This window comes from Roseibium sp. HPY-6, from assembly GCF_040530035.1.
Taxonomy (GTDB): Bacteria; Pseudomonadota; Alphaproteobacteria; order Rhizobiales; family Stappiaceae; genus Roseibium.
Genome location: NZ_JBEWCD010000002.1, coordinates 115,344 through 173,014, shown reverse-complemented (window position 1 = coordinate 173,014; position 57,671 = coordinate 115,344). Strand labels below are relative to the sequence as shown.

Below are 57,671 nucleotides of genomic sequence, written 5' to 3'. Positions count from 1 at the left end.
GGCCGACAAACCCTTTGTCGTGCAGAATTGCGCCGCGCTGCCGGAAGCGCTTCTGGAAAGCGAACTGTTCGGACATGTCAAAGGCGCCTTCACAGGCGCGAACACGACCAAGCTCGGGCTGGCGCACGAAGCCAACAATGGCACCCTCTTTCTGGACGAAATCGGCGATATGCCGCTTGCGCTTCAGGCGAAGGTGCTGCGCCTCCTCCAGGAGGGCGAAGTCCGCCGTGTCGGATCCACCAAAACCGAGAAGGTGGACGTGCGCATCGTTGGGGCGACAAACATCAATCTGGAAGAGAAAATCGAGGCCGGCGAGTTCCGGCAGGATCTCTTCTACCGGCTGAATGTCTTTCCCATCAACTTGCCTCCGCTGCGCGAACGGCCCTCGGACATACCGATGCTGATTGACCATTTCCTTCGCTCCGCAGCCGCCAAGTCAGGGACACAGGTTCCGGTTCTTTCGTCCGACGCGCTCGAAGCGCTTATGTGCTGGGGCTATCCGGGCAATGTGCGCGAGTTGAAGAACATCCTGGACAGAGCCCGTCTGATGGCAGAAGACGGATATCCGATCGAACTGGACCACTTGCCGCCGGAACTTGCAGGCGTCCAACACAGTCACGACAATCGTGTCCCGGCGCTTATTCCTGAGGGCGACCTGAAATCCATCGTGGGCCAGTACGAGGCCATGGTGATCGAGGCGAAAATGCGCGAAGTGAACTGGAACAAAACAAATGCAGCGCGCATACTAAATGTTAGCCGCCGGACAATTATAGATAAACTCAACCGGTACAACATTACCCGTCCGGATGGTTTTGAACGCCTCTGAGCCGACTGAACCATCGGGACATCGATCACAGAGGGTCTCGGGTTTTTGTCGACAGACAGTTCAATGAACTTGCGCAGTTTGATGAGCGATTTCGTGTCGGGCCGACTTTCCTATGAAAAGCTGTCCAAGCAATTGCGTGCGCAGGCGACCCGATCAGCAGAAGACCTGCAAGAAGCGCATCAGGCGATAGGGTCACTTGTTGAGGAAGGCCGTCTTCCCCGTGACCTCGGAGCCATCCTCTTAAGCCAGCTGCCTGAAGCACCGGCCGGGTTCCAGACCGCGCCCTCGACGATCCCCGAAGCTCAGGATTTCCAGGAAGAGCGCAACTCCACTCTGCCTGCCGCCGATGCCGAGGACACGTTTGATGAACCGACTTTGCCGCATGGGGTGACGCCGGAATGGCAAGAAGGTGGCGCGATCAGTGGCAACAACGAAGGTGTGGAATCGTTCGCAACACCACAGACCACACCATTGCAGGAAACGCTTCCCCCCCTTCCCTTTCTTACGCAAGCTCCGGCGGCATCGGGTGAGGATATGCGCGACAAGGTCGACGATGCGATTCTGTCATCGCTCGTGTCCGACTATACGGACTTCCGGAATATGCGCGGGTCCGAAGATCAGGCCCAGAGCGGGCAAGCGGACGCAGGCAAGCTCGACAAGTTTCTGACCGACTTCAAAAGTGCAAGATTTCGGTCCGATGCCCGGCGCGCATCGAGCGGTGCCCGGACAGACGGCTTAGACCTGAATAAATTGTCGTCTCCCCAGGTCAAGCGCGCTGGTGTCGGCTCGATCCTGCGGGACCGTTTCATTCTCGACACGGAGATCGGACGCGGTGGCATGGGTTATGTCTATTCGGCCGTTGACAGGCGCCGCCTCGAGGCTGGCCATGATCAGCCCTACGTCGCCGTCAAATTGTTGAACGAGAGCTTTCAAAACGACTCCGAAGCACTGCGGTTGCTTGAAGCCGAGGCCCGCAAATCCCAGGCCCTCGCCCATCCGAATATCACCACTGTTTATGATTTCGACCGGGACAAGGCCGATGTCTTCATTGTCATGGAGCTTCTGAACGGAGTTGCCCTTGACCGCAGGCTCGGACAGGCGATGGGGCTTCCATTGTCTCCGGCCGAATGTGCCCGCATCCTCAGGGGAACATGTGCGGGACTGAGTTACGCTCACAGCAGAGGCGTCGTTCATTCCGACCTGAAGCCTGGGAACATTTTCCTGTTGCAGGACGGGACAATCAAATTGCTGGATTTCGGTCTTGCAGCCGCTGCCAGCGCAAGCGCGGACCATCCGATTCAGGACAGCCTGACCGTCACATATGCAAGTCCGGAGCAATTCGAGCGCGCACCGCGCGACCCCCGAGATGATGTATTCGCCCTGGGATGCGTCGCGTTTCAGATCCTGGCCGGTCGGCACCCCTTCGATTCACGGCCTATCGATGAAGTGGCAAGAGAGGGTGTGCAGCCCGAACCGATTGAAGGCCTTGATACACTGGCATGGGAAACGTTGAAAAGCGCGCTGGAGTTCGACCGCCAAAAGCGCCTTGCGAATGTCGACAGTTTCCTCACGGGCCTGTTCGATGATGCCGGGTCGGAATGAGCCCTGCAGGCTACGACCTGCTTGCAGACCCAGTGTTCCTATTCGATCGCGTCGACAATCGATTCCACGGCACGCGTGAAGGCATGTTCCTGCTGCAATGTGCGGATCAGTCCGGTACTGCCGATCTGGATCAGATCGGTTGAGAGCGGCAACACGGCCGCCACCGGTGTGCGGTAATTTGAGAAAATTCGCTGAGACAGGTCGTTGAAATCAAACGTTTCGAGCGCCTTGTTGACGACGAGGAAAAGCTGCGGCACCTCGAGTTTCCGCGCCAGCTCCAGAGTTACCGCAGTCCCCTGATAATCCTGAATATCGGGGCGAAGGATCAGAAGAAGTGTGTCGGAAATTGCAATTGAAAGCAGCGTTTCCTCGTTCACTCCCGGGTGGGTGTCGATCAGCAGATAGTCAAGCTCCAGGCCCTGGCAAAGTTCGATGAACCCCCGGTTCAGATCCTCAACATCATACTTTTCTTTCAAGATACGGGCGATCTCACCAGTCTTGATGGAGGAGGGTACCAAAAACACGCGCCCACCCTCAGGCACCTGCGACTGTCCCTGTCCATCAACGACATTCGCAGTGACGTCGAGCGCGGTATCCGTAATGCCGCAATGGCCCCAAAGGAAATTGTTGAGCGTGTGTTTGACAGTGTTCAGATCAACCTTGAACAGGGCGTGGATGCCGGGTGACTGAATATCCGTGTCCACGATTCCCACGCGGTGCCCTCTCAGGGCAAGAGCGGCTGCAAGATTTGCGGTGACGTTGGATTTACCCGTGCCGCCGCGATAGGAGTGAGTGGAGATTATCTTGGTCAAGTCGCTTTTCCAGGTAGGCGGCACCCGCCGCAATCAGGCTCGGTTGGTCAGTGCTTATGATTTGTAACGGGATCTGAGGTCCTTTGCGCGGGACTGCAGTGAACGAAAATACTCCGTATCGCTGACCTCTTGAACTTCCTTTTCCGCCTCTTCTTCGTCGTAGCTGACTTCGAATTTGTCGAGGCGGGTCTTAAGTTCGGCGTTTTCCTTGCGGAGCTTCGCTTCAGCCATCTCGAGCTGACGCTTCGTCTCCGTCAGCTCCGCAATCAACTGGCTGGAATGAAACTCTCGCGCCTCTACCTGTACCACCATACCGGAGAACGTTTCAGCCAGGGCACGGATATCTCTGTCGACTGCATCATCCGTTATCACGTCAAAGAGTTCTTCGACGTCGTCGAAGCGGCCATTGGCAATCGCTTCGCAGGTCCTGGCCAAGCTGGCAACTGCCGGGTTCATGGATTGCGGTGACGACATGCAGGATCTCCGTTCCTTCCGGATGCTGAGTTCAGTTCGTTGCGGTGGCACCGGTCGGATTGGTCGGACTCAGGTAACGACCGGAAATCCAGCCTCGGCGGCCCGTATCCGTATCGCGCACGAACACCCAATCACCGTTGATTTCGTTCTGCCGGACCTCCCGGCCCTTGTTGAAGCGCTCGATCACGTTGGCCTGCAAGTCCGGCTCCGTTCTGAAGGCAACACGATCACCGCTCACGAACAGAAGCGGTCCCTGCGGATCCTGAGTGGGCGGTAAGATAACCCTGGAGACAGGCGGAGGCGGACTGGCATCCCGCGCGGCGTCAAAGAGATAGGACCGGTCGCGGAACTGAATCAGCATCAAAGCCACCAAAAACAACCCGACGACGATGGCATATGGGACGAATCTCGGCATTTCGCGTCTTTTCAGGTTTTTGGCGAACCATCGGCCCGATTACCTCGAGCTTTGAGCATTTCCTGCAACTGATCTTATTCCTTGTTCCGGTTACTTTCCAACGCAACCTTTACAAATCAATGAATAAGCAGAACCAATCGGCGGCTGAATTCTCATTGCAGTCCTTGCTGAAGAGCGTCTTCGATCCCAAAACGACGGGCAACTTGATGTTCCAGCAAGTCATCGTGATGTGGCATCCGTGACCACAGCGGGTGACGGGGTCCGTTTTGTTAACGGTCAAATTGGGTTTCGAACGCGAAAATCAGCACAAAATCGGGTTTCGTCATAAATCTTTATCATCCCCGATGTGAATTCGTCTTAGCAACGACGGTGCTTTAGCGTCTCGATGTTCTCCACTCGGATGTGCCTTTCCTGCAATGGGTCCATTCGTTGTTACTTGTGTTGTCGCCTTGCGTTGGAGTGAGCTGAGTGCCTTCGATCATCAAATCAAGTCGCGCATCACTCTCCATGAACATCGAAGCAATCGAAAACGGGGCGCTTTCCACCGTCACAATGTTCCTGCTCTGTGACCTTGAAAGCCCGGACCGGCTTTTGACCGAGCAAGCGCTCTGGCCAATGGTCACCGAACAGCTGCCGAAGGGTGCAATTTTCGACAAAGGGCAGCTCAAGCCCCATGGCGAAGTGCTGGTTGCCGGGAGTGCGCTCGCTCCGGCAGACGACCCCGTAGAAGCCGTGAGTGTCAGCCTTCAATGTGCCGGGATCGCGAAGTCTTTGGCGGTTTTTGGAGATCGCTATTGGCTTCTCACCGACCGCGGCATCGAAATGTCGCGCCCTGCACCTTTCCGGAAGATGCCGATCAGCGATCAAACGTCGTTCGGTGGTCCGAAGCACAAGCTCAATCCGAAGGGCAAGGGAGATATGGCGCGGCAACTTCTCGATTCAGGTTTCGACGCGCCTCTGCCGAATGTCGAACTTAGCCAAGCCCCCATCCGCTCGATCGACGAGGCACCGACGCCAGCCAATTTTGGCCCGCTTCCGCCTGACAGCAAATTCAGGATGAAATTTGCCGGAACCTACGATCAGCACTGGATGAAATGGCGCGCTCCGCTGAAACCGGAAGACTTCAATCCGAAGTTTCATTGCGACGCGCCTGATGACCAGCAGATCGAAACGTATTTTTCAGGAGGCGAGGCGTTTTCAATCACGGGAATGACGCACGGTGAGACCACGCTTCAGGGTCAGCTACCGGACTTGCGTGGCCGATGTTTTTATCAGATGGCCAAGACCGGTGAACTGCGTGAAACGAAGATGGTCTGCGACACGGTTACCTTTTTTCCGAACGTGCGAAAGGCAACGCTCGCCTTTCGCGGTTTGATCCGGGGCGAAGACAGCACGGGCGACGATATCAGCCACATCATGCTCGCCGTTGAGAGCAAGAAGGATGTGGAAAGACCCCACGAATACTACACGGATGTCTTTCGTAAGCGGACCGATCCGGAAATCGCCCATTTGCACCTCCTGTCCGATTTTCAGCTCATGCCGGAAAGAGATCCGAACGAATTGTCTGAAAAGCGAAAGGCGATGCTGGAGCGAGCCCAGGCCGACCGGATCAAATTCCTTCAAAACGCGGATTGGGGAACCCGCAAGGCCGTTGAAAATGCAGGCTTGTCACCGGATGTCGTACCACCGCCCGATCTGACGTCCATGGACGATATCCCCCTCGTCGGGACGCCAACGAAGGAAGACATTGCCAATGGCGATTTCGATGTCGCCGAGCTCATTGAACAGGCGGAAGAGGCACGCCGTGCGGTCGAGGAACGCATGAACCGCGAACTCGCGAGCGCCGAACTGCAACGGCGCAAACTCGTAGAGGCTTTGCCAAGTTCTTTTGCGCCGGAAACGATCCAGAGGCCCGTGGTCTCCGACGAGGTTGTCAACGCATATCCGGACATCGAACTGCCCAAGGATCTCCTGGAAGGACTTGAGGGGATCGTTCCCGTCATGTCCGGCACGCGAAATGCGCTCACCGAGGATATCGCAAGATACGGACATTCGCCTGATGCCGGGCAGCAGGGCCAGATAGACCGGGCGCTTGACATCCTTGATGGAGCAACGGGATTTGCGGTTCCGGACACGGAAGAGAGTTTCGCCAAAGCCAAAGCGCGGGCATTAAGATTGCCTGAGGGCTCCCTGATCGCCGACGCCCGGTCCGGATTGGATGCAGTCGACCTTTCTTTCCTTGACCAGGTCGATGGAATGGACGAAGCGCTCACCGAACAGTTAAGCGACTTCGGCGGGTTGAAGATCGATGTTCCTGAATTACCCGACTTTCAGGAAGTTGCGTCTCTGAAACTCGACACAGACGCACTTCTCCCCTCCAAGGAAGCCGATCCGAAAGCTGCAGCTGCAATCGGCGAAAAGCTCGATGGCTCAAAGGACCGCCTGCGCGAGATTGCGGGCCACATCGTTCCCGACGATAGCACCGATCCGATCGCCGACATCGTCGCATTTGGCGAGGAGAAGCTCGTACCGCCTCTTGAAGACGGCATCTCAGGCCTCACGCCCAAGGCGAAAGCCGACCATCAACTCGACAAGGGCCGGCAAGCACTGCAGGTCGCCGAACAGAGGCTGGAAGAGGAGCTACCCGAAGCGAGGCGACTGTCGCCCGAGCCGATATTTCCAATTGAGGACCTTGCCCCCGGTGTTCCGGAAAGACTTGGCGCCTTTGTGATCGAACAAATGCAAAAAGGTCATGATTTCAAGGGAGCCGATCTTGCAGGTGCGGTCCTGAAGAAAGTTGATTTCGCGGGGCAGGATCTCTCTGGGACACTCTTTGAAAAGGCTGATCTCACCGGTGCGAATTTCAGCGGCTGTAACCTGACCAACGCAGTTTTCTCAGGCGCGATATTGGACGATGCCGATCTTTCCGGAGCCGACCTGACTTCCGCAAACATAAGTCACGCATCGCTCGCGCGCACGAAGCTGACCGGCGCTACCCTAACCGAGCTCGACATTCTTGAGGCGCGCCTTGAAAACACCGATGCGTCCGGTGCTTGCCTGGAGAATGTTCAATTCATTACCTGTCAGCTTGACGGCATGAACCTGGGTTCTGCGAATCTCGAAAACGTCACCATCCTGCAATCATCCGGACCTCGGCTTTGCCTGAACGATGCAAGGGTCAACGGGTTCATTTCCATTCAAACAGATCTGACAGCTCTTCAGGCTGTACATGCCGATCTGGATCGTCTGATCCTCGCCGATTCCGACTTGTCGGGAGCCAGTTTCAATCAGTCCCGGCTGGATAACTCGGCGGTCGTAGGCGCTTCGTCCCTCAAAGGTGGCACATTCATCAAACTCAAGGCTTTCAATACGTTTTTCAATGGCCTGACGCTCGCCGAGAGTTGCTTTGTCGGATCTACGTGCACGTCATGCTACTTCCATCAGTGCGACATGACTTCGTGCGATTTTCGAGTGTCGTATCTGAATACGACGCTCTTCGGCGGGTCGGACCTCAAGGAATCGGATTTCTTCGGTGCCAGCCTCTACGCAGCTTCGCTGGACAAATGCGATCTCAGACGCTGCAGCTTCCGGGATTCGAACCTTTATGCCGCCAATTTGAGCGACGCGCTGATCGCAAGTGCCGATCTGACAAATGCGAACCTGGGCCTGACGCTAATGGGGCAAGCGAGCCATGGATGATCTGCTAACCCAGATTCCGATCACCGTAGATGAAATCCTGGACTATCAGCGGCACGAGCAGCCGATTATGTCCAGATCCATCGACTCGGCATCCTTTGAAGGACTGGATCTGTCCGGTCTGATGGCGGTCGACTGTCACTTCACCAATTGCGATTTCACCAGCGCCGATCTCAGCGGTGCGCAGTTTGCCCAATGCGACTTGCGAAACAGCCGGTTTACCGATGCAAAGCTTGATGGTCTTGTTCTCGCAGCAACGGACCTGAGCAACACCAACTTCGAAGACGCGACTGTTGTCGGACTGCAAGTGGCGGACAGCAACGTCCGCGATGCCGTCTTCAGGAATGCGGGCCTTGCCGATACGGTCTTTGCCAAGTGCGACCTGACAAATGTTGATTTCTCGCGGTGTGTTGCAAGCAGGTTGGGCAGCCTTGAATCTGATATCGGCCATACATCGTTTAGCGCAGCCGAGCTTGAAAACTTCTTTGTGACAAAGGCGGACTTGCGCAGTGTCGATTTGACTGGCGCGCATGTAAACATTGCGATGTTTTCGGATGCGGATCTGTCGGGCAAGATCCTATCCGGGCAGACGTGGCAACATTGCACCTTCAACAAGGCCAAATTCGAAGGCACCGATCTCAGTGAAGCGAAGATTGACGGATCGGTCTTCAACGACTGTTCGTTCCAGGGAGCCAATCTGAAGGACGTTTCGGCAGAGACCACATGCTTCACAAAATCGACGCTCGATGGCGTCGATTTGTCTGGCAGCAATCTCAACATGGCAAACTTTGCCAATGCCTCTCTGGCGGGCGCCAACCTCAGCGGATCGCAGCTCTTTTCTGCCGTTTTTCTGGAGGCGGATTGCCGTGCGGTTCTGTTTGAGCGCTGCGACATGAAACAGGCTGAAATGTCTCATGCAAACCTCTGCGGTGCAAACATGTCGGCAGCCCATTTCTTCAACACCAAAATGCACGGCATCAAAAATGAGGAGAGTGTGGTTCTGGGAACTACCGGAAACACGATCGACACCGATGGTGAGCGTCTGGTGGCCGAACTTTACCGGCCGAACATGGAGATGCTCAGCGACTAAGGAAGCGAGATGCTTCGCGGAACAGACAAGAAGAACAACATAAGGAACCGAACGATGTGTTTTCTGAATTCTCAAGGTCCTTTGCCTGGCATGGATTTCGCCGCGCCTGACGTATATTTGCAGACAACACCGGTCGGGCCTGTTCCTGTTCCACTTATGAGCATGGGCATGCGCGCAAGCGAAATCCCGACGGCTTTCAAGTTTCTCATAATGTGCATGCCATCACATAACATGACGAACAACGCCCCCGTCACGATCAGCGGCCCCGGCCCGGGTGTCGCCTCCGGAATGGTCTGTTCCAGCAGCCGTAACATGAAGGGATCGACAAAACTGATGGTCGGCCCGATGCCGGCAACACGTTCTTTGCTCGATCCCACGATGCAAAACGGAATGACGCCGAATTCCGTGGGCACGACGCTGGCGCCCTCGCAAATCAAAGTGATCAGCCTGGCCTGATCGGCCGCCAAGAAGGAACAATAATCATGGCTTCAACTGTCGGACGTGTTGGTGCAAGCCAGCAATATCTTTATCTCTATGTTCCCAAAACCTCGACCGGAAACGCCGCGGATGACGTCGGAACGGTCTTCCGTCTCGGATCCTATTCCAATTTTGAGGAAACGCTGACAACAGAGGCCGATCAGGCAGCCGTCTATCCTGCCCAATACATAACCGATTCCGGTGGTGGCACAGCGGCGATCGAAGGCGCAGCGGGAGAAAACGGCAAGCACGGCATTCTCCTGGCCTGCGACGGCCGCGTTCTGGTGAAATCCAGCGAGAAAACCTACATCAACAGCGAAGGCAATATCCATATCGAGAGCAATTCCGGTCAGATCGACATCATTTCCGGAACGAACCAGGATATCGTTTTGAATGCCGGCGCGAGCACCGGTGACATCCACATAACAGCCACCAACGAGTTCAAGGAAGTCACTGAACAGGCCACCAAGAAACATGGTGGCCGGACTTACGATTACTACACATCGCCGAAGGAAGAGTTTTACGAAACCAACCTGTTCAAGATCGTCTGGGGCCGCGTTGAAAGTCACCATATGGGCGGCAAGCTGACGACATTCTTCGGCGGTGCCATGACGATACAGCTGGCGGTCAAGTTCAGTCTCGACCTCGCTCTTCACCTGGCGATATCCGTCCTTTCGAAGTTTTACCTCTATGGTCTCAAGTGCGAACTTGGCCTGATCAAACTCGACCTTGTGGAATTCAAATTCGAAATCAAAAAAGGCAAGTTCGAATCCGCCTGGAACAAGATCGAAACAGTTCCCGTCAAGGCGATGATAACCGGTGCCAAAGCCGTCAAGGAAGAGGTCTGTCTCGCGATGCACACCGCAGACATCAAGAAAAAAGGCGTTGAAGTTGGGGATTCTTCCGTTGTCGCCAAGAAGCGGGACGTTATGGCGCAACTGGTTTCATCTGTTGAGGTCAAAACCTAGTTTCGAGTACCTGGCCCCATCGAATATGGCGTTCGAGTTTGGAAATAGACAACATGACAATGCAGCAGAACACTTCGTCCAAAGCTTCCGCCTCAGCCGAGGCGGGCAACGTGGCGAGCAAAAACGCGCTGACTACCGGCGTTGTAAAGGCCCTTGTGACCGACAGTGTCATGCTGGTGAGCACCGAAGAAAACGAACAGGTCGAGGCGATCCGCGCCGCCGGTTGCCTTCTTGCGCCTGCGATCGGCGATACCGTGGCGCTCTTCATAGCCGGCGGTAATGCGCATATCCTTTCCGTCCTTGAACGCTCGGCTGAATACCCTGCCCGGATTTCAGTTCCCGGTGCAGACGACGTTGAGATCACCGCCGCAAATCTGAGGCTTCAGGGCAAGGCGCAGGTTGTGGTGCAGTCGCCTGTCATTGCTCTTTCCGCCCGCAGGCTGAACTCCATCGTTGAAACGGCATCGCAGACGGCGCAGAAATTCGTCTTGAACGCCGCAAGGGTGATCGAAAGCGTCAGCGACAAGATAACATCTGCCGGAACGATGACCACAACGGTCCAGACCCGTACAACCAGGGTCAAAGGCGTCGACACCCATGATGCAGGTTCGCTGATCCAAAAGGTAGAGGACGTTGCCTCGCATCGAAGCGACGTCACTTTGATGACCGCAAAGAACGACGTCAGGATCGAGGCAGAAAGGGTCAGCGTCAGCTGACATCACTGCATTCACCCACTGGATTGAAATCTTTGCCGGGTCTGGTTCATGTTGACAATTGAAGAGCGCCTCGAGGCTGCCAGGGTACACCTTGAGGAACGCCGGCACGAGAATGCCGCGCTGATTTTCGAGAGTATTCTGGACGCGGCACCCCACAACCTTTCTGCGACAACCGGCCTCGCAGCGCTCAAAATGGCGGAAGGAGATCTCGACACCGCGGAGCAGTTACTCACTTCCGCGCTTTCGCGAGGCCAGATCGAAGCCGATCTTCTTGCTCTTGCAGCAAAAGTGGCGCTGCTCAGAGGCAACAAAGAAAAGGCACTCGAATTTGCCGATAAGGCCTTGAGTCTTGAGGACATGCATGTCGATGCGAGTCTCCTGCGGATCAACCTTTTGCTTCAAGACGGAAAGTTGCGCGAGGCAGAACCAGCCCTGCAAAGACTATGTAAAGCGCATCCGGACAATCCAAGCGCGGCCGCGATGTCGGTTATGCTCCTCACGGAAATGGGCGACTTCCGGCAGGCCCTTGATCTTGCCCAGGACAGTTTGACGAAAACATCCAACAGCGAAGAAATCGAGGCGGCGATGGGCCACTGCCTGTCGCGGCTCGGCGATCATGAAAAAGCGCTTGGCTATCTTGAAAGCGCACATTTGAAAGATCCGACAAATCCGCTTTATGCGCTGTCGCTCGCGAAATCCTTGCTCGAAACCGGACAGACCACCGAAGCGCTCAGGGTGGCCAAGCGCGCGACCGTCCGGTTTCCCGAGCTTTTGCCAGCCTGGCTGATTTACGTTGAAATCATGATCAGGCGCGGCGAAACAATGACTGCCCTGCGCGAATTCACGCCGGTTGTCCAGCGGGCCCAGGATCGCCTGGATGCAAGCCTGCACCTTGCGCAAGCCTATAGGCTGGCAGGTTATCCCGAAAAATCCCTCGAGGTGCTCAAGCCGATCCTTGCCCAACTTGCAAAACTTCCGCAGGACAAAGCCCCGAAATTGGCGGCAATCGCGCGGGAGTGTTTCCTTGCAACCGGACATCCCGAGCGCGTCGGCGAAACTTTCGGGCTGGAAGATGACCCTCTTGCCGGAAAGTCGGAAGCCGTCGATCTTTTGTCGGAAGATCTTGTGATCGTCATACCACCCGACCAATCAAATCTTGAACTGGTTCCGCTGATGCGGTTTCTGCCAAAGGCAGACAAGCGAAGCGTGCCGTTGAAGATTATCGGTCCGTCAACCTCACGCCAACTGGCCCACGTTTTCGGCGCTTTCAACTATCTTTCCGGTGATCTTGCAGCAGAGGACGCGGACGCAGACCTGCCGAAGGAAGCCCGTTTCCTGCCATTGCCGCTTGTCATGGGACTGCCGGGGGCGGTCGATGCACGAAACCTGTTTTCCGAGCCCTACGCAAAGGTTCTTCCCGATCGGAAAACCACGTGGCGGCGTTCCCTCGCCGACATCTGCGGGCCGCGTGTTGCGATGTGCTGGGACTCGTCACGGCCCGGCATGCTGCTTCAAGATTTCCGGCACCTGTTTCAGTTCTCCGGATGCAGTCTCGTGAGCGCGACCTGGGATGCGGCGCGCAAGCAATTGCAGAACGAAGACGAGATTATCGACGCCGGTGCCCACTTCAGAGATATGCATGACCTTGCGGCGCTTTTGAATGAGTGTGACATCATCATCGGGCCAGACAGCATTCCGCTGCATATTGCCGGAAGTCTCGGGAAACCCGGCATCGTCTTGCTCAACCCGGCGCACCCCTGGTACTGGCACAGTGTTGACAGGCTGTCGACCTGGTATCCGAGCATCAGGGTCATCAAAACCAAACGCTTCGGACACTGGATGGAAACGCTTCCCGAAGTCACCGCCGAGGTTAACCAGGTCATCCAGGGAATTCTGGCCACACCGAGTTCCTGAGCAAGCAAGTCATTGAAGATATGGCTGCCGTTCAGGCGACGGTTCCCGGCGCGGGTTGCCGCCGGGAAGATTTGGACTTTGCCTTAACGTGCCGAGATGATGTTGTGCTCGGGCCCAAACGGGAAGCCGGTAATGTTTTCCGCTCCCTCCTCATTCACGATCAGAATGTCGTGCTCGCGGTAACCGCCGGCGCCGGGAACGCCGTCAGGAAGCATGATCATGGGCTCCATGGAAACGACCATGCCCGGCTGCAGCACCGTCTCGACATCCTCACGCAGTTCCACCGACGCTTCGCGGCCATAGTAATGACTGAGAACACCGAAGGAGTGTCCGTAGCCGAAGCTGCGGTACTTCAGCAGATCGTGGCTGCGATATATGTCGTTGAGCTCAGTCGCGATGTCGCAGCAGCGGGCACCCGGTTTGATCAGTTTCAACCCTTCCCGGTGGACATGGCAGTTGATTTCCCAAAGGCGCAGGTGCTCGTCCGAGGCGTGTTCGCAAAAGAGCGTGCGTTCCAGCGCGGTGTAATAGCCGAAGATCATCGGGAAACAATTGAGGCTGAGGATATCGCCAGCCTCGATCACCTTGTTGGTGACGGGATTGTGCGCCCCATCCGTATTGATGCCCGACTGGAACCAGGTCCAGGTGTCCATCAGTTCAACAAAGGGGAAGGACTTTGCGATTTCCCGGATCATGGCATTTGTCGAGGCGATGGCAACCTCGTGTTCAGTCACGCCGGCCTGGACCGCGTCGGCGACAGCTGCGCCACCGACATCGCAGATGCGAGCACCCTCGCGAATCAGGACATGTTCTTCCGCGCTCTTGATCGTCCGCTGGGTCATGGCGTCGGCGGCCACATCAACGAATTCGACGCCCGGAAGAGCAGCCTCCAGCAACTTCAGCAGATCCAGTGAAACGTGATCGAACTCGATACCAACGCGCTTGACCGAAGGATTGGGCAATCCAAGCAATGTCTGAATGGCGTGGAAGTAGTTGTCCCGGCGCCAGTCCGTGTAGATCACTGTATCACCGTGGGTCCGGCGCCAGGGCTGGCCGCCGTCGATACCGGCGGCAACAGTCGTCGCCTTTTCCTGTGTGACCACCAGACCGTATTTCCGGCCGAAATAGCAATAGAGAAAGCCGGAGTAGTAACAGATGTTGTGGTAGGAGGTCATGAGGCACGCATCGATCCCGCGCTCCGCCATCAACTTGCGCAGATTGCTCTGCCTCCGATCCATTTCTTCAGGTGAAAAAGGCGAATATGACTTCTCGCCATTGTTCATTTCGTAGATGCGGATCATGTCGTCGCTCATGGGTGCTCTCCTTTCCCCGATGCGATCCTGTTTCCAGTCGAGTGCCAACTGAGGGACCTAAACGCAAAACGGGCCGGTTTCCTTTGAAAGAAACCGGCCCGCCAGGCCCAAAACCTCAATTGTCTTGCTACCGGGAGGCTTCTACCTCCGCCCGGTGACTGGCGTTCCGCCACCGGCACGCTCCGTGAGCAGCAGGGCTGACATCAGCCCGGTGTCAAACCTCTAAGCCTTTCAGAGCGCCGCCGCAAGAGCTCCAGCACCGTCAACAGCGCAATCGATATGGCAACCATCAGCGACGCCACAGCAAGGATCGTCGGAGAGATTTGCTCACGCAGGCCGGTAAACATCTGCCAGGGCAATGTCTTTTGTCCTGCCGACCCAAGGAACAGCACCACGACCACTTCGTCGAACGAAGTGATGAAGGCAAACAGAGCTCCGGAGACGACCCCCGGGATGATCAGCGGCATCTGGACCTTGAAGAAGGTGGTGACCGGGTTGGCGCCGAGACTGGCGGCCGCGCGTGTCAGGCTGCGATCAAATCCCACAAGCGTCGCGGTCACCGTGATAATCACGAATGGCGTACCGAGCGCGGCATGCGCCAGCACGACGCCGATATAAGTGCCCTGCAAACCGATGCGGGAATAGAAAAAGTACATGCCGGCGGCTGAAATGATCAGCGGTACGATCATCGGCGATATCAGGATTGCCATGATGGCCGACTTATAGGGCACATGGGATTGGGACAGGCCGATGGCCGCCAAGGTCCCCAGAGCGGTCGCGACGATGGTTGCCACGGGTGCGATCAGCACTGAGTTGGTCAGGGCCTGTTGCCAATCCGGGTTGGTAAAGAAGTCGTTGTAGTGCTTGAAGGAATAGCCCGCCGGATTGAAGGACAGCATCTCCTTCGTGAAGGTGAAGAAATCCTGCGCATTGAAGCTCAGTGGCAGGATTACCAGGATCGGGAAGATCAGAAAGAAGAAGATCAGGCCACAGATCACCCTGAACGTGTAGTACCACGTTCTTTGGATCGGGGACGCATAAGGTGGTAGTGCGCTCATGTCGTCCCCCTATCCGAGCTTCACGTTGTCGATGCCGACAATCTTGTCATAGACAACAAACAGCAGGAGCACCGCCACAAGAAGCAGGGTTCCGAGCGCTGCCGCCAGACCCCAGTTAAGCGATGACGAAATGTGGTAGGCGATCCGGTTGGAGATAAAGATACCGGACGTGCCGCCGACAAGCTCCGGCGTGATGTAGTATCCGATCGACAATATGAACACCAAAATAGCGCCGGCACCGATGCCCGGAACGGATTGCGGGAAATAGACGCGCCAGAAGGCTGTCCAGTCATTGGCTCCAAGGCTCTTTGCCGCCCGGACGTAGCTCGGCGAAATGGTTTTCATCACGGAGTAGAGCGGCAGGATCATGAATGGCAGCAGGATGTGCGTCATGGCGATGATCGTGCCCGTCTGGTTGTTGATCATTACAAGACGACCGGCATCGTCAATCAGCCTTGTCCAGACCAGGAAGTCATTGATGACACCTTGTTGCTGCAGCAGCACCTTCCAGGCAGATGTTCGCACAAGAAGACTGGTCCAGAAGGGCAGCAACACCAGGATCATCAGCAGGTTGGATGTGCGCAGCGGGAGCGATGCGAGCAAGAAGGCAATCGGATACCCGAGAATAAGGCAAGAGACGGTAATCACGATGGACAGGAACAACGTGCGCCCGAAGAGGAACATGTAAATACGATCGTCCTCGTCCTTCATCCGGGCGCCTTCCGGCGTCAATTCGGCATCGACCGCATTGAGATAGTAACCAGGCGTGATGGTGGGCGAATATTGTTTCAGGACCTGCCAGACTTCGACTTCACCCCATTTCTTGTCGGCAGCAATGAACTGCTCCTTGAAGGGCGTATCTTCATCCATGCGCTTGATGCGGCGTCCGGTCTTTCGGAACAGGCTGGAAATGCCGCTTTGTTCGTAATTCAGCCGGGATCCAAGGCGCGTGTGCGTTTTTTCATCGACGGCAACAACAAGATCTTCATAGAGCGCCACATAAACCGGTTCACCGGGTGTCTCACCGGTAGACTGGTCCCATTCCTGAAGCGCGACAACGGTCTTGGGAAGTGTTTCGGAAACAATACCGTTTTCGACAGAGCGGAACAGCATGTCCACGATCGGAGCGACGAACGTCACAACAACGAAAAACAGCAACGGCGCTATCAACATCAAAGCTCTGAGCTTCTCTCGTCGAAGGGCGGAGCGTAACGCCGCCTTGAGCGGCTTTCCGTCCTGTGTCGTCAACGCTTCCGCGGTCTCTGGCGTCGTCATAAAATCACTTCTTCTTAAAACAAAAAGTCCGGGCAGGAAGATCCTGCCCGGATGCGCAATGGCGTCTTATTTCGCGAGCCAGGCCTGGAACTGGGCGTCCAGGTCATCGCGATAGTCTGCCCACCATTCGTAGTTGTTAACGAAGGTGTTTTCTGCGTTGTTCGGATCGGTCGGCATGTGCGGGGCCATCTCGATGCCGAGCGTCTCATGCGTGCTCACAAGCGGAGCGGAAGACGCACGAGCCGGGCCGTAAGAGATGAATTTGGCCTGATCCGCCAGACGCTGCGTATCCGTCGCATAGTTGACGAGTTTGCTGACGGCCGCAAGGCGATCTTCCGGCAGACCGGCCGGAATGATCCAGCCGTCAAGGTCAAACATCTGCCAGTCCCATGCCATGCCGACAGGCTGTTTCTGCTCTTCAATCAGGGAGAACAGACGGCCGTTGTAGGCTGATCCCATGAAGATCTCGCCATCGGCAAGCAACTGGACCGGTTCAGCCGATGCACTCCACCAGATGGTCTCGTCCTTGATGGTATCGAGCTTTGCAAATGCCCGTGCGACGCCTTCTTCGGTCTCAAGCGTTGAATAGACATCCTCATAAGGAACACCGTCGCAGAGCAGTGCCCATTCCATGTTGGCGATCGGCTGCTTGTTCAGCGCGCGCTTGCCCGGATATTTTTCGAGGTCAAACACGTCACATGCGCTCGTCGGCGGCTCTACGCCATCCGGCACCTTGTCCGTGCGGTAGCCGAATGTGGTCGAGAAGACGATTTGCGGGATAAAGCAATCCGAAACGATCATGTCGCCAAAATCGTCAGATGCCGATGTTCCATCCGGCGCTGCGGCCAGGAGCTGGTCGTGGTCAACTTCCATCGCCAGGCCTTCGTCACAAAGACGGATGGCGTCGGCAGCTTCCACGTCAACCAGGTCCCAAGTGATGTTGCCCGCTTCGTTCATGGCGCGCAGCTTTGCAACCGCTTCCGGAGACGACTCATCCCAGATCACCGTAACATCCGGGTTTTCCGCCATGTAGGGATCGGTATAGGCATTTTTCTGGGATGCCTGATAAGCACCACCCCAGGAAACAAGCGTCAGGTCGATGGCAAGCGCCGAGCTGCCGGTGAATGCCAAGGCCGTACCGGCCAGAATTAATGTCTTGAGCTTCATGTAAGCTAGCTCCCTCTTTTAGGATTTAACGGATTTGTTCCGTCGTTGTCGCAAGCAGACATTTCCATCCGCCTCACGAATTTAGGCAACCGCGTCGAGCGCTTTGCAGTCATTCAGTGCCCAGCCGACCTGAACAGTTTCACCGACATGCAATTTACGCTTCTCTCCGCGATTACGAACTTTGACGATAAACTCGTCATTGCCAGCCACGTTCATCCGAACGCGGATATGGTCTCCTAAATAGATCAGTTCCTCGATCCTGCCATCGACCCGGTTGTCCATGGATTCGAGCGTGTCGAACTCCACGCGTTCTGGACGCAGGGACAAGGTTGTCCTGTCACCAACAGCTGACACATTGACCCTGTCAGCCTTGAGCTGGGTACCATCATCGAGTTCGACGTGGCACTCTTCCCCCTCGATCCCGATGACCTTGCCGTTCAACTTGTTGTTTTCACCGATAAATTGCGCCACGAACGAGTTTTGCGGGTCCTCATAGAGATCGTCGGGTGTCGACAATTGCTGGATGACGCCGTCATTGAACACGGCAACACGGTCCGACATCGTCAGCGCTTCGGTCTGGTCGTGGGTCACATACACGACCGTAACGCCCAGATTCTCGTGGATGTGCTTGATTTCATACTGCATCTGCTCGCGCAGCTGCTTGTCGAGAGCGCCAAGAGGTTCGTCCATCAGGACGAGTTCTGGATCGAAAACCAAGGCCCGTGCCACTGCCACGCGCTGTTGCTGACCACCGGACAATTGCGCAGGACGGCGGTTTCCAAAGGCTCCAAGCTCAACCATATCGAGCGCGCGCTGCACCTTTTCCTGCTGCTCGGCCTTGGAGATATTCCTGACCTGCAGCGGAAACGCGAGGTTTTCCGCCACCGACATGTGCGGAAACAGCGCATAATTCTGAAAAACCATACCGATGCCCCGCTTATGTGGCGGAACATTGTTGATCGGTCGGTCGTTCAGATAGATTTCACCGTGCGTTGCGGGTTCAAAACCGGCCAGCATCATGAGACACGTGGTCTTGCCGGAACCGGAGGGCCCGAGCATTGTCAGAAATTCGCCGGGTGGAATGTCGAGATTGAGGTTTTTTACGACCAGGGATTCCCCGTCATAGCTCTTTTGAACGCTGTCATACTTAACAGCAGCGCCCCTTGCATTCGCCATATTGTCCCCAAATCCGGTTCTATCGTTATTATGGATCGCACAACGAATACATTGGGAGGCAAGCATCTTCCCTCATATAAATGCTGAAGCGATCGACGCTAGAAAAACAAAAAAGATGCATCTTTGAAAGGGGCTAGTGAAAAAAAATGGATATTTTTTATTCACGACCCGACTGAATATTTTGCATTGCGAAATACTTGGGAAAAATCCACTCAATCACGCCGCTTCAGAGGAATGAATATCTTCATTTCAGGTCGTGACTCATGAAACCACAATTCGTGATTTACAGCTTATAGTAAGAAAGTATGAGTGGAAGCATCTTCAACCGGATGCTCTCGTTCGGAGCGTATCTTGACGGACCTCTGGAAGATGCGACACATGGGTCTCACGCTTTGACAGATCACGTTCTTGCGGCGATTGACTGCTTGGCCATCTAACGTTTTTCCGACGCTGAATTTGCGTCTTCAACAAAGAGATACACGTTGTCAGAACCTGCGAAAAACGAGCCTCTTTTCCTGACAACAAAGGAAGTAGCGGACCTGCTGCGGGTGAAGGAACGCAAAGTTTATGATCTTGCTGCCGCTGATGAAATCCCTCACAGGCGCATAACCGGAAAGCTTCTGTTTCCCGCGCAGGCAATCCGATCTTGGATCAACGGGACAGAAGACAAGTTGGCAGCCGACAGACCCAACGTTCTGAGCGGGTCCCACGATCCGCTGCTCGACTGGGCGATCCGCGCGTCCGGTTGTGGACTGGCAACGCTCTGCAACGGCAGCCGGGACGGACTGGCGCAGTTTCAAACTGGAACGGCACTGGCGGCCGGCCTGCACCTTCCGGAAGAAAACGGCTGGAATGTTGACACCGTCAGCAATGCCGGTCTGACCAATTGTGTTCTGATCAACTGGGCCACTCGCAAACGCGGATTGCTTCTTTCGGCAGATGCTGCGGCCTCAGTGACTGCCATCTCGGATCTGAAGGGGCGCCGCGTCGCGTTGCGTCAACCAGGTGCCGGAGCCGCACTGCTGTTTGCGAAGCTGCTCAACGAGGCAGGCCTTACCCACAACGACCTGAATACAAGCAAAGACTATGCGCACACCGAAAGCGATGCCGCCGCCGCTGTCGCTGCTGGCGACGTAGATGCATCGCTTGGGATCGAAGCCATGGCAAAACAGTTCAACCTTTCATTCCTGCCCCTGACAAATGAAAGCTACGACATTCTGATTGATCGCAAATCCTATTTCTCAGATCCGGTACAACACCTGCTCGACTTTGCCAGAACATCAGGCCTCCGTGAAAAGGCCGAGAGCCTTGGCGGCTACGATCTGTCGGCAATCGGGTCGGTTCGCTGGGTATCTGCCTGATCCAAAACAGGACGAAAGTTGTGAGTGACATAAGACCACATGAAATCATGGTTCCGGTGAGCGAACCGGACGATGCACGCCTTTATTTCATTGGCCGCATTCATACCCCCTGGAGCGAGCGAAAGGACTGCCCGCGCCAAGGAAAACAGGATGGGCCTGAGTGCCGTGTCGAGATCTTTGAGCCCTGGGTCCCGGCCCTTCAGGGCATCGAAAGCTACGAACACATCGAAATTCTCTACTGGCTGGATCGTTCGCGCCGGGACCTCGTTGTGCAAAACCCCGGTCACAGCGACAAGACATTTGGAACGTTCGCGCTGCGCTCGCCTGTTCGGCCGAACCCGATTGGAACCGTCGGCGCCAAACTCTTGAGGGTGGAGGGACCTAACCTGTTCGTCCGCGGCCTGGACTGTCTTGACGGCACACCGCTTGTCGATCTCAAGCCGGACCGCTGCGCGTTCACGCCCAAGGCCACCCCCAAAAATTGAACTCGAAGACTGCAGGAACGGCTTCTGCCTTTGTCCTTTCGTCAGCTTGACAAGCGCGTGGCGGAAATGAACATTCCGGCGCAATACCGCTCCGTCCGAGCGGCTTCTGGAGGAAATCATGCAATCAGGATCACAGACCGGCACCACCGGCATCAACGACGTTGTGTCAATTGAGCGGCAGGGTCCTATTGCACTCGTCATCTTGAACAATCCGCCCGTGAACGCCGCTTCGCACGCTGTGCGTTCCGGGATATGGAAGGCCATTGAAACGCTCGCAAGCGATGCGGACGTATGGGTCATCGCACTCTATGGCGAGGGCCGCACCTTCATTGCCGGTGCAGATATCCGGGAATTCGGCAAGCCGCCGCAGAATCCGTGGCTGCCGGACCTGTGCAATTTCATCGAGGATTGCAAAACGCCGATCGTCTGCGTCCTCCACGGCACGACGCTCGGTGGCGGCTTCGAAGTGGCACTCGCCAGCCACGTGCGTGCTGCCCTTCCCGGCACCAGGATCGGCCTGCCGGAAGTTACCCTTGGCATCCTGCCGGGTGCCGGTGGCACGCAGCGCGCACCCCGGCTAGCGGGCATGCGCGCTTCGCTTGACCTCATCACAAGCGGCAAACCGATATCCGCTGACCAGGCAATCGAAATAGGGCTTGTCGACCGGATCGAGAAGGGCGCTCCCCGGGACGTTGCCGTGAAGGTTGCCCAGGACGTTCTCGACGGTCGGCAGGGAACCCGGCGGACATACGATCTCGACGTAGACACCGATCCGGCTGCGTTGACGGCAATGCGGGACAAGCTTGCAAAAACCCAGCCTCTCCTGTTTTCCCCCCACAAATGTGTCGACGCCGTTGAAGCCAGCCCCCTTGCGCGCGACGAAGGCTTGAAGGAAGAACGCCGCCTTTTCAACGAATGCATGGAAAGTCCGCAGCGTGCAGGCCTCATCCATGCCTTTTTCGCCGAGCGTGCGGTTGCAAAGATCCCAGAGGCGACCGCGACGCCGCGCGCAATCGCGAAAATCGGCGTCATCGGCGGCGGCACGATGGGCTCGGGCATTGCGACCGCATGCCTGCTCTCCGGTTTTGCCGTAACGATGACGGAGCGGGATCAGGCCGGACTTGATCGCGGGATCTCGACAATCGGCGCCAATCTCGAGGGAGCCGTCAAGCGCGGCAAGCTGAGTGAAGACGCACGCGACAATATCCTGACAGACAAGCTGTCGACGGCGACGGATCTCGGCGCGCTTTCGGACGCCGACATCATCATCGAAGCCGTGTTCGAAGACATGGGTGTCAAACGGGATATTTTCGAGACGCTGGACAAGGTCGCGAAACCCGGAGCGGTCCTTGCGTCCAACACGTCCTATCTCGATATCGACCAGATTGCTGCCGTGACCAGAAGGCCGGAGGACGTGGTCGGGCTCCACTTCTTTTCACCTGCTCATATCATGCGGCTCATGGAAATCGTCGTTGCCGGAAAAACCAGCCCCGATGCGGTCGCCACCGGCTTTGCCCTTGCCAAGAAGCTCAAGAAAATCGCGGTGCGTTCCGGTGTCTGCGACGGCTTTATCGGCAACCGCATCATGACCTTCTACAAGAAGGCGGCCGACTACATGATGATGGACGGCGCATCGCCGGAGGAGATCGACACGGCCATCACCGGGTTCGGCTTTGCCATGGGGCCATATCAGGTTGCCGATCTCGCCGGTCTCGACATCAGCTGGGCAGCGAACAAGCGCCGCGCGGCAACGCGTCCGGCAGCGGAGCGCTACATTCCGATTGCCGACGAGATCTGCGAAAAGGGCTGGTTCGGCCGCAAGACCGGGCAAGGGTTTTATATCTACGATGCGGATGGTACGCGCCCGAACCCGGCAGCGCTCGAGATCATTGATGCGGAGCGTGCAAAGGCGGGTGTTTCACCGCGTACTTTTTCACCGGATGAAATCGTAAGCCGGTTCGTGACGGCAATGATCCTCGAAGCAACCCGTGTTCTGGAAGAAGGCATCGCGCTGCGGCCCGTCGATATCGACGCGGTGTTCCTGTTCGGCTACGGCTTCCCGCGTTTCCGCGGCGGGCCCATGCACACGGCCGACCAGATCGGCACGGCGGAGCTGGTACGGCGGATCGAAACCTATTCGCAGGAAGACAGCACCTACTGGCAGGTTCCGGCCCTGCTGCGCAAACTCGCCGAAGGCGGTGGTACGTTTGCGGCGATGAATGAGAGCTGAGGCGTCAAGCCTGGTTCTTCTTGAAGCCGAGCTTTGCTTACGCAGCGTTTTGCAGGCATGATGGACCTCTTCATATATTTTCGAGGTGCATCATGGCCAAATTCCTGCGTCTTCGCAGCGGCGTCGCGCCGCTTATTTTGATTGTTTCCCTGGCTCTGCCGTTTAGCGCGGCGGCGCAAAGCACTTATCTCAACAACAAGAGTACGTACGACCTCGCCTGGAAAATGCTGAGTGCCGAGATTGGCGACAGCGATCTATTGTGGCTGAGGGTCGAGCCTGAGAGTTTTTCGGTCATCGCTGCAACCGGTCAGAACGGAGAAGAATTCAATCTCTGGTCTGTGCGGCGCAACAGCCGCGATCCGGGTTCCGTAGACGAACTCCACGGTCCGATGCATATCGCTGATGGTCCCAAGTTCATCATTCCACCGGAGCGCTTCAGTCAGGCGGAGCTGCAGATCTCCAAGTTGTGGTCCATTTTGAGCGCCGCGCCCGAGAACCTGCCGACCCAAAAACCTGGCATGGTGACAGCAGCTGCCGCGTCGCGCGGTCCGGTTCTGGGCAAAGCAGACTGGCCCGTGAAGTGGAACATATCGATCAGAAGCGACCGCGAACACGGCCAGGTCTCTGCCTTGGCCGATGGGCAGTTTGACGGTGCCGACATAAGCCACACGGATCGTGGCCGTTCAATGAACCTGCAAACCCAATCAGACTGGCCTTTCGATTTTGCAGAAAGCCGCTTTGCCGATGTTATCGGTACGGGTGAACATGTGTTTGCGATCAAGGTCCTCACCCATGGTGTTGAAATCGATGCCGTGTCGCCCGCCGACGCTGGAAGCATTCAGGACTACCGCTGGAACGGCGGAAGCTTTCGGCGCGGGATCGGCGGCAAACCGGCGTCGATGTACACCTTGACGGGCCGCAGTCAGCCTTTTTCCATCACGAAAAGCGGCCTCGCCCGCCTGCCGCAGATCCTCAAAGCCGCGCGCGCCGAAGCGCCTGCCGGCTGGAAGCGGATAGATGACATCGAAGCAACCAGACCGCCACCGGCCGGCCAGGAGTCCGGCGTGCTTTGGGAAATCAAATTCGAAAGCGCGACCAGCGGACGTGAAAAAGTCGTGGTGCGCGTGCGTCCCGATGCCAGCATCTACTCGGTGTCGCTGCCGGAAAGCCTCCGGGCATTCGACAGCTATCTGTCAATCCAGGGCATGTCGGAGGCATTCGTGCAGTTCCAGGCAACGCTTGGTACAGACGCCAAATTCTTTGAGATGATCTTTCGCGAAGACCGGGCCAGTATCGTATTGCCCGATCCCCAGTCACCCGGCAACGTGGTCGAATACACTCTTGGAAACAGCGGCGTGTCGCGCGGTTTTTCCCGGCCACGGATCATGGAAAACGACGCCGATCTGATCACCTTCACGCAAGCAGCCGGATTTCATCACCAGCTCATTACCGATGTTCCGGAAATGCTGGTGAAGGCGTTCAAGACAGAAAATGCTGAAGTGTTCCTGATCAAGCTTTGGAACGGCGCACCGTTTTACAAAGACCCAAACGGCGCCCTGTTCCTGCAGATGCGTGTCGGGGTTCCGCCGCAACACAGTAACAGCGGTCACGCAGTGTTCCGGTTTGATGGCGAATATGTCGACGGTGGCCGTTAGGGCGTTGGGATGTCTGAGGCAGTCTGAACGGCTCCAGCGCGATGGGCACGCTCAGCATGTTTGGGACGATTGCGCGGCGAATTGGACGTTGCGCAAAAAGCCAGGCTCTTGAAGTACCAAGCGCGGCCATGCCGGACGTCGGATTGTGACGCCTCAGCAAACGACCCGTCCCTTGAGGCACGAGTTTTCCCGGTTGTCATCCCGGTTTGGCGTTTATCGCCGAGACCGTGATCCAGGAAACCGAAGTCTTTCGGTCCGCTTGCGAACATTTTTGGTTACTGGTTCCCGGGTCTTCGCTACGCTTCGCCCGGGATGACAAAATCGGATGAAAGTGGCGTCCCGGACCCGGTTAGGATTGAATTGTAACCCAATCCTCAAATCCCGGATCCTAGGAGCGCTACGTCCGGGACGCGGCTGGAAACACCTTAGACTTTGTAAGCCGCCTTCAACCCACCTGCCGCGTACTCAGGAACGCTCGCGCCAAGCCTGAACCCCAATTCGGGATTGGACGCGTTGCCGTCCAGAGCGCGTTTCTTGACGCCCTGAAGGATCGCGCCCATGCGGAAAAAGGCGAAGGCGAGGTAGAAGCCGAATCCCGGAATACCGGAGAGGTCCATCCGCGCACAATAGGCATCGATGAAGGCCTGGTCCGCCGGAATGCCAAGCGGAGCCCGATCGACGCCCGCAAGCCCGCGTCCTTCTTCACCGGGAGGCCGTTGCCACTGCATGACAAGCGCTGCGAGATCCGCGAAGGGATGACCGATCGTGGAAAGTTCCCAGTCCAGAACGGCCACACAGTCAGAACCATTTTCCGCGAAAAGCAGATTGTCGATCCGGTAGTCACCATGCACCAGCGTCCGGCGGCCATCATCTTCGGGCACGTTCCTGTCGAGCCAGTCGATCAGTTCGTCCATTGCAGCAATCGTACCGGTCTCGCTTGCCCGGTACTGTTTTGTCCACCGGTCGATCTGACGCCTGAAGTAGTTGCCCTGCGGCCCGAAGTCCGAAAGGCCACGTGCTTCAAGGTCAATTCGGTGGATCGCAGCGAGAACCCGATTCATATCGGCGTAGATACCCGCACGCACAGATGTGTCCAGACCCGGAAGTCTCGGGTCGTCGAAGTTTCGGCCACGCACCAGCTCCATGACATAGAATGCCGAACCGATGACGTCTTCGTCCTCACACAAAACGTGCATTCGCGCGACCGGAACATCCGAGCCCGCCAGCGCGTTCTGAACCCGGAATTCGCGCTCGACCGCATGCGCGGATTTCAACAGGACACCAGGTGGTTTGCGGCGCAGGACATACTCGCCTGAGGCCGATTTCAAGCGGAACGTCGGGTTGGACTGACCCCGGTTGAACTTTTCCGCCTGGACCGGACCTGCGAAACCCGCAAGCTTTTCCTCCAGCCAGCTGCCGAGACGCTCAAGATCGAGATCGGGGGTGCTAACGGTCATAGCCGAGACGACCTCGTGTTTGGCAAGGGCCGTAAGACCCCAACACGAAAGGCGCAATCGAAAACACCAACCTCATCTTGAGGAGCTTGCCGAAGGCGAGCGTCTCGAAGGATGGGCCACTTGCTCATGTACCTGCCGCCCATCCTTCGAGACAGCGCCATGCGCTTCCTCAGGATGAGGTTGGTGTGGACGTAGCTAAGGTGTCCCTTCCAATTTTGAAACCCGGGCAAAACGGCCATCGTCAGACCTTGTCGTTTGTATATTTCCTCAGCTCCGTGCGGGCGACCTGGCGGCGGTGCACGGCGTCGGGCCCGTCTGCAAAACGAAGCGTTCTCAAGTGGGTCCACATGGCTGCCAGCGGGAAGTCCTGACTGATGCCGGCAGCACCATGAACCTGCATGGCCTCGTCAACGACCTTCAATGCCGTCAGCGGTGCGACGACCTTGATCTTGCTGATCCAGGGTTGGGCCGCACGCGTTCCCTGTGTGTCCATCATCCACGCCGCCTTGAGACAGAGCAGGCGTGCCATCTCGATTTCCATGCGCGCGTCGGCGATGATGTCATAGTTGGCGCCGAGATCCGTCAGCTTCTTGCCGAACGCCTCGCGTTGCATGGCGCGCCTGCACAAAAGCTCCAACGCCATCTCGGCCTGTCCGATCGCCCGCATGCAATGATGAATGCGGCCGGGACCGAGGCGTCCCTGCGCCACCTCAAAGCCACGCCCTTCACCCAGCACCAGATCTTCCGCCGGCACGCGGACATTGGTGAAGCGGATATGCATGTGGCCATGCGGCGCATCGTCCGCGCCGAATACCTGCATGGGCCGCAGAACTTCGATGCCGCTCGCATCGCTTGGAACGAGAAACATGGAGTGGCGGCTGTGCTTGTGCGCCGAAGGGTCGGTCGCGGCCATGACGATATAGAGCTTGCAGCGCGGATCACCGGCACCGGTCGCCCACCATTTCTCGCCATTGAGAACCCACTCGTCCCCCTCCCTCACCGCTTCAAGGGATATGTTGGTTGCATCGGAGGAAGCGACTTCAGGCTCGCTCATCAGATAGGCGGAACGAATGGTTCCTTCCAGCAGAGGCTTCAGCCAGCGCTCCTTGTGTTTGCCGATGCCATAGCGCTCCAGGACTTCCATGTTGCCGGTGTCAGGCGCATTGCAATTGAACACTTCGGCGGCAATCCCGACCTTGCCCATTTCCTCGGCAAGATAGGCGTATTCGACCGTCGTCAGTCCGAAGCCCCGCTCACTGTCGGTCAGCCAGAAGTTCCAAAGGCCGCGTTCCTTTGCCTTCGCCTTGAGCTCTTCCAATATGTCCAGCTGGCGCTGCGTATGTTGAAACCGGTCACCTGACGGGTGTTTTCCAACCTCGTGGTGGAACTCGGCGTCCAGGGGCGCAATCTCGGTTTCGACCATCTGGCGAACCTGCTCGATGAGCGGCTTCACCCGGTCGGTTATGCCCAGATCCATGACGACTCCTTACAAGTTTTCTTTCAGACGCAGACACGCATCCAGGTATTCGCGCTCAAGGCGATCCACCACTGTGGCTGCTGGTCCGACCGACTTGATGGCACCGATCCCCTGACCCGCGCCCCAGATTTCCCGCCACGCTTTCGGCAACGGGCTGTCGTCCGGCATGACACTGACTTCCCAGGTCCCGGGCAGATTGTCCGGATCGAGACCGACCCTGGACAGTGAGCCCTTCAGATAGTTGGCGGGATGTCCGGTAAAGAGTGATGAGGTCAGAACATCTTCCGCACCACCTAAAACCATGAGGTCCTTGTAGGCAGGATCGGCATTGGCTTCGTCAGTTGCCACGAACGGAGAGCCGACATAGCCGAGATCGGCGCCAAGCACACGCGCCGCAAGCAGCGCTTCACCCGTCGAAATTGCCCCGGCAAGAAGCAGGGGACCGTCGAACCACTCGCGGATCTCACGGACAAGGGCGAAGGGGGATTGCGGACCGCCATGCCCGCCCGCACCTGCTGCGACTGCAATCAGACCGTCCGCACCCTTTTCGACTGCTTTTTTCGCGTAGGTGTTGTTGATGACGTCATGGAGCGCGATTCCGCCGCAGGAATGGGCCGCCTCATTGACCTCCACGCGCGCGCCCATCGACGTGATCCAGATCGGCACTTTCCAACGGGCGCAGATGTCAACGTCCCGCTCCAACCGCTCGTTGGAGCGATGGACGATCTGGTTGACGGCAAATGGGGCAGCCGGCCGATCGGGATTGGCCTGGTTGTGCCGGTCGAGTTCTTCCGTGATCGTCTGAAGCCACGTCTCAAGCATCACCGGACCATCCGGCTCGTCGCGCGCGTTGAGCGCCGGGAAACTTCCGATCACGCCGGCCTTGCACTGGGCGATCACAAGTTCGGGGCACGAAACGATGAAAAGCGGCGCCGCTACGGCCGGCAACCGCAATCCCTGCAGGGCAGATGGAAGTGTCCGCGTTTTCAGCATGCTGTCTTTGTCTCCCCGTCTTTTGCGAGGTAGAACCGGTTGAGCCAGTCTGCCTTCAGGGCCGGGCGTGCTTCACCCTCGATTTCGACCGTTGCCTTCCAGAGAATGTCCACGTCGCTTGTGGAAACCTCTCTGACATTTGCCAGAACAAATCGTCCCCGCACCCTGCTGCCGACCCGGACGGGAGACAAAAACCTGATCCGATCGAAACCGTAGTTGATCCCCATCGTCGAATTTTCGATTTGCGGCTGCGCTTCCAATCCCATCGCAGAAAGCAGAGAAAGCGTCAGAAAACCATGCGCGATCGTCCCGCCAAAAGGCGTTTCCGCCGCACGGAGCGGATCAACATGAATGAACTGGTGGTCCTGCGTCACGTCCGCAAAGGAATCTATCCTCGCCTGATCGATCAGAAACCAGGACGAGCATCCGACTTCCTGGCCGGACATTTCCCTTAGCACATCGATCGAAAGGACGCGAGGCGCCTGCGTCACCGTCACGTATAGGCCTCCTGGAAGAGGTCCGGACCTGTTTCGACGTTTATCCCGCCGCTGATGGGCAAGATCGCGCCAGTCACATAGGAACCGCCACGGCCACACAGAAACTGTAGCGCTGCTGCGATATCTTCCGACCGCCCGACCCTGCCGAGCGGAACCTGGGCGCCAACGCGGCCTCGCACGTCTTCGTCTGCCGTCGCAAAAGCAGTCATCTTGCTGACGAACGGTCCAGGCGCCAGCGCATTCACTGTGATCCGTTTTTCAGCCAGTTCCTTCGCCAGTATCCGGGTCAGGTGATGCACGGCCGCCTTGGAGGCTGCGTAGCTGTAGGCCCGGTCTCCATGCGGGGTTTCGCCCATCACGGAGCCCACATTGACGACCCTTGCCGGATCATCGTCGCTTGCCGTGGCCTCCAAAAGGGGCAACAGAGACTGGGTGAGGTGGAACAGTCCCGTCACATTGAGCTGCATGACCCTTTCCCAGGCAAAATAGGGGAAATCGCCGAGCGGCGTGCCCCAGCTGGTCCCGGCATTGTTCATCAGAATATCAAGCTGCCCGGTGCGCGCTCTGACATCTGCGACCAGCGCTTCGATGCCTTCTTCCGATGCAACATCGCCGCCGAAACCTTCTGCACTGCCCGAATATCCGGCCGTATTCAGCTCAGACGCTGCGGACCGGCACGCGTCTTCCTTGCGGCTGGCGATGAAAACCCTTGCGCCGGCCGCAACGAGGCCCTCGGCCGCCATGCGGCCAATTCCAGTAGCGCCACCGGTTACAAGAGCTGTCTTGCCCGAAAGACCGAAGAGCGTGTCCGGTGTCATAGGCCTCCCTCAGCGCGCTGCTTTCTTAAAGTCAGTTTGGAGACCTTGCCCGTTGCGGTGAGCGGAAGCTGATCCACGAAGACGATCTCATCAGGCACTTGCCATTTGGCGAGTTTTTCCGCGAGCATGTCGAGCAGCTCCTCTTTTTGAGGCTGGGCATCTTCCCTCGGCACGACGATCAGCAAGGGCCTTTCGTCCCACTTGGGATCCGGCACGGCGATCACCGCGCAATTGGCAACGCCCGGGTGGGACATGACGATGTTTTCCAGATCAAGCGAACTGATCCACTCGCCGCCGGACTTGATCAGATCCTTCGACCGGTCCGTGATCTTCAAGAAACCCTGCGGGTCGATGGTGGCAATGTCGCCGGTGCAAAACCAGCCGTCGTTGTCGAACACGGGCGCAGAGGCTTCCGGGTCGTTGAAATAGCCCGACGTGATCGTATTTCCACGCACATAGAGATGGCCTGCAGACCGGCCGTCATGCGGTTGCCGCTCTCCGGCATCGTCGACGATCTTCATGTCGACGCCAAACACGCCGCGGCCCTGCGACTGCTTGCGGTCGATGCGTTGTTCGAGCGGCCAGTCTGCCATATCAGGCGGCAGGTTGCACTGCGTGCCGAGCGGGCTCATTTCGGTCATGCCCCAGGCGTGACAGACATTGACGCCCCTGGTTTCGAACGCTTCGATCAGCGCCCTTGGAGCGGCCGACCCGCCGATCACCACATCGCCGAAACCGTGCGGCAAGGCTCCCCTCTGGCTGATCTCGTTCATCAGTCCCAGCCAGACGGTCGGAACGCCCCAGGCAGAGAAGACTTTCTCACGATCCATGAGGTCGAACAGGCTTTTGCCGTCGAGTGCCGCCCCCGGGAAAATGAGGCTCGCCCCGGACAGGGGTGCGGCATAGGGCAAACCCCATGCATTCACATGGAAGAGCGGCACCACCGGCAGGATCCGGCCACCTTCCTGCAGAACTTTCGGGATAGTGACACACAGCGTGAACGCATGAAGAACCGTGGACCGGTGTGAAAACAAGGTGCCTTTCGGATTTCCCGTCGTGCCCGAGGTGTAGCAAAGCCCGGCTGCATCGTTTTCATCAACGTCCGGCCAGTCGATTTCGGACGGCTGGCCTTCAAGAATGTCCTCGTAACACAGGACACCCTCCAAAGATGTCTGAGGCATGTGTGCCCTGTCCGTCATCAAAACGACCCGCAGATCGTCCGGAAAATGCGAGCGGAGTTTCTCAATAATCGGCACGAAAGTGGTGTCGCAGAAGATGATCCGGTCATGTGCGTGATTGACGATGTAGATCATCTGCTCGGCGGAGAGCCGCGGATTGATCGTATGACAGACCGCACCGATGCCGGAAATCGCATAGTAAAGTTCGAAATGCCGATAACCGTTCCAGGCCAGCGTCGCGATCCTGTCGCCCGGATTGACACCGAGCTTCTTCAGCCCGTGGGCCAGCTGCGCCGTTCGGCGCGCGGTTTCGCGATAGGTCGCCCTGTGGATGTCGCCTTCCGTTCGCACGGAGACGAGCTCGCCTTGCGGATAATTGGCCGCTGCGAAGGTGATGATGTCCGCAATCTTCAGCGGACGGTGCATCATCTGTCCCTTCATCTGTGTCCTCCCAAACACCGTTGCATATGTGCAATCGCTCAAAGGGTTATGACCCAAACCGTAGCGCGGGCGTGGCATCGTGGGAAGACGAACCTTGCGGAAATCCTTTGACAGTAAGCTTCAGTTGCGCGAAACCCCTGCGCGAGCCGGGCTCCGAACCCCGGCAGGCACAACTACAGCAAAGTCAAGGACCGATCTCCCTCCATGACCCAGAAACTGGTCATTGCCGTGTGCACGGCGCAGCGTCCGAACATGCTCAAGGCGTGCCTCTTCAGCCTCGACAAGCTGATCCGTCCGGCCGGCACTGAGATTCTGGCTGTTGTTGTTGAAAACGACCCTCAACCGCACTTCCATGGCGCAGCCGCTGCCGAGTTGACGTCGCAGCTCTCGCTTGCCGTCCATTTTTATCATGAAAGGCGAAAGGGAATTCCCTTCGCGCGCAACAGTGCACTGGAAGCGGCCCTTGAACATGATCCGGATTGGGTCGCGCTGATCGATGATGACGAACGCGCAGAGCCGGACTGGATCGAAAGGCTGTTGAGCGCATGCAAAGAGCACAATGCCGAAGTTGCCAACGGACCGGTCCGCCGGATTTACGAGAAGCCGGCACCGCACTGGTGGAAGTCGCAGCTTCTCAAACCCAGGCCAACCGGCACGGTCATCACGGAAGCGCCGACAAACAACGTGCTTCTCAGCGCGCGTATCATCCGCGATGACGGGCTTGGACTGCGGTTTGACGAAAGGCTGACATTCGGCAGCGAGGATATCGACTTCTTCCGCCGGACACATGCGGCGGGCGCGAAGATGATCTGGGTAGACGATGCCTTTGTCGAAGAGGACATTCCGGCATCCCGCGTGACCACCAGGCGCCTGCTCAGCAGGATGCACATGGCCGCAACCTCCGGTGCTTTCAACATCGTCCTGCGCGAAGGCAGAAGCAAGGCAGCGCTTCACTTCATTCCCAAAAGCACACGTCGCATGCTGTTCGGCCTGCTCGCGACAGTGGTTGGCTTTGTCGTCAAACCGTTTGCGAAAAAACGCGGTGAGAAACTTTTTTACTACGGCCTGATCCGCCTGATGAAGGGCTCTGGAAACCTGCGCGGTCTGTTCGGTCGTGCACACAACTATTATGACGTGATCGATGGCAACTGAGCGTCCCGGATCCGGCAACAAGATTGCCCATATCCATCTTGGAGTTGATGGCGGTGCGGAAAAGTTCTTCCTGCGCCTGTCGCGCGCGCTCGCCAAACGCGGCGTCGAACAGATCGCGTTTATTCGGAAAAACCGTCCGTGGCGGGACGAATTGGCGCAACACTGCGAAGTTCGCGAGCTGAAATTCAGCCGTTCGCACTTCAAACGTCACTTCGTGCGCTGGGGAATTTCGCGGGAAATAAGAAGCTTTGGTGCGAAAGTCACGTTGGGGTGGATGAGCCCTGCCAGCAAATGGATGCCAAAACCCGGCCCTAACATGCGCACCTTTTTGCGCCTGGGTGATTTTCCGGACGGCTTTCACACATATGGCAATGTCCAGAACCTGATCGGCAACACACCGGAAATTATCAGGCAGGCAGTCGACATGGGATGGCCGGCCGACAGGGCACATATGATCAGCAATTTCGTCGACCCGCTTCCTGAAGATCTGAAGCCGGTCAACCGTGCGGACTACAACACCCCAGATGACGCCACCGTTCTGATTTCCCTCGGCCGGTTTGTCGAGCGCAAGCGTTTCGACCTCCTGATCAAGGCGCTCGCGAAATTGCCCGAAAATGTTCACGCCTGGCTGATCGGCGACGGGGAGCTGATGGATGACATGAAACTGCTCGCCGGTGAGTTGGGTGTTCAGGACCGCACGCACTTTCTGGGCTGGCAACGAGACCCTTCGACATTCCTGAAAGCCGCCGACATTCTGGTCTGTCCGGCAGACGATGAACCGCTCGGGAATGTCGTTCTGGAGGGTTGGAACGCCGGTCTTCCCGTTGTCGCGACAGATTCGCCAGGCCCCGGCTGGCTGATAGAGCACGAGAAGACCGGATTGTTGTCACCGTGCGGAGATGTGGATGGATTGGTGAGGTCAATCGACGCCGTTGGCGTTTCCATTACCGCGCCGCCCGACCTGGCGCAGGAGGGGCACAAATTCCTCTTGGCGCAATTCTCGGAAACCAGCATTCTGGGAAAATACGAGCAACTTCTCTTTAGGGGCGCACAGGAGAACAGGGGCACGTAAGGCGCGCTCAGCTTGAAGCCGGTCCCGGATCGAATTGGCAATAATGAAAAAGATCTGCATCTTCACATACGCCTATATGCATCCTCACCAAACGATGGTGAATTTTCATATCGAAAACCTGTTTTCCGGATCGGCAGTCGTATGCGCCGGCAAGGAAACAACCTTCCAGCCCGTCAAAAGAACAGTTTTTGATCGCAGCAGCGTTTCGCCGACGCTTTGGGACAAGGTCCTCACACCGGTCAACGAACTTGCGAACAAACTGAAGGGGCTTCCCCAACAGAGCCTCATCGGGACAGAGCGGGCCCGGATCATCGAATTTCTGCGACGGGAAAAAGTCGATGCCGTGCTGTGTGAGTTCGGCTGCATCGGCGCTGAGGTGGTGAGCAGTATCGGGGACATCGGCATTCCCATGTTCACATATTACCGGGGTTATGACGGCACGATGCGAATCCGCTCTTTGCGGCAACAGAGGCTGACTGCGCGTGCCTTCGAGAAAACGGCAGGCTTGTTTTTCGTTTCGAAATTCCTGAAGGACAATCTGGCCAGATATGGTCTCGTTCACCCGAACAGCCATGTCATTCCCAGCGGCGTGAACACTGAAAAATTTCATCCCTTGGACAAGAAAAAACACAAGTTCGTTGCCATCGGCAGACTGGTCGATAAGAAGCGGCCCGACATCACGGTGCGTTCATTTTGTGAAGAAGCAAAATCCTATCCGGATGCGTCCCTTTCCATGCTTGGTGGCGGCCCCTGGCAGGAGCGATGCCAAGAGATTATCCGCGAAATGCGTATGGAAGGACAAGTAGAGATCCTGGGTGAACAGTCTCACGACAGTGTCATGAAGCACCTCCAGCAAGCCGAATATTTCCTGCAACATTCGGTGACAAGCCCGGAGGGAGATGCAGAAGGCGCGCCAACCTCCATACAAGAGGCACTTGCCTGCGGATGCGTAGTCTTGTCCACGCGTCACGCCGGTATTCCTGAACTGGTCAGCGAAGGGAAAACCGGATTTCTGGTCGACGAGTTGGACGAAACCGGGTTCCGCACCCTCATTCGCGATGCGCTTACGGGAAACATCGACGCGGAAAAAGTCGGGCGCGCCAGCCGCGAATTCGCCGTCAGCAATCTCGACAACAGGTTGTTGATCAAGCGGCTGGAAAGTGTTCTAAGCGAAGCCTGACGCAGATGTGGCCTTTCCGAGGCAACTTTCGCGGAAAGATCTGCAGTACGCTCATCGCATGTGAAATTGTTGCGCCTGTGGGTTCAAAGACAAATTGGATGTTGGAACCAGGCATGGCGATCTTATTGTAAAGGTCAGAAGCCCACGCCTGAAAAGACACCGAAACAACAACATGTCAGTCCGGTAGAATGTGCAGCTTTCTTTTTTCAACTCTCCAGCCTGAAACGAACGACTTCAACAGGATGATGTCGCTCCGGGGACCGGACAGTACAGCAACGCGCACAGTAAACGGTCATTTTTTCTGCCATAATCTGTTGTCGATGCGCGGAGATTTCATTGCGCAGCCTTATGTGTCTGACGACGAAAAAATCGTCATCATGTTCAACGGTGAGATCTATTCCTGCCCGGATAGCTACGAAAGCGAAGTCCAGTTTCTGCATGACATGTATACCGAACATGGGGCCGACTGTTTCTCCCGTCTGGACGGCGAATATGCGATCATTCTCGCAGACTACGAAAAGGACACCATTTTTGTTGCGCGCGACTGCTTTGGCACCAAACCGCTTTACTTCGGCTCAAATGGCAATGATTTCGGCTTTGCAAGTTATCGAGGGGCGCTGTCCGCGCTGGGATATTCAAACATCAAGTCCTTGAAGCCCAACCACGTTGTCGAATATGCCTTCGACAACAAGTGCATCCTGGAGCGCGAGACATATACGTTCAATATCGCGCAGTACAAAACAGATCTTTCGGACTGGTTCGAAGCTTTCGACAGATCTGTCGCTAAGCGGGTGAAACATCTTCGCGGGAAACCCTTTATCGGTCTCTCCAGCGGATATGACAGCGGCGCGATCGCCGCGTCCCTGATCCACCAGAACAAGACATTCATCAGCGTGACAATCGAAGGGCGTGAGGACCCAGATGTCGTACAGCAACGCTTCGATGCGGTTGAAGCATCCGGAAATCGGGCGCTCCTCCTGCCGGAAACGGAGTTGGACCTGACGAGCCTGCGCGCTTGGCTTCAGGACCGCGTCGAGGATCAACCCTATTTCATCATCAACGACGACGGTGAACGCACGGAAACGGGCAAAAGCGTTCATACGGACAAGGCGGCCCTCATGCTGGCCGGCGTTTGCACAAAGGCCAAAGCGGCGGGAGCCCTCGTTTATCTGTCGGGCAGCGGTGCCGACGAGATTGTTTCCGACTACGGGTTCGCGGGGAAAAAATTCTTCGCCCACAGCAATTTCGGCGGCCAGTTTCCGCCTAATTTCCTCGGCCAGTTCCCCTGGTCTTCCTTCTACGGAAGCACCCAGGCCGCCTACCTGTCGAAGGAAGAGATGGTTGCGGGTTCTTTCGGAATGGAGGCCCGATATCCGTTTCTCGACCGAGCGGTGGTACAGGAGTTCCTCAGTCTCACGTCTGATGTGAAAAACAAGCAATACAAGTCCGCCATCAGCGAGTATCTGAAGCTGAGAGAATTCTCCGTTAAGGAAGATGTGAAAATCGGCTTCGGTTTCAAAGACAAGCCGAAGAAAAAGAAGAAGGGGTTTTCCGGAATCCGGAAAGTCAAAAAACTGTTCCAATAGTCTTGACCGACAGGATACTGACATGTTCGAGCATCTCGTGCGGTGAAAAACAAGACGCGCGTCTTTCTAAACGATTGCAAGATAACGGCGTTGCTAGTAAGTCTCACGAAAAGGTCGCAAAAGACCTGACGTCCCGCAACGCGCATTGCCGAAGTGAAAATAAGTGTATCTGCTCGACAAATTCCGAAAGCGCCGACTGAAACGGTGCACCAGGCAATTGTTAAGCTCGGAAGGCGACGAATACGCGAGGTTCTTCAACAAAAAGGCAGCTTTGCTGGGCCTTTCGACGACCGTGAATTGGGACGGAGGAAAATACACGGTCAACGACGATTCCTTGCCTTCAGTCAGCTACTGTTTCCGGCACGAACACCAGGGGCACATGGCTTACAAGGACGGCCTTGCGCCACGCGCACTTGATCTGGGCAAGTCCTACTTTCTGGATCGGATCGATTTTGTTTCCGGCGATGTCATCCTCGATTGCGGCGCAAATGTCGGGGACTTTTACCTCTGGTTCCTCCTGAAAGGGATTGATGTTGACTACACGGGATTCGAACCCAGTCCAGTCGAGTTTTCCTGCCTTCGCAAAAATGTAAACGGGAAGACCGTCCACAATATCGGACTTTGGAACGAAAGCGGCGAACTCACTTTCTACGTTAGCTCACAAGGCGCTGATTCAAGCCTGATTGAGCCCCGGCATTATGACGAAAAAATCGTTGTTGAAACCAGAAGACTGGATTCCCTGATCACCGGACGTGTCAAGCTTCTCAAGCTTGAGGCGGAAGGCGCGGAACCGGAGATTCTCGAGGGAATCGGCGAACAGCTTCAGGACATTGAGTACATTACCGCAGACCTTGGTTATGAACGCGGCGTTGCAGCGGAAAGCACGCTTGTCCCGACAATCAATTTTCTGCTTGCACGAAACTTCGAACTCGTTGAGGTCGGCCGCGGCAGACTGTGCGCGCTTTTCAAAAACCGCCGCCTCACCACCGGCTGAGTCCGACCAGTCCCAAGTGCAGCAATTTGCCAAGCTGTCGCCTGTCTGAGCCACCAGAGCCCTATCGTTCTGTCCTCAGTTCGGCATGCGTCTTTCGACCTGAAATCGGCGCTGAATTTCCAAGACAAAATTCAGCCTTGGTTTACCAAATCTCAGTCAGTTTCATGCCATGAAGTTGCAGACCGGCTTGCGTGCGCGCGCTTTTGTCTGTGCGCGCTGGTCCGGCGGCAAGTGCCTCAGTCAACGATCAGGAAGAAACCGACGTGCAAATTGTGATCCCCATGTCCGGATTTGGAGAGCGGTTTCGCAGGGCCGGCTACAGATTGCCGAAGCCCCTGATCGAGGTCGAAGGCAAACCGATCATCGAGCATGTCGTCGAGATGTTTCCAGGCGAAGAGAATTTCGTTTTCATCTGCAACAACGACCATCTGAACAATGCCGATTTCGGCATGGAAACTCTTCTTAAGCGGATTTGCCCGACCGGGCGCATCGTTGGAATCCCGGCGCATAAACGCGGGCCGGTTCATGCGGTTCAGCAGGCGATGCACCTGCTCGACCCCTCCGAACCTGTTGTTGTAAACTACTGCGACTTTACCTGTTTTTGGGACTGGCATCATTTCCGGAAGTTCGTCCGCACAACCGGCTGTGACGGTGCTATCCCCGCATACAAGGGCTTTCATCCACACTCACTCGGCACAACAAACTATGCCTATATGCGTGAAGATGGTGGTTGGGTCAGAGATATTCGCGAAAAACAGCCGTTTACCGACAATCGGATGAACGAATACGCCTCAAGTGGGACATACTACTTTGCGTCGGCCGAACTGATGCGCGCGGCATTCGACGCAACGGTATCTCAGGATCTCAACATCAACGGCGAGTACTATGTCAGCCTGGCCTACCGGCCGCTGTTTGAGGACGATCGTCAGGTTGCCGTTTATCCCCTTCAGCATTTCATGCAATGGGGAACGCCTGAGGACGTTGAAGAATACAATGTCTGGTCCAACGCATTTCGCAAGATGGCAGTCCCACAGCAACAAAAGCCCAGGACAACCGGAAGTGTCGTCATTCCTATGGCAGGACTCGGCTCCCGTTTCGCGCGTGAAGGCTACATGGAACCAAAACCGCTTGTTCCGGTCTCGGCAACGCCGATGGTCGTTCAAGCGGTTCACGATCTGCCGGCGACCGCCGACACTTGCTTCGTTTTACGGTCTGACATTCCCGAATTCGGTCCGCTCGGGTCTGAATTGAAGAAATTTTTCCCGTCCGCAACGCTAGCAGAGGTTGATGGCCTCACGGATGGGCAAGCCTGCACAGCCAAGATCGGGCTCGATGCACTGGAACACGCCAACGGTTCGTGTGGCGGCCCCATCACCTTCGCCGCATGTGACAACGGTGCCCTTTTCGATGAGGCCGCGCTTCAGGCACGCCTGGACGACACGGATTCAGACCTGCTTGTGTGGGGCATCCGCGGCTATCCCAATGCCGTTCGGCATCCTGAAATGTATGGCTGGCTTGATGTTGACGGCGAGGCAGTCCGCGGCGTTTCCGTCAAGAAGCCGCTCGACAACCCCAAGACTGATCCGATCATTCTGGGCACATTCACGTTCCGGAACGCGGAGATCTTCAAAAACGCCTACACTCGCCTCCTGAGCCGCAACGGTCGCGTCAACAATGAATTCTATCTCGACTCCATGATCGAAGACGCTCTTGCACTCGAGTACCGCTGTCACCTGTTCGAGGTCGACAGCTACCTCTGCTGGGGCACCCCAAACGATCTCAAGACATTTGAATACTGGCAGTCCTGTTTCCACAAATGGTCTTCGCACCCCTACCGGCTTGACCTGGACGGGCGGATACCCAGTGACAAGCTTGACGCGCTCGCAACCCGGTTTGCCGCTGACATACCGGTAATGCCGGAAGTATCGAAACATCCGTCTCAATGGGGCACAACCAAATCTAGTCTATCACAATCGCCTCTTGCGCAACTTCAGAATCAAAACAGAATTTGAGGCGGCAAATTGTTCATGCAAACCAACGCAATAACTGACAATTCGCTGTTCAGGTTCCTGCTCGTTGGCGTGCTGTCCAACATCCTCAATTTTTCCGTTTACACGCTCTTTATTGGGCTTTTCGCTTCTGTACTCATGGCCGCGGGCGTCGGCTATTCAGCCGGTTTGCTAAGCTCTTTCCTGCTGGGCAAAGCCTGGGTTTTCAAGTCCTCACAGCCCATAGATGCACGCACCGTGTTTTTCTTTCTGACAGTTTATCTCATAGGAGGCGCCGGGATGAGCTTAATTGCCAATCTGGCGTCCGAATTGCTGCAAACAGGCCCAAGCCTGAGTTGGTTAGCAGGAGCGCTCTTTGCGGTTGCTAATAACTATCTCGGATCACGCTTGCTGGTCTTTGCCGAGGAAAAAAATGTCAAAATTTGGATTCCTGTCAAAACTGAACATTCTCCAGGACGTGGTGTCGTTCTTTCTTGCACGAACCAATCCGGCGATTGTTCACAACGTCGAAAAATATCTGGCGATCAAGAAGGCCATGTACCTGAGCTTCATCGAAGCGGTCGACGGTGACTACCTTGAATTCGGCGTTTTCACCGGCAGTTCATTCACGCATGCAATGCGTTGCGCAAAAGCAAGTGAACGGTTCTTGCCGAATGGAAAAGTGATGCCGCGTTTCTTCGGGTTCGACTCGTTCTCTGGCTTCGGTGATCTCGCAAAAGAGGATGTTCATCCGTTTTACCAGGACGAAAACTTCTCTACGTCTTTTGAAGATGTCGACAAACGCGCAAGAAAAACGGCAAAGTCGCTTGAGTATCAGCTTGTTCCCGGCTTTTTTTCAGAGTCTCTCAAGGACGGTCCGGAAAAATTCGAATTGTCAAAGGCCCGCATAGTCTTCATTGACAGCGACACGTACAGTAGCTCACTTGAGGCCCTTACATTTTGTCTGCCACTGATACAGGATGGCACTATCATCATTCTCGATGACTATTTTTCTTATCGCGGCAGCCGGAAACACGGAGTCGCCGCCGCGTTTTCGCAGATTGTCGACCAAGGCAAATTGGATGTCCGCCAACTCATGACCTATGGAATGGGAGGGTGCTGTTTTGTCGTCTCAGCCGTGGATCCCAAATGAAACTATCGGTTGTCATACCCTGCTATAACGAAGCCGATAACCTGAGCCTCCTCGTGCCCAGATGCCGGAGCCTCGCGCAGGAAACCGGAGCAGAAGTCATTCTCGTCGATAACGGCTCCACAGACCGAACCCCGGACGTCCTTTTGCGAATGCTCGCGAATGATGGGCAGGTCCGCAGCGTGCGCGTGGACGTCAATCAAGGCTATGGACACGGGATATTGGCAGGCCTTGCTGCCGCCAAGGGTGACGTCTTGTCATGGACTCATGCGGATATGCAGACGGACCCAATGGACCTTGCGAATGGCTTGCAACTGTTTCGGGAGGCCAAGGATTTCGAGACCCTTTTCGTCAAGGGAAAACGCTACGGGCGCCCCATGTCAGACACGGTCTTCACAATTGGCATGTCGGTCTTCGAAACGCTGCTCCTGCGCACGCCCTTGTGGGACATCAATGCACAACCGACCATGTTTTCCCGCAGCTTTTATGAAAGCTGGCAAGAACCGCCGCACGACTTTTCGCTTGACCTTTACGCTTACTACCAGGCGAAGCGCGCCGGCCTTAGCGTCATGCGTTTTCCGGTCAGATTCGGAGAAAGAGCGTTCGGCGTATCCCACTGGAACATCGACTGGAACTCCAAGCGCAAATTCATCCAAAGAACCGTCAGCTACAGTCGCCAGCTCAAACGCCAGATGTCACAAGCTTCCTGAGGTTGCCTGATGCAGATCATTCAACACAGACGCAACACGATCGAAGGTCTGGCCGAGACGCCTCATGATTACGGAATAGAGGTAGATATCCGCAGCCAGGGCGAGCGTCTGATCATTCACCACGATCCGTTCGAAGCGGGTCTCGACTTTGAAACATGGCTTGATCACTACAGCCACAAGACGTTGATCTTGAACGTCAAGGAAGAGGGACTGGAAGACCGCCTGATCGCATCTATGGCATCACGCGGTATCGACGACTTTTTCTTTCTCGATCAATCGTTCCCGTTTCTGGTCAAATGGTCAAAGCTGGGGGTTCATCGCTGCGCCGTTCGCGTTTCAGAATTTGAAAGTATTGAAACCGCGCTTAGCCTCGCCGGACAAGTCGACTGGATTTGGGTGGACTGCTTCACGCGCTTCCCGCTGAGTGAGGATCAAGCGGCACAGCTCCGCTCGGCCGGGTTCAGGCTCTGTCTTGTATCTCCGGAACTCCAGGGGCGGGATGCCTCACTGGAAATTCCTGAAATGAGGTCACTGCTTGCTGAAAGAAACATAGAGGCGGATGCCGTCTGCACCAAGAGGCCTGACCTCTGGCTGTCCCGGACAGATCGTCAATGAACGGGCTTTGGCGCCATCCTCTTTTCGGCCTCGGCCTGCTGATCAGGCTGATGCTGATTTTTGGCGTCGCTCCCCTGGCCGTTGCGGAGTGGTACGCGCCCTTCCTGCAGGCCAGCGTCTCAGCACCTACGCTCGACCCCTGGTCGCTCTGGGTGAGCCGGGACGGAAGCCTGCTTGCGTTTCCTTACGGTTATGCGATGTGGCTGACGTTTCTTCCCTTGACCGTCCTCTTCAGCCTGCTGCATCTGCCGGTTCAATATGCCTACGAGCTCTCTTTGCTGACGGTCGACATATTGTTGCTGCTCGTGCTGCAGCGGCTGCTGCCCGACCGTAAATACATTCTCCTCATCGGCTATTGGCTTTCGCCGATCATTATCCTGGCAAGTTACGGCATCGGGCTGAATGATATCGTGCCGGTTCTCTTTCTGACGCTTGCGGTTTACTTCCTCAGACAAACACGGCTTCCTCTGTCAGGCTTTTTTTGCGTCTGTGCAGTCTCAGCCAAACTGAGCATGTTGATTGCGATGCCATTCTTCGCGATTTATCTGATCAACAACAAATCGCTGCGCACGCGATTGCCCGGATTTTCGGCCGGACTTTTGGCTGGCCTTCTCATCTTCGGGTTTCCCTTCGCCTTTTCCCAAAACGCATTGCTCATGCTGTTCGGTAATCCGGAAATGGGGAAAGTTTTCCAGCTGTCTATCAGCTTCACGGAGGCTAACACCGTTTTTGTGGTGCCGTTGCTCTACCTGCTGATGCTTTATCTTGCGTGGAATGTACGACGTCAGAACTTCGATCTCTTCCTGGCGACCACCGGAATTTCGTTTCTGATAATCGTCTTGCTGACACCCGCTTCTCCCGGCTGGTTCGTCTGGTGCCTGCCGTTTCTCGTTCTGCTTCAAAGCGGTCCGGCGTCCGCGGTTCTGGGACTGGCTTTTTCCTGGCTTTATGCGCTCACGACACTTCTGGTGACACCTTTTCTATACTCCACATCAAAGACATTCGAACTCGCCAAGGTCCTACCAGTGGGCCAATCGGAGATCTCACAGGTTACGTCGCTTCTGCTAACAGCGATGCTTGCCGTCGGACTGGTTCTTTCGCTGCGCACTTGGCGATATTCCGTCCGGCAGAACGATTTTTTCCGAAGAAGCAGAACGCCATTCGTCATCGGCCTGGCCGGCGACTCCGGTGCCGGAAAAGACACGTTTGCGGACAGTCTGACAGGCCTTTTTGGTGATCATTCCGTGGTGAAACTCTCCGGCGACGATTATCATCTCTGGGACCGGCACAAACCCATGTGGCAGGTCATGACCCATCTCAATCCCATGGCCAACGACCTAGAATCCTACAGCAACAACCTGCTTGCGCTCATTGACGGGAAGCCGATCCAGTCTCGGCACTACAATCATGGCACAGGCAAGATGAGCCGCCCGCTCAAGGTGAAAAGCAATGACTTCATCATTGCGAGCGGATTGCATTCCCTGTACCTGCCCATCGTCCGGGACAATTGCAATCTCAGGATTTACCTCGACATCGATGAAAGCCTCAGGCGGCATTTCAAGCTGAAAAGAGACGTCAAGGACCGGGGGCACAGCATCCAAACCGTTCTCGCTTCACTTGAAAAGCGAGAGCACGATGCAGAACAGTTCATTCGCAAACAGGCCGACCATGCCGATCTTATCCTGTCACTGCAGCCCGTCCACGCGCTGACGCTGGACGATCTGGATCGCGAGGGGCCTGTCAAACTGAAGCTTGTTGCCACGACGAAACACGGCTTCAACGAGCTTTCCATACACCGGGTTCTGGTCGGCGTATGCGGTTTGCATGTCGACATCAACATCGCTAAAGATCAGGCGGAAGCTGAAATCACAATCGAAGGCGAGCCCAGCTCGGAAGATATCGAGATGGCAGCAAAAATTCTTTGCCCGAACGTCATCGAGTTTCTCGACATCGAGCCTGACTGGCAGGAAGGCGTCACCGGCGTCATGCAACTGATCGCACTTTCACATATCAACCAAGTCCTAGTGAAGAGAACCGTCTGATGAAAGTCGTCAATCCAGACAGGTTTACGCGTTTGCCGAACGCGATACTTTTTGACACTGACAACACTCTTTACGCCTACGACCCGGCGCACGCGGCTGCCCTTTCCGCCGTTCGCGAGAAAGCCACCAAGACCTTTTCAATCGAACCGTCCGATTTCGATCGCGCCTACAGCAACGCAAGAGAGCAGGTCAAAGCCCGATTGCAGGGAACCGCCTCCTCCCACAGCAGGCTGCTCTACATGCAGCGCATGCTGGAAATCATGGGGCTCGGTTCGCAGATCCTTCGGGCACTCGATTTCGAGCAGACCTACTGGCGAACGTTTTTAGGAAACGCAGTTCTCTTTGACGGCGTGAAGGAGCTGTTGGACGAGCTTAGGCTCATGAGCATTCCAACGGCGATCGTCACAGACCTCACGGCTCAGATCCAATTTAGAAAGATTGTCTATTTCGGGCTGGAAAATGTGTTCGACTTCATCGTCACAAGCGAAGAGGCGGGCTTCGACAAGCCGAACGCTGCGCCCTTCACTCTGGCGCTGGAAAAGATGCGGCCGGACGGCGACTGCATCTGGATGATCGGCGACAATCCCGTGAACGACATTCGGGGCGCACGCGAAAAAATCAATGCCGTGACACTGCAAAAGCTCCATTCCGGCGTTGAAAAAGGCCAGGGCGAAACCGCCCCGGATGCCTATTTCGACACGTTCGCGGAGTTGAGAAAACTGATCCTGGGGCTTGCCGACACGTGACACCTGACCGCAACGAGGCACTTGCCTCGGCTATCAAATCCTACTGCTCTGAAATAGGCCGGGATCCGCTGCTGGTTCAGGGCCCGGGCGGCAATGTTTCCTGGAAAGAGGGACCCACGCTCTGGGTCAAGGCGTCCGGCACCTGGCTCGCGCATGCAAACGAAATGGAGATCTTCATTCCGGTTGACCTGCAGACCCTTCAGCAGAGAATCGAAGAGCAGGACTATTCGGCAAATGCTTCGGTTCTGGCGGACACCAAACAAAGACCCTCAATCGAAACGATGCTGCATGCACTCATGCCGCATAGGATCGCGGTTCATCTGCACGCCATTGACGTCCTGGTGCAACTTGTTCTCACAGACGCTCAAGACCGTTTTACGCGACAATTGGCAGATCGCTCAGACTGGGTTTTTGTCGGTTACAACAAACCCGGTGCCGAACTTGCCGCCGCCGTCCACAATGCGCTGTGCGCAAATCCCGGCGCAAACATCGTCTTTTTAAAAAACCATGGCATCGTTTTGGGCGGTGAGAGCATTGACGACATCCGAGGCCTGCTTACCCGGACCCTCGATGAGTTGCAGACTTTCGCACCACGCACTAGCGAGGCTGTTCCAGCTCCTGTGCCCGAGCATGAACTCACGAAACTTGGATATGCCCCGAGCAAAGACCCTTGCATTCACGCACTCTCCTGCGATCCTTCACAGACCGCGAGGCTAAGAGAAAGTTGGGCGCTTTATCCGGACCATGTTGTTTTTCTGGGCGCAAAGCCCTCGATCTGGCCGCCCGCGCGCAAACTTAGCCTACAAGACCAACCCCTGGGCGAACGGTCGCCGTACATTTTCGTTCCTGGCATCGGCACCTACGAATTTGAGCACGCTACACCAGCGCAAAAGGAGCAGATGCGCTGCTATAGCGATGTCATCAGCCGGCTTTCGCCCGACCACGCAACAGATACTCTCTCAACTTCCGATATCGCTAATCTTCTGGATTGGGATGCCGAAAAATTCCGGCAGGGCAAGAATTGAAGCTATCGAGTAAGCTCCGCAACCCTGAAGATCGTTGAATTGGTTCCATTAGACTCGCCGCGCCTGCATGAGGTGGCAGGATGGGTTTGCTAAAGGCGGGCACCCTGCTCGATTGCCTTGGCAAAGTATTCCAGGAACTCGGCATCACTTCGGGTTGCGAACAGGCTTTCGACAACATCGGGCCGGGGACGCTGGTTAAACTGCAATTCGTCCGCTGATCGCACCAGGTCAGCGGCATCCGCAGTCACGAGCTCGCTCATCAGATCCTCATAACCTGTTGCGACGATCTGGGGACGGCGTCCAAAGGCGACGCTTTCATAAAGAGCCGTCGAGAAGCCGCCGATGATGGTTCCCGCCGAGGCAATCGTTTCGTAAAGGTCCGTGCTTGGCGGCAGTATGCGTACCCCAGCCAGCTCAAGTTCCCGGGCCGTCTCGTCCTGCATCCCTTCCTCGACCGGGTGGTTTTTCCAGAGCAGTTCGAACGCACCATCAGTCCTCCGGGCTGTGGCCAGCGTCAGCTCCGCGAGCGCAGCCCGGCAATTCGGCTGAGAAATCGTCATAATCCGGCGCTCCGCATCCGCTGCCTCCGGATAGAGGGAAACACGGTCGCGAAGGTACTGAAATCCAACGCTTGGCATGCGTTCAGGCGGCAATGGCAATCGGCTGCCCTCCGTCCAGAACGTCCCGAAACAAAAAAAGAAGTCCGGAAAGGTTTCAAAACTACGGTCAGCGGGAAAGTCATAGTTCAGCTTTCCGACGGTCGGAGACCCGTGCTGAAGTTCTATGCTCGGAATTCCAAGTTGCCGCGCAGCCGAAACCAGAGCCTTAAGATGCGGACTGTTGACGAGAACGACGGCACGAGGTGAAAGCTGCTCAAGGAGCGCGATGTACGTAGGCAACCAACGGCACCAACGATCGATCTCCTTATGAACAATGGTCGAGAGGTCGACCTCAAAACCCACCTCGTGCAAACCATCGCTCAATGCCTTCAACTTCGCATTTCCCGCGGTGCTAAACTCATCGAAACCCTTAAAGCGCCGGGCTTCGCGGCGAAGGCCGTCGATGTAACGCAAGTCCTTCGAGACTTCCGGTTTCTGGTGAGGGATCCAATCCATTTCAATGAACCGGACATCGTAAGCCTTGCGGAGGATCGAGGCGACAGGATCCGCGTAGAGATCGATCCAACGTCCGTTTTCGAGTTTGCGCCTCGGATGACCAAACAGGACAACGTCGCAGCGACCGCCCCGTAGCGGATTTCGTTTCGTCGCCAGTGTCAGTCGTTTTCGAAACCGTTCGACCCGGCGCCTAATCGATGAATGATTGTCCGGCTGCGTTTGCATAGACGAGATCGTCTCACTAGAAACACCTTGCTTCCGTGTTGTCTGTTCTGATGCCTTGTCGCCTGCCGGGCGTGTCCGTTTCGCCGCCAAAGCGACGGAATAGCGTGCCAGCTCCCATACCGGGGCGCCGCTCTCCCGCCAGTCGAACAGATCCAGGTCATTTTCCAGACGCTTTAGGTGTTCAGCAATATTCATTCAGCGTGGTGTCTCTGCCGGGCAGCCGTTCATTGTCCCGTTACTTTGTTTGGCATGTGTAAGTGAACGCCGTTTTGACCGTGAATATCACAGCAAGTGAAGGGCCGCCATGCCGCCTGCGCAGGTTCACTCCAGGCACCTTTGGGTGACGCTTTTACTTGAAAATCGGCCGAGAAAATTCCCCGGAACAACAAGCGCCTCCATGTCGTATGCAGATCCGCTGAGCAAAGCGAAAGTCCGTTCGCATCCAGCAATGTGGAGGCGAATGGGGATTTAAAGGTATTTGCGCGATGATCAGATGCGGTGCAGGCAAAAATGCGACACCTGGCGCGCAGGCGATGCCGACCTGGCCGCGCCGCAGAGATATCATCGCCGATGAAGGTTAGTGCCGGCAATCAGCTCAGCGATGGCGAAATCGGTCTTGGTATCGATGTCGACGGATCGGATCCGGGGCATCGGGTACGGGACGGCATCGACGAAGAAGCTTGTCACGCTGGCATCCTGAAAGTCGGATCCACGGCGGATATAAACAGCACCGTTTGGGTGATGAGCCTCGCGCTGGTCCTGACTGCGTGTGTCACCGCTCAAAAGCGGGCTGTCGGGGACTGTTGGCGTCCAGTCACCGTCTTCGCCGTCGCCCAGATAAAGTCCGAAAGCCACGGGGAAATCAAAAGCACAGGTCGAAAAGACACCAAGCCCCGTGCGGCGATGCAAAGCCAGCGCGGCCTCGACGTCTTGGGCATCGCGGAAGGGTGCGGTCGGCAGACAGACAAGCACTGTGTCTTCGGGCGCAAACAGATTGTGCGCCTCAGCTGCAAGGTAGTCGAACAGCTTGACCTTGTCGCCGGCTTGTTCCGCAGTTCTGAGATGCAGTTTCAACTTTGGATCGGAATAGTCTTGAGCCACACGGTCCAGATACTCTTGTGAATCCGAAGAGAAAATCACTGTGTCGATGCTTGGCGTGGCAAAAACCGAGTCCAGCGTCCAGTACACGAGAGGGCGTCCCGCAAGGGGCAAAAAGTTCTTATTCTGCACCCTCTTGGAACCGGAGCGCGCCGGGACGTAGACAACAACACTCATCCCTGCAAATCCGTGACGATGGAATTCCAGGCATTGTTGATTGATGCATACTCCTCGACAACTTGGCCATGCTCTGCATCGGATATGGTCTTCAGTGGCATCCGGTCCCGGCGGTGGGGGAAGAGGCCCGCTGCCTGCAGCAGCGCCTTGTTGACCCTGTGCCAGCCAAGACTTGCTATCGCGCCGGCGAAAAAGGGTGTTTCCACCTCGTCCACGATCCGTTGCGCCAGCGCATCATCGCCGGTCTCGAAGGCCTTCCAGAAAATTTGTCCGATTCTTGCGTCGATCATCGACACGCCGTTCAGATAGGCTTGCACCCCGTCTTCGCGATATTGAAAGAGCTTTGCCTTCGCGCCGGACACCACAACACGGATATCAGGTTCAAGCGCCAACGCGGCGCGCGTAATTTCCGGCGTTTTGGCGTCTTCTTTCAATGCTGCAATCGAGGATACAGAGCGCAGTTTCGACAGCAAGGACGTCGGCCAGTGCATCTGCTTCCCGTCCATGCCGGACAGGAACGCCATCTCATGCACAAGAACCGGGAAATCCGAATCGCGGCCAACCTCGTCAAAATGCTCGAGTATCTGTTCGTCGCAGTAATACTTCTCCTGAACCAGCAGAGAGATCATGTCCGCGCCGTTTTCCTTCGCATGACGCGCAAACTCCGTGGAGACTTTGGTGGTGCAATGGATCGGGTCGCCCACGATTACGAAACAGGCCGGATCCAATCGTCTGGCTTCCCGGCATACGAAGGCGTTCAGCTCAAGAATTTCATCGTTCGACAGTTGGGCGTAGCGTGAATTATACGCCATCGCGTAGAAAATACGCGCGCCCCCGTCGAAGAGATGGCGCATGTAACGCGCCAGCGTTTCGTAGTCGATCTGATCGTCGTCGGTAAAGGGTGTGAAGATGGAGTACACACACCCACGAAGACGGGAATTGATCTCCTCGGTCATCATTTTAAGTCTCACTCATTTTTTTCAGTTCGTCGCGCAGTGAGGAAACAGTTCGTTCCACCTCGGCAACGGTCATCCGGTTGGAAAGGGGCAGGCACAGGCCTCGATCGGAAAAAAGCTCGGCAGTTGGAAGGCGCCCAGGCACCTCTGATCCAAAGGCGGGTTGGACATGCAGTGAAGGAAACACTGCCCTGGTGTCAACGCCAACAGCTTTCAACGCTGTGATAAGGCGATCACGCGTTGACGCATCGACCAGGATCAGGAACAGCCAAGGCACCGATTCCGAACCTGCATGGCCTTGCGGCAATTCTACGCCCGGAACGTCGCGCAGTGCGTTTTCATAGACGCTGGCTAGGGCGCGGCGATGCGCCAGAAAAGTGTCGACCTGTTCCATTTGTGCGACACCGATCGCGGCCTGGATATTGGTCATGCGAAAATTGAAGCCTGGCTCCAGATGCCAATATCGCCGGTCACGCTGCATACCGTGATCCCGGAGCAGGCGCATCCGGTCCGCAAGTTCCGGATCAGGGCATACAACCATACCGCCTTCGCCGGTCGTGATGATCTTGTTCGCAAAGAAGCTGAAGGCCGCTGCGTCACCGAAAGAACCGACGGGACGCCCATTCCAGTGTGCGCCCAAGGCTTCCGCGCAGTCTTCGATGACTAGTATGCCGCGTTCTTTTGCAATCGATCCGATCCGGTCCATATCGCACGCATGTCCGAACAGATGCACCGGGACAACTGCTTTTGTGCGCTCGGTGACCGCATCGGCGAAAGCTTCCGGACAAAGGCAGCCGACGGCGTCTACGTCGACAAAAACCGGGCGGGCGTTCACCTGAATCGCTGCGTTTGCCGTCGCACCAAACGTCACGGCCGGCACGATCACTTCATCACCCGGGCCGATCCCAAGTGCCGCCATCGCCAATTGCAATGCTGTTGTCCCGCTGGAAGTCGTCAATGCATGTTCGACGGCAACAAAGTCCGCAAACATTTTCTCGAACTGCACAACATATGAGCCTTGGGACGAAATCCAGGAGGTGTTCACGCAGTCCGCGACATACTTGAGCTCGTTGCCGGCCAAATTCGGCTCTGCAACGGGCAGCCACCAAAGATCTTTCCAGGAAAGCAGGTCAACTGGACGACCGTCCTTCAGCACCGGAAGATGCCGAATGACGTCGTTAAGTTTGGAGAGCATCTGCTGTCGGGATTCGCCCGCAGTTGCGAAAGTGAACTTTCTGTTGGCATGTGGACCGATCGGGTCATCGAGATCTGCGCCCGCGAGCACCGCACGACGCAAATCACCATCCGTCAGCGTTCCGATCATGCAGCCGTCTTCATCAAGAACGAGGATGATGCCACCGACACCGGAGTTCATGAGCTCAGCACCGCGTCTCAGCGTGTCGGCTTCGGAGATAAATTTCCGCGCGATCTCGCTCATGCTTTCCTCTTCGCTTCACGAACCAGCGCTAGTTGCGAAGACGCCTGAGCCGGGTTCAGCCGATAAACTTCAATCACCATATCGAGCTCATGGACGTCCGCAAGGTAGGGCCAGAACCAGCTTGCCGGCCCAATCGGACCGTTATAGTCGCTGATGCCGTCGTTGTCGGACAAGTGCAGCGCTCCCAGCCAATCCTCTTTTAGCTCAAAGAAACCGGCCGGATCGAAGGCCAATGCCTTTCCGGAAACTTTCGCGTGAGCGACATCCAGGAGCAAGCCCGCCTCAACCCGGCCAAGCTGGGCAAAAAAAGCCTCTGTTTCCTCCGGATCCGCCAACAGCAAAGGATGGCGTTTAGTCGTGCCCGGCGGCGAGCCGGTCAGGGTCTCAGGCGCAACGACATTGTTCTCAATCAAGACTTTTGTGCCAAGCTCTTTCGCCCTGTCGGCCAATCGATCGACCGCGATCAGCATGTGATCCATCGCCTGTGCACGATCATATTGCCCTTCGGCGAAAAGCGACGCCTGCAAGTCCGGCCGTCCCAGAGCCTCAGGGGGCAGATCCAGAGCAAATCCGGCATGAACCGCATAGAAAGGCGCGCTCAACCGCGCGCAAAGTTCTAAGTTGCGCTCAGCGAAATCAAGCGAACGTGCCCGTGACTCGGTGTCTGGAGAGGCAAGATTGAGCGTGAAGGGAACACGGGGCGCGGGCGCATAATTATGCACCATGAGCTGCATTCCATCGTTCTGGGCCGCGTCAAGATCAGCCACCAGACTATCAGAGTCCGGAAAGCCGGAGGCCAACTCAATCGCACGTGCCCCTGCCTCGCCGGCAGCACGGAGTAGTGTCGGCAGATCACTGGCGGCGAAAGCGCCGGAAGACAACCAAACCGTCACGGCGTCCCCTTGCGGATCATCACGTCATGGCCGGTTCGCTCGCATTGGCCGCTCAAGCGAAATCCAGCCGCATCGTAGATTGACCTTGCACGCGCATTGCCCGGCGCCACCTTCAGCATGACTTCGGATGCGCCAATGCGGTGTGCCGTTTCAAGCGCGCGGTCAAGTCCGAAGCGCGCAAGTCCTCGACCTGCCTGACCTGAGGAGACATAAACACCGAAACTCGGGCGTTCATAACCTGCATCCATGCCGCGCAGCATGGCAAAGCCCGCCAGTTCGTCGCCAAGGCTGAGAGCAATATAGACGTCCCGCTTCGCATCACGAACGCTCGCCAGAAAATCCTCGTCACCGGAAAAAGGGAAAAAATCGCGCAGATAACCTGGTGGTTCCTGGCGCATCAGGTCACAGAGAGCCGGAATGTCATGCTCTGTCAATGTACGGCTCGCAGGGGTGCCGCTCACGGCTGCCCCCCTTGATCCATTGGTTCCTGGAGATCCTCGAACCTCAAAAATGCGCCTGCACTCATCGGGTTCTTCACGACGCGGCCGATCACGTTTTTCGCCTGTGCCGCCGGCACACCGCCAAGCGGGCGCTTCGGCTCAAGATCCGATTCTTGAATAACGTCGCCAGGAACCAAGTCGCGCGAAAGAGTGAGCGACCGCCGCATCCCAGTGATGTTTTCCAATTCGCGTGCACTCGGTTCCTTGTACGCGGATCCCAACGCTATCTCGACTTCGCGAATCTGACGCATCATCTGAGCAAAAGATTCCGGCGACTCAGAGGTCGAATGATCAGGACCATCTGCATCCTGATCGAGGGTCAGATGTTTTTCGATTACCGTCGCGCCAAGCGCGGTTGCCGCGATACAGGGCACTTCGGATTGTGTGTGATCGGAGTAGCCTATCTGGCAGTCGAACATGTCACCCATCTGCACCATGGCACGCAGGTTGCAAGTTTCAATTGCGCTCGGATAATCCGTATGGCACTGCAGCAGAACAAGCTGATCGTTTCCAGTGGCACGGACCGCGTCTACTGCGTCGCGGACCTCCTCCAGCGTGGCCATTCCCGTTGACAGGACGATCGGCCGGCCAACCTCTGCCATTTGCTGCAGAAACAACGGCTCGGCGCAGTGCATGGACGCCGCCTTGAAAAAGGGCGCGCCCACTTCTGCGAGGAAATCAATGTCCGCCTTGTTGTATGGCGTGGATGCGAACAGAATGCCGATATCGGCGCACATGCCAATCAGGTCGCCATATGCGGTTTCCGGCAACTCCAGCTTCTGCAGCATCTCGATCTGGCTTTCGTCCGGATTCGTCGTCTGCAGCTGATAATTGGCCTTCGGCGCGCTTTGCGATGCGACACGCTCGGCGCGGAACGTCTGAAACTTGACACAATCAGCACCGGCATTCTTGGCCGCGAGTGCGAGCTCTTTCGCGCACTCCACGTCACCGTTGTGGTTCACCCCTGCTTCCGCGATCACAAAGCATGGGGATCCCGGACCAACTTCACGATTACCTATCAGCAGTTTCTGCTTCACGCCTGGCCTCAAATACTGCGCGACGAACTCGATAAAGTCCGTCGCGTTAAACGTGTTCACTCTTTAACCAGCCTTAACTGAAATGACCAGCCAATTTGCCGGAAAAGGAACGCTATTCTGCGCACAGTCGGCGTTGAACTTGAACGCTCATCTGTCGGCGCGACACCGCGTCCGCCGCGGGTGGGGAAGACGATACTGAACTGACCGGCAGGGCGGTTTTCAAGCCTTCCCTGGAGAAAATAGCATCACCTCCACCAGATCCGGTGCCGTGGGCGGTCACAGGCCAAGAATCGTTCAGGGCCCGATCGATAATCCGCGCGACGAAAGAAGCCGAGGCCTGCCCGGCTCGCGCGTCAGGCGGCCTTTTCTTTCTTGTTCTGGAACTGCAATTCGCAGAGCCTGCGGTAGATGCCATCGTGATCGAACAGTTCATCATGCGTGCCGCTTTCCACGACCTGGCCGTCGTCCATGACATGGATCATGTCGGCGTGCCTCACGGTGCTCAAACGGTGGGCGATCACCAGCGTCGTTTTGCCCTTGGTCAGACGCTCGACGGCACTTTGGATTTTGGCCTCAGATTCCGAATCCAGCGCAGATGTCGCTTCGTCGAGAAGCAGGATCGGGGCGTCGCGGAGCATGGCGCGCGCGATGGCAATCCGCTGACGCTGCCCGCCTGAAAGCTTGTTCCCGACCTGCCCGGTGCTCGAGTCGTATCCCTTGGGCATACGCATGATAAAGTCATGGGCATTGGCGGCCTTTGCCGCGTCTTCGATTTCTTCCTGCGTTGCTCCCGGCTTGCCGATAGCGATGTTGTCGCGGACACTGAGTTCAAAGAGAAACGGGTCTTGTCCCACATAGGCAATCGATTGCCGCACTGAGTCAAGATTGCGTGACGGCAACGTCTGGTCATCTATCAGGACGTCGCCACTGTCGGGATCGTAAAACCGTTCGATCAACGCAAACACAGTCGATTTGCCAGCACCCGATGCGCCTACAAGTGCCGTCATCTTGCCTGGCTGCGCAGCAAAGCTGGCACCCTTCAGCGCCGGCGCCCCCTCGTAGGAAAAGACGACGTCCCGAAATTCGATCTTGCCGCCGGTGAGACTCAGATCAGGGGCGTTCTCAATCTCTTTCATGCCCGGCACGCGGTCGACCAGCTCGTACATCATGCGAAGACCGACCATGTTCTTGCCAAGGTTCACGTTCAAACGCGCCAGACGCTTGGCCGGGTCATATGCCAGAAGCAGGGCCGTGATGAACGAAAACAGTGCACCCGGATCCTGGCCGAGTTCAATGACGGAGAACCCCCCATAGAACATGACGCCTGCGATCGCGAAACCGCCCAGCGTGTCCATCAACGGAGCGGTTCTGGCGGACAGGGAGGCAATCTTGTTCGACTGCCCCTGAACTTCGAGAATGCCGACTTCCATCCGTTGCATCATGAAAGATTCCAGGCTGAACGCCTTCACGGTGCGTATCCCGAGGACCGTGTCCTTTTGAGCGGCTCCGATTTTGACGCTCGAGACAACCTTTCGTTTCACGTATTGCTTCGTTCGTTTCACAAGAAAAGTCACGCCAAGGACCGCCGGCGGCATAATAAGCAGGGCAAAAATGCTCAGGAACGGGTTCTGAAGCAACATGACGAAAACCAGCCCGATAAGCGTCAGCAAATCGCGGCCAAGTGAAACAATGATCAGGTCAAGTGTCGTTTTCGCAGCCCCGACGCCCTGTCCGATCCTGACCCCGATTTCCGAGATTGTGTTTTGGTCAAAGAAGGTTTGATCCTGACGGACCATGTGAGCGAACATGCGCCTTCTCAGATCCGAAACGATTTCGTTGCCGACCCTGGAAAGAACAACAAGCTGGCCGTAGGTCGAAGCGCCTTTCAGGACGAAAATAATCAGCACAACGGTCGCGATGACATACACCATCGCCGCGTCCTTGTTGACGAAGACCTCATTGACGACGTCACGCATGATCCAGGCACTTGCCGCCGTCGTCGCCGCGATAATCCCCATGAAAACGAATGCCAGCGCGTATTTTGGCAGATATTTCCTGAAATTCTCACTTAACAGTCGCTTGACCAGCTGAACTGTCCCATCAGGGTCTTTAAATGTTTTCGAAGCGAATGGATTTCGCACGAAGCGGTTCCTTTCTGAGGCCATCGGCCAACGGCAAGCTCGTTGAGGCCTGCATTGCAGACTACTCCTCCATCGGCAGACAAATACTCAATTTTGCTGCGTTTCTGCAAGTGGCCTCTATTGCGCCACGGCAAAGAGCAGCTGCGCATACCTTTCATGCAATGACAAAGGTGTCGAAAGCATAGATCAAACAATAGCAAACGGCGCGTGTTTCCAATTGTGCCTTGCAAATGGAATGTCATTTGCCGACCGTACTGGCTGTCTGCCGGCTCCAGCGTGCCAAAATCAACAAGGGGCAAACTTCCCACTACACCTATGGTACTGAGTCACATATACCGACCTGCAGTGAAACGCGCAGCGCGGCTATGCCGCGACCGAGGCCGATTTGGAAAAGAAGAGCTATTTCAGCTACGACCGTCACGAAAGCGAGTGGCAAAAGGTCCTAGACGACCCTGCGAGAAACGCAGTGGGCGAGACCTGGCAGGCCAACGACACGCTGGACGCCTGGCGCCACGATCGCATGCGTGAGCCGATTAAACCCATCATTGCAACCGATCCCGGCGCGAGTTGGTTGACGGTTGGAGATGGACGATACGGATCAGATGCACGCTATCTGGCTTCCTGTGGCGCGACAAACGTGCATGCCAGCGATATTTCGGACAAGTTATTGAAAATCGCGGCAGAAAAGAAACTGATCGAGGCTTACTCAGAGCAAAATGCAGAATTACTGACGTTCGACGACGACAGTTTCGACTACGTCTACTGCAAGGAATCCTTTCATCATTTCCCGCGCCCCTACATCGCTCTGGATCAGATGTTCCGTGTTGCGCGAAAGGGCGTCATTCTGACCGAGCCTAGGGACCTTAGCATCGATCAACCCGCCTATGAGAAGCGCAAGTGGAAGATTTCTCACTTGTTCAGAAAGAAGAAGAAACCTGTCTACAAATCAAAAAATCATACATTTGAACCCGTTGGGAACTATGTCTACAGCCTGTCCGAGCGCGAGGTCGAAAAGTTCGCACTCGGCATACATAGAAACTTGGTGGCGTTCGTCGGATGCAATGATGTTTACAGGGAAGGAATCGAGTTCGTTAAGCTGAACAGCACGGACGAGAAAGACCTAGCTGCCATTGCCGAGGTCAAAAGCGCAATAGAAGCCATGGATGAAGCGTGCGAGGCCGGAAAGAAGCGCACGAAATTGCTCACGGCAATGATATTCAAGGACGCTCCCTCTCCCGGTTTGATCGACGCCATGAAGCGCGCAGGCTGGGACATCCGTGAACTTCCACGGAACCCCTATCTCTAGGGCAAGAAATCCCTGCAGACCTGAAATCTCAGCTCAATTACCGAACAACCGTCCGAGTACTTTTTTCTTTATTTTTTCTATCTTGCCCGGGCCCCGCTTTTTAAGTCTGTAAAACTCTTGCAAGGCTTCAAATGCACTTGGGTCTTCGGCGAGACTATCAGGATACTCGATATTCAGTTCCTGGTTCAGTTTTCTCGCCTTGTTACGAATTTCATCGACGCTGCAATGCTCACCGCTTCCGTCAAAACCGATATTTCGCACGTAGGAAACGTTTGGGTTCAGACACAGCCCGTCCTGTTTGAATATCGTCGCATACCAGAAAATGGCCCAGGTATTCATTCTGCCATCGGCATTGGCCAGAACCTGGAACCAGAATTTTTCACCGATTTCGAGATCAAAACGATTGATCATGTCCGGCGTGAATTCACGCAGGAGCTTTTCAGGGTTCTTTTCGAAATGCTGCCACCTGTCGCGCCAGGTCGCCCATCCCCAGCAATTCATCAGTCGTGAAAAATGGGTTTTTGTGAAGGCCTTACTTCGCATTGGTTCATTGTAGCCGCAGACATGCCAGACCTTTTTCTCGTCTTGGAAGTGCGAGAGACTGCCATTCATGTAGTTCAGAAAGGCCGGGCTGGTGACAATGTCGTCTTCAAGAACGACGATCCTGTCGTGCTCTTCAAGGACCTTGGTTATTCCTTGGACGATACTCGCCGCCAATCCGATATTGGCGTCCTGCCGGACAATTGTGACTGACTTGAAGCCCGCGACCGCATCGGCGATTGCGCAAACTTCCTGGACCGGCGCAACGTCTTTTTCGGTTCGGGGACCGTCCACGAACACGAACAGATCCGTATTGCCCGCTAGATGGTTCTTCGCGATTGCATCAAGTGTCTTGCGTGTATGATCCGGCCGGTTGAAGGCAAAAAGCGCAACGGGAGCCAGCTCGTTATTCTT

General features: G+C 56.2%; 50 protein-coding genes (2 of these 50 cut by a window edge). 27 read left to right on the top strand and 23 right to left on the bottom strand.

The genetic code is table 11. The features are described 5' to 3' along the window. Positions 1-826 carry the 3' portion of a sigma-54-dependent Fis family transcriptional regulator gene (locus ABVF61_RS12260; RefSeq protein WP_353993841.1) on the top strand. It extends 800 nt beyond the left edge of the window, so 826 of the gene's 1,626 nt are visible here — the last part of the coding sequence; its start codon lies beyond the left edge, outside the window; its stop codon occupies positions 824-826. Positions 827-889: 63 nt separating this feature from the next. After that, positions 890-2,428: a serine/threonine-protein kinase gene (locus tag ABVF61_RS12255; protein WP_353993840.1), complete on the top strand. Its 1,539-nt coding sequence runs from the start codon at positions 890-892 to the stop codon at positions 2,426-2,428. Between the two features lie 38 nt (positions 2,429-2,466). Here the strand turns inward: ABVF61_RS12255 and ABVF61_RS12250 are convergent, their stop codons facing one another. The 3 genes from ABVF61_RS12250 to ABVF61_RS12240 are packed head-to-tail and all read right to left on the bottom strand — an operon-like array spanning position 2,467 to position 4,075. Beyond that, a complete protein-coding gene (locus ABVF61_RS12250; protein ID WP_353993839.1) occupies positions 2,467-3,240 on the bottom strand; it encodes a MinD/ParA family ATP-binding protein in 774 nt (257 codons plus the stop codon). A gap of 54 nt (positions 3,241-3,294) precedes the next feature. Next, positions 3,295-3,714: a hypothetical protein gene (locus tag ABVF61_RS12245; RefSeq protein WP_353993838.1), complete on the bottom strand. Its 420-nt coding sequence runs from the start codon at positions 3,712-3,714 to the stop codon at positions 3,295-3,297. A 31-nt stretch (positions 3,715-3,745) separates the two neighbouring features. Then, on the bottom strand, positions 3,746-4,075 hold the full coding sequence (locus ABVF61_RS12240; protein ID WP_353993837.1) for an SH3 domain-containing protein: 330 nt from the start codon (positions 4,073-4,075) through the stop codon (positions 3,746-3,748). A 35-nt stretch (positions 4,076-4,110) separates the two neighbouring features. On the opposite strand from ABVF61_RS12240, the gene ABVF61_RS12235 reads away from it, so the two are divergent. The 7 genes from ABVF61_RS12235 to ABVF61_RS12205 all read left to right on the top strand — a co-directional run bounded on the left by ABVF61_RS12235 (position 4,111) and on the right by ABVF61_RS12205 (position 12,990). Beyond that, positions 4,111-4,371: a hypothetical protein gene (locus tag ABVF61_RS12235; RefSeq protein WP_353993836.1), complete on the top strand. Its 261-nt coding sequence runs from the start codon at positions 4,111-4,113 to the stop codon at positions 4,369-4,371. Positions 4,372-4,597: 226 nt separating this feature from the next. Beyond that, positions 4,598-7,828 carry a DUF2169 family type VI secretion system accessory protein gene (locus ABVF61_RS12230; RefSeq protein WP_353993835.1) on the top strand — a complete coding sequence of 1,077 codons (3,231 nt, stop codon included), beginning with the start codon at positions 4,598-4,600 and terminating at the stop codon, positions 7,826-7,828. Beyond that, positions 7,821-8,915: a pentapeptide repeat-containing protein gene (locus ABVF61_RS12225; protein WP_353993834.1), complete on the top strand. Its 1,095-nt coding sequence runs from the start codon at positions 7,821-7,823 to the stop codon at positions 8,913-8,915. Before ABVF61_RS12230 ends, ABVF61_RS12225 begins: the two co-directional genes overlap by 8 nt. 9 nt (positions 8,916-8,924) lie before the next feature. Further along, positions 8,925-9,371, top strand: a complete 447-nt coding sequence (locus ABVF61_RS12220) for a PAAR-like domain-containing protein (protein ID WP_353993833.1) — start codon at positions 8,925-8,927, stop codon at positions 9,369-9,371. Positions 9,372-9,397: 26 nt separating this feature from the next. After that, on the top strand, positions 9,398-10,360 hold the full coding sequence (locus tag ABVF61_RS12215; RefSeq protein ID WP_353993832.1) for a hypothetical protein: 963 nt from the start codon (positions 9,398-9,400) through the stop codon (positions 10,358-10,360). 53 nt (positions 10,361-10,413) lie between these two features. Next, positions 10,414-11,076: a DUF3540 domain-containing protein gene (locus ABVF61_RS12210; RefSeq protein ID WP_353993831.1), complete on the top strand. Its 663-nt coding sequence runs from the start codon at positions 10,414-10,416 to the stop codon at positions 11,074-11,076. Between the two features lie 48 nt (positions 11,077-11,124). Continuing rightward, positions 11,125-12,990 carry a tetratricopeptide repeat protein gene (locus ABVF61_RS12205; protein ID WP_353993830.1) on the top strand — a complete coding sequence of 622 codons (1,866 nt, stop codon included), beginning with the start codon at positions 11,125-11,127 and terminating at the stop codon, positions 12,988-12,990. 83 nt (positions 12,991-13,073) lie between these two features. Here the strand turns inward: ABVF61_RS12205 and ABVF61_RS12200 are convergent, their stop codons facing one another. The 5 genes from ABVF61_RS12200 to ABVF61_RS12180 all read right to left on the bottom strand — a co-directional run bounded on the left by ABVF61_RS12200 (position 13,074) and on the right by ABVF61_RS12180 (position 18,979). Beyond that, positions 13,074-14,303: a M24 family metallopeptidase gene (locus ABVF61_RS12200; protein ID WP_353993829.1), complete on the bottom strand. Its 1,230-nt coding sequence runs from the start codon at positions 14,301-14,303 to the stop codon at positions 13,074-13,076. Between the two features lie 203 nt (positions 14,304-14,506). After that, positions 14,507-15,361, bottom strand: a complete 855-nt coding sequence (locus tag ABVF61_RS12195; protein ID WP_353993828.1) for an ABC transporter permease — start codon at positions 15,359-15,361, stop codon at positions 14,507-14,509. Positions 15,362-15,370: 9 nt separating this feature from the next. Next, positions 15,371-16,636 carry an ABC transporter permease gene (locus ABVF61_RS12190; RefSeq protein WP_353993827.1) on the bottom strand — a complete coding sequence of 422 codons (1,266 nt, stop codon included), beginning with the start codon at positions 16,634-16,636 and terminating at the stop codon, positions 15,371-15,373. A 66-nt stretch (positions 16,637-16,702) separates the two neighbouring features. Then, the gene (locus ABVF61_RS12185; RefSeq protein ID WP_353993826.1) at positions 16,703-17,803 is read right to left on the bottom strand and encodes an extracellular solute-binding protein; all 1,101 of its coding nucleotides are present in this window, start codon (positions 17,801-17,803) and stop codon (positions 16,703-16,705) included. Positions 17,804-17,884: 81 nt separating this feature from the next. After that, positions 17,885-18,979: an ABC transporter ATP-binding protein gene (locus tag ABVF61_RS12180; protein ID WP_353993825.1), complete on the bottom strand. Its 1,095-nt coding sequence runs from the start codon at positions 18,977-18,979 to the stop codon at positions 17,885-17,887. 482 nt (positions 18,980-19,461) lie between these two features. On the opposite strand from ABVF61_RS12180, the gene ABVF61_RS12175 reads away from it, so the two are divergent. The 4 genes from ABVF61_RS12175 to ABVF61_RS12160 all read left to right on the top strand — a co-directional run bounded on the left by ABVF61_RS12175 (position 19,462) and on the right by ABVF61_RS12160 (position 24,710). Then, positions 19,462-20,340 (top strand): substrate-binding domain-containing protein, encoded by an 879-nt coding sequence (locus ABVF61_RS12175; RefSeq protein WP_353993824.1) that lies wholly within the window; start codon positions 19,462-19,464, stop codon positions 20,338-20,340. 47 nt (positions 20,341-20,387) lie between these two features. After that, positions 20,388-20,825: a tRNA (N6-threonylcarbamoyladenosine(37)-N6)-methyltransferase TrmO gene (gene tsaA / locus ABVF61_RS12170; RefSeq protein ID WP_353996410.1), complete on the top strand. Its 438-nt coding sequence runs from the start codon at positions 20,388-20,390 to the stop codon at positions 20,823-20,825. 118 nt (positions 20,826-20,943) lie between these two features. Beyond that, positions 20,944-23,055, top strand: coding sequence for a 3-hydroxyacyl-CoA dehydrogenase NAD-binding domain-containing protein (locus ABVF61_RS12165; protein ID WP_353993823.1), 2,112 nt, complete (start codon positions 20,944-20,946; stop codon positions 23,053-23,055). 92 nt (positions 23,056-23,147) lie between these two features. Then, on the top strand, positions 23,148-24,710 hold the full coding sequence (locus ABVF61_RS12160; protein WP_353993822.1) for a hypothetical protein: 1,563 nt from the start codon (positions 23,148-23,150) through the stop codon (positions 24,708-24,710). 425 nt (positions 24,711-25,135) lie between these two features. Here the strand turns inward: ABVF61_RS12160 and ABVF61_RS12155 are convergent, their stop codons facing one another. From ABVF61_RS12155 to ABVF61_RS12130, 6 genes are all read right to left on the bottom strand, one after another. Then, entirely contained in the window at positions 25,136-26,167 is a 1,032-nt protein-coding gene (locus ABVF61_RS12155; RefSeq protein ID WP_353993821.1) for a phosphotransferase family protein, read from the bottom strand. Between the two features lie 241 nt (positions 26,168-26,408). Further along, on the bottom strand, positions 26,409-27,644 hold the full coding sequence (locus ABVF61_RS12150) for an acyl-CoA dehydrogenase family protein (protein WP_353993820.1): 1,236 nt from the start codon (positions 27,642-27,644) through the stop codon (positions 26,409-26,411). Between the two features lie 9 nt (positions 27,645-27,653). After that, complete coding sequence (locus ABVF61_RS12145) at positions 27,654-28,637, bottom strand: NAD(P)H-dependent flavin oxidoreductase (protein WP_353993819.1); 984 nt, start codon at positions 28,635-28,637, stop codon at positions 27,654-27,656. Further along, complete coding sequence (locus ABVF61_RS12140) at positions 28,631-29,083, bottom strand: MaoC family dehydratase (RefSeq protein WP_353996409.1); 453 nt, start codon at positions 29,081-29,083, stop codon at positions 28,631-28,633. Before ABVF61_RS12140 ends, ABVF61_RS12145 begins: the two co-directional genes overlap by 7 nt. Before the next feature lie 47 nt (positions 29,084-29,130). Continuing rightward, complete coding sequence (locus ABVF61_RS12135) at positions 29,131-29,952, bottom strand: SDR family NAD(P)-dependent oxidoreductase (RefSeq protein ID WP_353993818.1); 822 nt, start codon at positions 29,950-29,952, stop codon at positions 29,131-29,133. After that, positions 29,949-31,571, bottom strand: a complete 1,623-nt coding sequence (locus tag ABVF61_RS12130; RefSeq protein ID WP_353993817.1) for a long-chain fatty acid--CoA ligase — start codon at positions 31,569-31,571, stop codon at positions 29,949-29,951. The genes ABVF61_RS12135 and ABVF61_RS12130 overlap by 4 nt, the downstream gene beginning before the upstream one ends. Before the next feature lie 204 nt (positions 31,572-31,775). Between ABVF61_RS12130 and ABVF61_RS12125 the strand changes: the two genes are divergently transcribed. The 13 genes from ABVF61_RS12125 to ABVF61_RS12065 all read left to right on the top strand — a co-directional run bounded on the left by ABVF61_RS12125 (position 31,776) and on the right by ABVF61_RS12065 (position 45,831). After that, positions 31,776-32,723, top strand: coding sequence for a glycosyltransferase family 2 protein (locus ABVF61_RS12125; protein WP_353993816.1), 948 nt, complete (start codon positions 31,776-31,778; stop codon positions 32,721-32,723). After that, positions 32,713-33,795, top strand: a complete 1,083-nt coding sequence (locus tag ABVF61_RS12120; protein ID WP_353993815.1) for a glycosyltransferase — start codon at positions 32,713-32,715, stop codon at positions 33,793-33,795. Before ABVF61_RS12125 ends, ABVF61_RS12120 begins: the two co-directional genes overlap by 11 nt. A 43-nt stretch (positions 33,796-33,838) precedes the next feature. Next, entirely contained in the window at positions 33,839-34,975 is a 1,137-nt protein-coding gene (locus ABVF61_RS12115; protein WP_353993814.1) for a glycosyltransferase, read from the top strand. Between the two features lie 188 nt (positions 34,976-35,163). After that, on the top strand, positions 35,164-36,561 hold the full coding sequence (locus ABVF61_RS12110) for an asparagine synthase-related protein (RefSeq protein WP_353993813.1): 1,398 nt from the start codon (positions 35,164-35,166) through the stop codon (positions 36,559-36,561). Between the two features lie 217 nt (positions 36,562-36,778). Next, on the top strand, positions 36,779-37,555 hold the full coding sequence (locus tag ABVF61_RS12105) for an FkbM family methyltransferase (protein WP_353993812.1): 777 nt from the start codon (positions 36,779-36,781) through the stop codon (positions 37,553-37,555). Between the two features lie 263 nt (positions 37,556-37,818). Continuing rightward, the gene (locus tag ABVF61_RS12100; RefSeq protein ID WP_353993811.1) at positions 37,819-39,567 is read left to right on the top strand and encodes an NTP transferase domain-containing protein; all 1,749 of its coding nucleotides are present in this window, start codon (positions 37,819-37,821) and stop codon (positions 39,565-39,567) included. 15 nt (positions 39,568-39,582) lie between these two features. After that, positions 39,583-40,134: a GtrA family protein gene (locus ABVF61_RS12095; RefSeq protein WP_353993810.1), complete on the top strand. Its 552-nt coding sequence runs from the start codon at positions 39,583-39,585 to the stop codon at positions 40,132-40,134. Further along, positions 40,100-40,696, top strand: a complete 597-nt coding sequence (locus ABVF61_RS12090) for a class I SAM-dependent methyltransferase (protein ID WP_353996408.1) — start codon at positions 40,100-40,102, stop codon at positions 40,694-40,696. Before ABVF61_RS12095 ends, ABVF61_RS12090 begins: the two co-directional genes overlap by 35 nt. Then, a complete protein-coding gene (locus ABVF61_RS12085) occupies positions 40,693-41,403 on the top strand; it encodes a glycosyltransferase family 2 protein (RefSeq protein ID WP_353993809.1) in 711 nt (236 codons plus the stop codon). Before ABVF61_RS12090 ends, ABVF61_RS12085 begins: the two co-directional genes overlap by 4 nt. 9 nt (positions 41,404-41,412) lie before the next feature. Further along, a complete protein-coding gene (locus ABVF61_RS12080; protein WP_353993808.1) occupies positions 41,413-42,018 on the top strand; it encodes a phosphatidylinositol-specific phospholipase C/glycerophosphodiester phosphodiesterase family protein in 606 nt (201 codons plus the stop codon). Continuing rightward, positions 42,015-44,060 (top strand): hypothetical protein, encoded by a 2,046-nt coding sequence (locus ABVF61_RS12075; protein WP_353993807.1) that lies wholly within the window; start codon positions 42,015-42,017, stop codon positions 44,058-44,060. Before ABVF61_RS12080 ends, ABVF61_RS12075 begins: the two co-directional genes overlap by 4 nt. Further along, a complete protein-coding gene (locus ABVF61_RS12070) occupies positions 44,060-44,806 on the top strand; it encodes an HAD family hydrolase (RefSeq protein WP_353993806.1) in 747 nt (248 codons plus the stop codon). The genes ABVF61_RS12075 and ABVF61_RS12070 overlap by 1 nt, the downstream gene beginning before the upstream one ends. Further along, a complete protein-coding gene (locus ABVF61_RS12065) occupies positions 44,803-45,831 on the top strand; it encodes a class II aldolase/adducin family protein (protein ID WP_353993805.1) in 1,029 nt (342 codons plus the stop codon). The genes ABVF61_RS12070 and ABVF61_RS12065 overlap by 4 nt, the downstream gene beginning before the upstream one ends. A gap of 89 nt (positions 45,832-45,920) precedes the next feature. Here ABVF61_RS12065 and ABVF61_RS12060 read toward each other — a convergent pair whose 3' ends face one another. The 8 genes from ABVF61_RS12060 to ABVF61_RS12025 all read right to left on the bottom strand — a co-directional run bounded on the left by ABVF61_RS12060 (position 45,921) and on the right by ABVF61_RS12025 (position 55,411). After that, positions 45,921-47,366, bottom strand: a complete 1,446-nt coding sequence (locus tag ABVF61_RS12060; protein WP_353993804.1) for a hypothetical protein — start codon at positions 47,364-47,366, stop codon at positions 45,921-45,923. Between the two features lie 366 nt (positions 47,367-47,732). After that, a complete protein-coding gene (locus ABVF61_RS12055) occupies positions 47,733-48,446 on the bottom strand; it encodes an acylneuraminate cytidylyltransferase family protein (protein ID WP_353993803.1) in 714 nt (237 codons plus the stop codon). Beyond that, the gene (locus ABVF61_RS12050) at positions 48,443-49,405 is read right to left on the bottom strand and encodes a dihydrodipicolinate synthase family protein (protein ID WP_353993802.1); all 963 of its coding nucleotides are present in this window, start codon (positions 49,403-49,405) and stop codon (positions 48,443-48,445) included. The genes ABVF61_RS12055 and ABVF61_RS12050 overlap by 4 nt, the downstream gene beginning before the upstream one ends. A 1-nt stretch (position 49,406) precedes the next feature. Then, on the bottom strand, positions 49,407-50,840 hold the full coding sequence (locus ABVF61_RS12045) for an aminotransferase class V-fold PLP-dependent enzyme (protein WP_353993801.1): 1,434 nt from the start codon (positions 50,838-50,840) through the stop codon (positions 49,407-49,409). Continuing rightward, complete coding sequence (locus ABVF61_RS12040) at positions 50,837-51,733, bottom strand: sugar phosphate isomerase/epimerase family protein (protein WP_353993800.1); 897 nt, start codon at positions 51,731-51,733, stop codon at positions 50,837-50,839. The genes ABVF61_RS12045 and ABVF61_RS12040 overlap by 4 nt, the downstream gene beginning before the upstream one ends. Next, positions 51,730-52,194 carry a GNAT family N-acetyltransferase gene (locus ABVF61_RS12035; protein WP_353993799.1) on the bottom strand — a complete coding sequence of 155 codons (465 nt, stop codon included), beginning with the start codon at positions 52,192-52,194 and terminating at the stop codon, positions 51,730-51,732. Before ABVF61_RS12035 ends, ABVF61_RS12040 begins: the two co-directional genes overlap by 4 nt. Further along, entirely contained in the window at positions 52,191-53,330 is a 1,140-nt protein-coding gene (locus ABVF61_RS12030) for an N-acetylneuraminate synthase family protein (RefSeq protein ID WP_353993798.1), read from the bottom strand. Before ABVF61_RS12030 ends, ABVF61_RS12035 begins: the two co-directional genes overlap by 4 nt. Positions 53,331-53,623: 293 nt before the next feature. Then, a complete protein-coding gene (locus ABVF61_RS12025) occupies positions 53,624-55,411 on the bottom strand; it encodes an ABC transporter ATP-binding protein (protein WP_353993797.1) in 1,788 nt (595 codons plus the stop codon). A 466-nt stretch (positions 55,412-55,877) separates the two neighbouring features. Between ABVF61_RS12025 and ABVF61_RS12020 the strand changes: the two genes are divergently transcribed. Next, entirely contained in the window at positions 55,878-56,717 is an 840-nt protein-coding gene (locus ABVF61_RS12020) for a class I SAM-dependent methyltransferase (protein WP_353993796.1), read from the top strand. 33 nt (positions 56,718-56,750) lie between these two features. Here the strand turns inward: ABVF61_RS12020 and ABVF61_RS12015 are convergent, their stop codons facing one another. Continuing rightward, positions 56,751-57,671: the 3' portion of a glycosyltransferase gene (locus ABVF61_RS12015; protein WP_353993795.1), read on the bottom strand. 3 nt of this gene lie beyond the right edge of the window; only the last 921 of its 924 coding nucleotides appear in the window; its start codon lies off the right edge, out of view; its stop codon occupies positions 56,751-56,753.

Coding starts and splice junctions, on each gene's coding strand:
- ABVF61_RS12255 (WP_353993840.1), top strand. CDS start 890: ATGAACTTGCGCAGTTTGATGAGCGATTTCGTGTCGGGCCGACTTTCC.
- ABVF61_RS12245 (WP_353993838.1), bottom strand. CDS start 3,714: ATGTCGTCACCGCAATCCATGAACCCGGCAGTTGCCAGCTTGGCCAGG.
- ABVF61_RS12240 (WP_353993837.1), bottom strand. CDS start 4,075: ATGCTGATTCAGTTCCGCGACCGGTCCTATCTCTTTGACGCCGCGCGG.
- ABVF61_RS12235 (WP_353993836.1), top strand. CDS start 4,111: ATGGGACGAATCTCGGCATTTCGCGTCTTTTCAGGTTTTTGGCGAACC.
- ABVF61_RS12225 (WP_353993834.1), top strand. CDS start 7,821: ATGGATGATCTGCTAACCCAGATTCCGATCACCGTAGATGAAATCCTG.
- ABVF61_RS12220 (WP_353993833.1), top strand. CDS start 8,925: ATGCTTCGCGGAACAGACAAGAAGAACAACATAAGGAACCGAACGATG.
- ABVF61_RS12215 (WP_353993832.1), top strand. CDS start 9,398: ATGGCTTCAACTGTCGGACGTGTTGGTGCAAGCCAGCAATATCTTTAT.
- ABVF61_RS12210 (WP_353993831.1), top strand. CDS start 10,414: ATGACAATGCAGCAGAACACTTCGTCCAAAGCTTCCGCCTCAGCCGAG.
- ABVF61_RS12205 (WP_353993830.1), top strand. CDS start 11,125: ATGTTGACAATTGAAGAGCGCCTCGAGGCTGCCAGGGTACACCTTGAG.
- ABVF61_RS12200 (WP_353993829.1), bottom strand. CDS start 14,303: ATGAGCGACGACATGATCCGCATCTACGAAATGAACAATGGCGAGAAG.
- ABVF61_RS12195 (WP_353993828.1), bottom strand. CDS start 15,361: ATGAGCGCACTACCACCTTATGCGTCCCCGATCCAAAGAACGTGGTAC.
- ABVF61_RS12190 (WP_353993827.1), bottom strand. CDS start 16,636: ATGACGACGCCAGAGACCGCGGAAGCGTTGACGACACAGGACGGAAAG.
- ABVF61_RS12185 (WP_353993826.1), bottom strand. CDS start 17,803: ATGAAGCTCAAGACATTAATTCTGGCCGGTACGGCCTTGGCATTCACC.
- ABVF61_RS12180 (WP_353993825.1), bottom strand. CDS start 18,979: ATGGCGAATGCAAGGGGCGCTGCTGTTAAGTATGACAGCGTTCAAAAG.
- tsaA (WP_353996410.1), top strand. CDS start 20,388: ATGGTTCCGGTGAGCGAACCGGACGATGCACGCCTTTATTTCATTGGC.
- ABVF61_RS12165 (WP_353993823.1), top strand. CDS start 20,944: ATGCAATCAGGATCACAGACCGGCACCACCGGCATCAACGACGTTGTG.
- ABVF61_RS12160 (WP_353993822.1), top strand. CDS start 23,148: ATGGCCAAATTCCTGCGTCTTCGCAGCGGCGTCGCGCCGCTTATTTTG.
- ABVF61_RS12155 (WP_353993821.1), bottom strand. CDS start 26,167: ATGACCGTTAGCACCCCCGATCTCGATCTTGAGCGTCTCGGCAGCTGG.
- ABVF61_RS12150 (WP_353993820.1), bottom strand. CDS start 27,644: ATGGATCTGGGCATAACCGACCGGGTGAAGCCGCTCATCGAGCAGGTT.
- ABVF61_RS12145 (WP_353993819.1), bottom strand. CDS start 28,637: ATGCTGAAAACGCGGACACTTCCATCTGCCCTGCAGGGATTGCGGTTG.
- ABVF61_RS12140 (WP_353996409.1), bottom strand. CDS start 29,083: ATGTCCGGCCAGGAAGTCGGATGCTCGTCCTGGTTTCTGATCGATCAG.
- ABVF61_RS12135 (WP_353993818.1), bottom strand. CDS start 29,952: ATGACACCGGACACGCTCTTCGGTCTTTCGGGCAAGACAGCTCTTGTA.
- ABVF61_RS12130 (WP_353993817.1), bottom strand. CDS start 31,571: ATGAAGGGACAGATGATGCACCGTCCGCTGAAGATTGCGGACATCATC.
- ABVF61_RS12125 (WP_353993816.1), top strand. CDS start 31,776: ATGACCCAGAAACTGGTCATTGCCGTGTGCACGGCGCAGCGTCCGAAC.
- ABVF61_RS12120 (WP_353993815.1), top strand. CDS start 32,713: ATGGCAACTGAGCGTCCCGGATCCGGCAACAAGATTGCCCATATCCAT.
- ABVF61_RS12115 (WP_353993814.1), top strand. CDS start 33,839: ATGAAAAAGATCTGCATCTTCACATACGCCTATATGCATCCTCACCAA.
- ABVF61_RS12110 (WP_353993813.1), top strand. CDS start 35,164: ATGTGCAGCTTTCTTTTTTCAACTCTCCAGCCTGAAACGAACGACTTC.
- ABVF61_RS12095 (WP_353993810.1), top strand. CDS start 39,583: ATGCAAACCAACGCAATAACTGACAATTCGCTGTTCAGGTTCCTGCTC.
- ABVF61_RS12090 (WP_353996408.1), top strand. CDS start 40,100: ATGTACCTGAGCTTCATCGAAGCGGTCGACGGTGACTACCTTGAATTC.
- ABVF61_RS12085 (WP_353993809.1), top strand. CDS start 40,693: ATGAAACTATCGGTTGTCATACCCTGCTATAACGAAGCCGATAACCTG.
- ABVF61_RS12080 (WP_353993808.1), top strand. CDS start 41,413: ATGCAGATCATTCAACACAGACGCAACACGATCGAAGGTCTGGCCGAG.
- ABVF61_RS12075 (WP_353993807.1), top strand. CDS start 42,015: ATGAACGGGCTTTGGCGCCATCCTCTTTTCGGCCTCGGCCTGCTGATC.
- ABVF61_RS12070 (WP_353993806.1), top strand. CDS start 44,060: ATGAAAGTCGTCAATCCAGACAGGTTTACGCGTTTGCCGAACGCGATA.
- ABVF61_RS12060 (WP_353993804.1), bottom strand. CDS start 47,366: ATGAATATTGCTGAACACCTAAAGCGTCTGGAAAATGACCTGGATCTG.
- ABVF61_RS12055 (WP_353993803.1), bottom strand. CDS start 48,446: ATGAGTGTTGTTGTCTACGTCCCGGCGCGCTCCGGTTCCAAGAGGGTG.
- ABVF61_RS12050 (WP_353993802.1), bottom strand. CDS start 49,405: ATGATGACCGAGGAGATCAATTCCCGTCTTCGTGGGTGTGTGTACTCC.
- ABVF61_RS12045 (WP_353993801.1), bottom strand. CDS start 50,840: ATGAGCGAGATCGCGCGGAAATTTATCTCCGAAGCCGACACGCTGAGA.